The organism is Pseudomonas sp. NS1(2017) (assembly GCF_002269425.1).
In the GTDB taxonomy this organism is placed as follows: Bacteria; Pseudomonadota; Gammaproteobacteria; order Pseudomonadales; family Pseudomonadaceae; genus Aquipseudomonas; species Aquipseudomonas reactans.
Map to the genome: position 1 here is coordinate 5976887 of NZ_CP022960.1, position 56523 is coordinate 6033409.

Genomic DNA, 56523 nt, shown 5'->3' on the forward strand with positions numbered 1-56523 from the left:
CGACGTTCTTGATCGGCAGGGTTTTCTCGGCCGGCGGGGTGAACTCACGGCGCACCGCGGCGGTGTCGGTATCCACCAGTTTTTCGGTCGGCAGCACCAGCATGTCACGCACGGTCTGGGTCGCCAGCGGCTGCTCCAGTGTGGCTTTCCAGGTGTTGTCACGGTGTTCGGAGAAACGTGCCTTGGCCGCGCCGATCAACGACAGCGTGCCATTGAGCCCCAACTGGTTGGCGAAGTTCGAATCGGTGGTGTACACGTCACCCCAACGCAGCGGCGGGCCCTGGCGCAGGGTGCCACGGATGGCGACCACGGCGATCAGCAGGCAGACCACAAACACCGCAATGCGGGTGTACCACGGAGCCACTTGGCGGGTGCCGATACTGCCACCGCTGAACGGGCCGCGTGGGCGCGTTGCGCGGTCGGCGCCTTTGAAGGCCATGCTCAGGATCAGCGTACCTACGGCCCAGGCCAGCAGGTAGCGCACCACCGGGAAACCGTACCAGAGCATGCTCATCACGGTTTTCGGATCTTCCTTCACGTACTGGAAGACCAGGCCGTTGAGGCGCTGGTGGAATTCACGGTAGAAGTCCATTTCCATCAGGCCCAGGAACAGGGCAATGCTGGACGCGACGGTCAGCCACAGACGGAAGAACCCACGCGCGGCCATGGCGCGGACGCTGAACAGCGCCAGCAGCAGCGGGATCAGCGCGTACATCACGAAGCGGATGTCGAAGCGCGTGCCATTGGCGAACGCTTCCAGGAAGGTCGAGGCCGGCGTGTCGAGGATCATTTCGCGGTTGTACACCAGCAGCGCCAGGCGCAGCAGGGAGAACATCACCATCATGACCAGTGCGCAGAGCAGCGTGTACGCCAGATGGGATTTGACGGTCGGTTGCAGCAAGCGATTTGAAGCTCGCTGCTGATTCAGGGCGTCCGGGTTTGCCATGTCGTTTTAGGACCCATTGGAAGTTTAAGTGACAAAGTAGTGCGGTGGCGCGAATGGTGCCCGATCAATGGCAGCAAGGCTATTAATTACTGAACGCACACCGCAGCCCCGCCTTTAGTGGCGCTTGGAGTAGAGCCCTGGCAGGGAAATAAAGCCGGCGAATTGTCTTGGATGGGATGTGAAAATTCTGTGCAGCGAATATTTCGAAACATAAATCTAATAGATGTGCTGAAACCAATGTGGGAGCGGGCTTGCTCGCGAATGCAGTGTGTCAGTCGAAACATCCGTGACCGATAGACTGCATTCGCGAGCAAGCCCGCTCCCACATGGACTGTGCCCAGTCTAGATCGATTGGATAATCAAATCCGCACGTTGCCCCGCGGCCCGGCAATTGCCCAGATGATCAGCCCCAGCACCGGCAGCAGCAGGATCAACAGGATCCACAGCACCTTGGCGCCCGTGCTCGCGCCGCTTTTGAACACGTTGATGATCGCCCAGATATCCAACGCCAGGATGATCAGCCCGATCAAGCCATTAAAAGTGGAACCCATGGTGTCGCTCCTAAAGTGAGGGCATGCACTTGTAGGATAGCCAGCCCTGGTGGGGGTTCCGTTTTATTTCAGACGTGAACGGCGATCTTCAGCGCTTCCAGGGACGGCTCGCCCTTGATGCCCACCTCGGCGCACAGTTCCAGCACGCGCGGCAAGTCGTTGCCATAGACCAGCACGGCCTGGATCTCGTCATCCAGCAGTTGGCTGAAGTTAAGCAGCACATAGCCGCCATCTTCCGGGCTCAGGGCACTCATCTGGATCTGGATGCGGTTTAGCGCCGTGAGGTCCTCAGTCTTCGCAAGCTGCTTGGGCTTGAGGTTGAACGCCACGCCCGGACCGAACGAGGCGACGATCTGCGCGAACAGGTCGCCGTAGGTGTCGGCCTGGAACAACACGGTCTCCGGCAGGCTGCCGACGACGACCCACTCCCCTAACGGAATCGGGAAGCTGTCGTCGTAGTTGATATCGGGGTTGGCCGCCAGAAACGCCACAGGGTCCGCGTAGGCCTGGGCCGCTTCATCGGCAATGCGCGCCACTTCGTCCTCGCTCATGACGCCGGCGCTGATTTTGCTGATGAGTTCGACGAGGGCGGTTTTCATGGGTGTTGTCCTGTGGCGGGCGGTTTTCGAGGGCGCGTAGCCTACACCAGTTTCTGCAACTTCGCCGCCGTATCCACTGCGCCCATGGTGTGTGCTGCCGCCAACGCGGTCGCGCCTTGGGCATCAGTCGCCTTGGGGTTGGCGCCCTGGCCGAGCAGGTAGTCGAGCATTTCTACGCGGTTGAACATCGCTGCCATCATCAATGCCGTACGGCCATCGGTGGACGACGCATCCACTGGCGCACCGCCTTCGATCAGTGCCTTGACCACGGCCAGGTTGCCTTTGAATGCTGCGCCAGCCATCGGCAGCTGGTTCTTGTCATTGGCAATCAGCGGATCAGCCTTGAACTCCAGCAACACTTTTACCGCGTCGGCATGGCCGTGGTAGGCCGCGAGCATCAGCAAGGTGTCGCCATTGTGATTACGGAAGTTTGCCGGCAAGCCCTTGGCCAGTAGCGCGGCAAGCATGGCGGCGTCGCCTTTGCGGGCGACGTCGAACACCTGCTCGGCAAATTCTGCAGCTTCGTCATCGGTCATCTGTTTGGCTTGGTCTGACATGTGGGGCTCCTTGTCTGGTCCTCTATATGGCGCCCAGTGTCGCGAGGGAGTTCCCACCTGTCATGGCTTTTTTGTCAAAAGGCACCATAGGCAGAATCAATAACGCTGCTTTTAGTAACGGAACTGGCCACCTTGGATCTGCGCCAACAATTGTCCCGTCACCGGCACATAGCAGTCCGAACCCGGCAACCAGGCGTAGACCGGGTCATTGCCCGCTTTTTCAGGGTCGAACGCCTCCTCCTTGAGCTTTACCTTCTGGTATTTGAACGTACCGGTGGTTTCCATCTTGACCTTGATACGCAGGAACAACGGCACCGCGTAGTGCGGCAACTGGCCGTGGGCGAATTGCAGCAACTCACGCATATCCAACGAGGCCAGGGATTCGCTCGGGGTGATGGCAACCATGCCGGCGCGGCCGTTGGTGTTTTCGATTTCCACACCGTAGGCCACCACTTCAGCGATCTGCGGGTGCTGCAGCAGCACGTTCTCCACTTCGGTGGTGGAGACGTTCTCACCCTTCCAACGATAGGTGTCGCCCAAGCGGTCGACAAATTGCGCATGACCGAAGCCGATGCTGCGCACCAGATCGCCGGTATTGAAGTAGCGGTCGCCCTTCTCGAATACGTCGGTGAGGATCACCTTGCGGTTCTTTTCCGGGTCGGTGTAGCCGTCATAGGGCGACTTCTCATCGATCCTGGCCAGTAGCAGGCCTTGTCCACCGGTCTTCACTTTATGCATGAAGCCATCGCTGCCACGAATCGGCTCACCGCTGTCGTGAGCGTAGTCCACCAGCGCCCAGTGCTGAAGGCAAAAGCCGACGGTGTTATCGAAATTCAGAATGTTGGTGAACCCGATATTGCCGTCGCTGGCGGCATACAACTCGCAGACATGTTCGACGCCATAGCGCGCCTTGAACTGCGCCCACACGCCGGGACGCAGGCCATTGCCAACCATCTTGGTCACACCGTGATCACGGTCGTTGAGGTTGGCGGGTTGATCGAGCAGGTAACCGCACAATTCACCGACATAACCCAGGGTGGTCGCCTTGAACCGGCGGGCGTCATCCCAGAACTGGCTGGCGCTGAACTTGCGCCGGATGGCAAACCCCGATGCCCCGACAATCGCCGAGCCCCAACACACGCAAAGGCCGGTGGCGTGGTACAGCGGCAAGGTGCAATAAAGGACATCGTCCGGGCCCATGTCCAGGGCGATGCTGCCGAAGCTGACGGCGGTCTTGGTCCAGCGGCCATGCTTCATGATGCCGGCCTTGGGCAGGCCCGTGGTGCCGGAGGTGTAGATATAGAAGCAGGGATCGTTGAAGAAGATCTGCGCGGTGCTGGCCGGGTTATCCACCGGGGCGTCGGCGCTGGCGGCCATCAGATCGGAGTACCCATCCGGCAGCGTGCTGGCCTGTTGGTCAGCGACAAACCAGGTGCGCTCGACGGGAATTTCCACTTGATTGCGTACGGCCTCGTATGAAGCCACCAATTCCGCGCCCACCACGATCGCCGCCGGGCTCACTAGGTTCAGGCTGTGCACCAGCGCCGCTTGGGTCTGCGCCGTATTGAGCATGGCGCAGATGCCGCCCAACTTGGCAACAGCCAGCACATTCAGCAGCAACTCGGGACGGTTTTCGATAAACATCGCCACCACATCGCCCTTGCGAACGCCCTGGGCCTGCAAGTGGTGGGCGATACGGTTGGCGGACTGGTTGGCTTGCGTGTAGGTGAGCACGCGGTCGGCGTACAACAAGGCGGTGCCCTGTGGATTGCGCAGGGTGGCTTGCTCGAAGTGCCAGCCCAGGCCGCAGGGCTGCTGAGGGTCGGTGACGTTGGCGGCACGCATGCCGCGCACCACCCGTGGCAGGGCCCGAACAATGGCGGGCACCTTACGCAGCATCATGCCCCAGGTGATCATGTCGTTTTGCGAATGGCTCATGGGAACGTCCTTTTTCTTATTCTTCGTAAACCTTGCAGGAAAGTACGTCAGCCTCTCTTCGGCTGTACACGCAGGATTTGAAAAGTTTTGTATCCCGATGAACGCCCGCTGAAAAAAGGAATTCAGCGACGCGGATGCAGTCTTTAGGAATAAGGGCGGGCCCGTTCGGCGCCGTCGAGCCACGCAAAATGCAGGATGCATGATGGCCATTCATGCAAATTGCACGAAATCGAAAATCTGTAGATTTTATATCTTGTTGATTTATAACGTTATTTTTAAAAATCGATAGCTGGCACAATCACTGCACCTATCACTCCATGCTTGCCAACTTGAGCCAACGGAGCTGATAGACATGAGCCTGATCCAAGATAAATTCGCTTCAGTATTCTCCAACTACGACGTCACCACCCAGCCACGTCCCGACGGCGGCATCCTGTTGACCCTGCGCAACAGCGAAGGCAAGCAGGTCAAGCGCTCGATCTCCTACCAGCAGCTGCACACGGCCGACCAATTGACTTGGGTGATCAGCGCCATCCGCCGCGACCTGGCCGAACAAGCCAGCGACCTGCCACAGATTTCGATGCTGCAAAGCCAGAACCGCTTTGCCCTGCCGACCTACCACTCGGCCTAAGCAGCAGATAAAGCAAAGGGCCGCGACACCCTAGGGTGTCGCGGCCCTTTTTTCATGTATTCAGCAAAGCCCCTTGCGCGCCGCTTCGTTCATTGCCTGGACACGGTTATTGACCTCCAACTTGCCGTAGATATTGCGCAAATGGAATTTCACCGTGGCTTCAGACGTGGCGCGTATCTGGCTGATCTCCCATACCGTCTTGCCTCCCGAGGCCCAGCGCAGTATTTCCAGTTCCGTGGGCGTCAGGCTCTTGCCCGCCAGATTAATGCGCCGCCTGACAGCGTTGGGCACCGAATAGGGTGCCTGGAACGATTCCCGTGGGCCTCTCATTGGTTACTCTCCTTTTTATTGGCTGACGCCCTATCACCCTTCGGATTCCTCCTATTGACGGATGATATAAACGTTATTGCCGAAGAGAGTTACATAAGACGTGGGATTAAGGCGCGCGCCCCGCAATAAACAGCAAGACCCTACAGGAGCTTAAGTTTCTTCCCACAACAACTTCCAACATGCGGGATTGAAGTTTTTGGTAGCTAGCGATTAATCATCCAAACCGGGAAAACGCCGGGCAATATTGTCACCGGTGAATTCAGGAATCCACCCTTTCGCGGTATTGAATAAACGCAACGCCACGAAGTACGGGTTATCACCCATGTCAACCCAGTGCGCCATACCGGCTGGGACCACCAGCAAGTCGTTTTTCTCGCAGCGTACGGCGTATACGTAATCGCCAATGTGCAGCGCGAACAGGCCCTGGCCGGCGAGGAAAAAACGCGCATCGTCTTCGCTGTAGCGGCGCTCATCAAGAAACTGCCCACGTAACTCGGCGTTCTGCGCGGGGTCTGCGGCATTCCTCAGCACCTCGGCGGCGCTGTAGCCGAGCTTATCGATCTGCGCCTGGCAGGCGGCGATCAGCTCGGCATCGCTGGCGTCCCTCTCGACAGAACCAGGCTGCCAGCGCTCAAAAAGCACGCCCTGCTCGGCCAAGGTGGCGGCGATGTCCTCAAAATGGGTCAGGACCTTGTTCGGCGTATCCGGTGTAGCGACTGAGTAGACAGCGACATAACTCATTGAAGGGTTCCTTGGTTCTGCTCTTGCAATCGAAAACCGATGATAACGGCGGCCGCCAGGGCGGCGATGCTGGCGATGCTGAAGGTCAGGGTCGGCCCCAACAGGTTCCAACTGTAGCCTGAATACAGGGCGCCCAATGCGCCACCGGTGCCGGCCAACGCGGCATACAGCGCCTGGCCCTGGCCTTGTTGCTTGTCGCCGAAACTGCGCTGCACAAAGGCTATCGCCGCCGCATGAAAGCTGCCGAAGGTAGCGGCGTGCATCACCTGCGCCAGCAACAGCACCCAGAAATACTCGGCAAACGAGCCCAGCAGCAGCCAGCGCAGTGCCGCCAGCAGGAAACTCGCCAGCAGCACCCGGCGTACCGAAAAGCGCGAAAGGATGCGGCTCATCGCGAGGAACATCAGCACTTCCGCCACCACGCCCAACGCCCACAACATCCCGATCACACCACGGCTGTAGCCCAAGTGTTCGAGGTGCAAGGTGAGAAAGGTGTAGTACGGGCCATGGCTCATCTGCATCAGCGCCACGCAGGCATAAAACGCCAGGACGCCGGGGCTGCGCAGTTGCTTGAGAAAACCGTCACCCGCCAGGCGATTGCCGTGGCTGACAGGTTGCGCATTCGGCACCCACAGGCTGGCACCGATGATGCCGGCCATGATCACCACGACCACCACCGGGTAGATGTCCAGGCTCAGCCAGTCGAACAGGCGCCCCATGATCACCACGGTGAGAATAAAGCCGATGGAGCCCCACAGGCGGATCTGGCTGTAGCGCGAGGTCTGTTTTTGCAGGTGCGCCAGGGTGATCACTTCAAACTGCGGCAGCACCGCATGCCAGAAGAACGCATGCAGCGCCATGACCAGCGCCAGCCAGGCGTAGGTATGGCTGATGAAGATCAGCGAAAAACTCGCCAGGGTGCACACCGCGCCAAAACGTACGATGGCCAGGCGCCGGCCGGTGTAGTCACCCAGCCAGCCCCACAGGTTGGGCGCCACGCAGCGCATCAGCATAGGGATGGCCACCAGCTCGCCGATGCGCGCGCTGGAGAACCCCAGGTGGTCGAAGTACAACGCCAGGAAGGGCGCCGTCGCCCCCAGGAGGGCGAAGTAGAACAGGTAGAAGCTGGAGAGGCGCCAGTACGGGAGGGCTGTCACAGCCGAACCGTCACAGCTGGCCCAGCACCGGCGTACTCACGCGAACATCGGCATTCTGCCCACGGTTGCGCAGCAGGTGATCCATCAACACGATGGCCATCATTGCTTCGGCGATCGGTGTGGCACGGATGCCGACGCAAGGATCGTGGCGCCCCTTGGTGATCACGTCCACCGGGTTGCCGTGCACATCAATCGAACGGCCCGGCGTGGTGATGCTCGACGTCGCCTTGAGCGCCAGGTGCGCCACAATCGGCTGACCGGAAGAAATGCCACCGAGGATGCCGCCCGCGTTGTTGCTGAGAAAACCTTCCGGGGTCAGCTCGTCGCGGTGCTCGGTGCCGCGCTGGGACACACACGCAAAACCGGCGCCGATTTCCACGCCTTTCACCGCATTGATGCTCATCAGCGCATGGGCCAGTTCAGCGTCGAGACGGTCGAAGATCGGTTCACCCAGGCCAGGTTTCACACCCTCAGCGACCACGGTGATCTTGGCGCCGACGGAGTCCTGGTCGCGGCGCAACTGGTCCATGTAGGCTTCCAGTTCCGGCACCTTGTCCGGGTCGGGGCTGAAGAAGGCGTTGTCTTCCACGCTGTCCCAGGTCTTGAACGGGATTTCAATCGGGCCCAATTGGCTCATGTAGCCACGGATCACAATGCCCTGGGTCGCCAGGTATTTCTTGGCGATGGCACCGGCCGCCACGCGCATCGCGGTTTCGCGCGCCGAGCTGCGGCCACCACCACGGTAGTCGCGTTCGCCGTATTTGTGGTGGTAGGTGTAGTCGGCGTGGGCCGGGCGGAACAGGTCCTTGATCGCCGAGTAGTCCTTGGACTTCTGGTCAGTGTTGCGGATCAACAGGCCGATGGCGCAACCGGTGGTGCGGCCTTCGAATACGCCGGAGAGGATCTCGACTTCGTCGGGCTCCTGGCGCTGGGTGGTGTGGCGGCTGGTGCCGGGCTTGCGGCGGTCGAGGTCGCGCTGCAGGTCTTCCAGGGACAGCTCGAGGCCTGGCGGGCAGCCGTCGACAATGGCGACCAACGCCGGGCCATGGCTTTCGCCCGCGGTGGTGACAGTGAACAGCTTGCCGAAGGTATTGCCGGACATGCAGGGCGCTCCGTGAAATCAGTTGAATCAAGTCAACCGTAATAACTTAAGGCGGCCAGTATACGCAGGCTAACCGAGTAGTTCATCCTCGAAACCTTAGCGGTAGACCTTGGTCCAACCGGCACCTCTCTCATAATGGCGCGATGATGCTGCGAGTTCTGCTTTTGACCCTCACCCTGTTTTCCAGCCTTGGCTTCGCCGCCTCCCCTGTGGTGCTGCAACGGCCTGTCAGCCTGGACACCGGTAGCGGCGAGCTGTTTGGTTCGCTCTTGCTGCCCAAATCCGACAAGCCAGTACCGGTGGTGCTGATCATCGCCGGTTCCGGCCCCACCGACCGCAACGGCAACAGTGCCGACGGCGCGCGCAACGACAGCCTCAAGCGCCTGGCCTGGGTGCTGGCGCGGCATAACATCGCCAGCGTGCGCTACGACAAGCGCGGCGTCGCGGCCAGCCTGGCGGCCACCCCCGACGAACGCAACCTGACCCTGGACGCCTACGTCGCCGACGCCGTGGCCTGGGGCAAATTGCTCAAGGCCGACAAACGCATGGGCCCGCTGATAGTGCTGGGCCACAGCGAAGGTGCGCTGGTGGCGGCCCTCGCCGCGCCGCAATTGGACCCGGCGGGCGTGGTCTCGTTGTCCGGCAGCGCGCGCCCGGTGGATCAAGTCATTCGCCAACAACTGGCCGATCACCTGCCCCCTGCCCTGCTGCTGCGCAGCAACCAAATCCTCGATCACCTCAAGGGCGGCCAAGTGGATGCGGATGTGCCTGGCCCGTTGGAAGGCATTTTCCGACCCAGTGTGCAGCCGTATCTGATCAGCCTGTTCCGTGCCGATCCTTCGGCAGCCTTTGCCAAATTGAACATGCCGGCGCTGATCATCCAGGGCACCAACGATATCCAGGTCGGCGTCGGCGATGCCCAGCAACTGAAAAAGGCCAAGCCCGACGCGCAGCTTGTGCTGATCGAGGGCATGAACCACGTGATGCGCATCGTGCCCAATGATGTGAAGCAGCAATTGGCCTCCTACAACGACCCGCAACTGCCCCTCGCCGCCGAGCTGGGCAACCGCCTGGTGCGCTTTATCGACGGACTTCAACCCCGTTAAGCGACAATTTGCCTCCAGTCCTGGGGAAAGCGGCCGATAAGCCCAGAGTCGACAGTAAAAAGACTGTCGACTCGCTGGGCTTGGACAGGATCGCGCCGCATGACAACCACTGAAGCAACACCGGAATCCACCGCCGACACCCCGGCTGACAAAACCGAGGCCGTCGACGCGGCGCCCCTGCCGTGGGCGGATGTCCAGGCTGAGCATTTCAAGATGCTGCGCCTGGCGCCCCTGGCCACCGACCGCGCCACCGGCGTGCGGCCTTTGCGCTTCGTGCAGTTTGGCTATGCCGAGCGCAACGACAAACACCACAGCCTGCTGCGCATGGTCATCCAGTTGCCGGGCCAGCGCGTGCGCCGTGAACAGAATCACCTGGATATCTGGGTTGATCACGATAAACATCGCGTGCACTTCGGCCCCGGCAACAGCCTGGAAATCGAACCGGCCAATCGTGGCATCGGGCGCTTCCTGGTGGCCCAAGGCGCTGCCTGGGCGAAAAAGAAGTGGTCGCACTACCGCGTCGACGGCGTTGACCTGGCCAACAAAGATGCGCTGAACGAAGCCACCCGCCTGCGCCGCGATCACTTCCTGCGCATCCAGGGATTTGATGTGGCTTATGCCGATGTGCAGCACCTCAAGGGTAACGTGCAACCGGGCAAGGTCAGCGATGTGCTGGACAGTTGGAACACTGAAAAAGTGCAGTTCGTGGAGATTCTGGAAGCGGCGCAAATGCTGCAACAGGCCGAGCAGAACCTGGCCGAGCAGGAAGTGAAGCTGCGCAAGGAAGAGGAAAAAGTCACCAAGTTCAAGCGTGAGGACAGCGGCTTGCGCTTTACCATCACGTGCCTTGTGGCGTTTACGGTGTTTCAGGCGGGGTTATTGATCTGGATTGCTACACACCGCTAATCCAAATGCATGATTGATTCTCCTGTAGGAGCCGGCTTGCCGGCGATGGTGTCTGCAAGATCGCCATCGCCGGCAAGCCGGGCCCCTACAGGGTGTGCGTCACACTCGGGCGGCGAACACCGCCTGATGCTGGCGGCACTGCTCAGCCGTCAACATGAACACCCCGTGACCACCGCGCTGGAAGTCCAGCCACGCGAAGTCCACTTCCGGGTACAACGCCTCCACGTGCACCTGGCTGTTACCCACTTCAACAATCAGCAACCCCTTCTCGGTCAGGTGGTCCGCCGCTTCGGCCAGCATGCGCCGCACCAGGTTCAAGCCGTCGTCACCACACGCCAGGCCCAGTTCCGGCTCGTGCTGGTATTCGTCGGGCATGTCGGCGAAGTCTTCGGCATCCACATACGGCGGGTTGGAGACGATCAGGTCAAAACACTGGCCCGGCAGGCCGTCGAATCCGTCACCCTGCACGGTGTAGACACGCTCATCGACGCCATGGCGCTCGATGTTCTGGTTGGCCACTTCCAAGGCCTCGAAGGACAAGTCCCCCAGCACCACTTCGGCGTCCTGGAACTCATAAGCGCAGGCGATACCAATGCAACCGGAACCGGTGCACAAGTCGAGGATCCGCGCCGGCGGCTGCGCCAACCAGGGTTCGAAGCGGTTTTCGATGAGTTCGCCGATCGGTGAACGCGGAATCAGCACGCGCTCATCGACGATAAACGACATGCCACAGAACCAAGCCTCGCCGATCAGGTAAGGTGTCGGCACCCGTTCGTGGATGCGGCGATGCAACAAACGTTGCAGATGGGCGACTTCCTCTTCTTCCAGGTTGCAGTCGAGGTAGCTGTCGGCAATTTCCCATGGCAAGTGCAAGGCACCGAGCACCAGTTGCCGGGCATCGTCCCAGGCATTGTCGGTGCCATGGCCAAAAAACAGGTCTTCCCCATGGAAACGGCTGACAGCCCAACGGATATTGTCGCGCAAGGTGCGCAGGCGGGAAGTGGTCACGGGGGCAAGCTCCTGGAAAAAACGACTGGCGATTCTAACAGCCTTCACCTGTACCGACGATGTACGAAAACCCGTCGCCACCCGTCGGATTTCATCCAAATTGCCATCATTGTGTTAAACAGGCCCACCTCTTGACATGGCTGCACGTCAACAACGGCGTACCTTACGATGGTAGCGATTCACAGAACCGCTCAGCCAGTGGACAATGTCGCAAAAGCCCCCCTCACAGGAGCCCCAGAATGTCCGTTCCAAAGACGATGTTTCAACTCAGCGGTCGTGGTTACGCAGCAGCGAACCTCAGCCATGCGACCCTCGTGATCATCGACGCCCAGAAGGAATACCTCAACGGCCCGCTCGCCCTCTCGGGCATGGACGCGGCCGTCGGCAACATCAAGCAACTTGTGTCAGCCGCCCGCAACGCCGGGCGCCCGATCGTGCATGTACGTCACCTGGGCACCGTGGGTGGTCTGTTCGATCCACAGGGCGAGCGCGGCGAATTCATTCCGGGCCTTGAGCCTGAAGGCGACGAAACCATCATCGGCAAGCTGCTGCCCAGCGCCTTTCATGGCACCGGCCTGGAAAAACACTTGCAGGACCTCGGCTCCCTGGACCTGATCGTCTGCGGTTTCATGAGCCACTCCAGCGTCAGCACCACCGTGCGCGCTGCCAAGAACCTGGGCTTTCGCTGCACGCTGGTGGAAGACGCCTGCGCCACCCGCGACCTGCCTTACAAAGGCGGCATCCTCAGCGCCGAGCACGTGCAGCAAACCGAAATGGCCATCATGGCCGACAACTTCGCCACCCTGGCGTTGACCAAAGATCTGATCTGATCGACCTTCAGATGAGCGGCGCGGCCTGTTTATGGCCCCGCTCATCCGCAAAGCCCTTTCATTTGGCGCATTTACCCCTCGCCCCGGAACAACCTGTGTATTGTCCGGTCGAAGGGCCGATACCCTGGAGGAAAGGTCGGAATGAAGATATCCGATGGTTTTGACGCTCGTCGCTTGCGCCCCAAGGGCCCGAGCAACTGGCGTCTGCGCCTGGTAGCCGGCATTGCCGCGTTGCTGGCGATAGTTGGTGTGCTGTTGGCCGGCGCTGGTGGCGCCGGTTTGTTGGGTCACTCGCCGGCCCTCGGCGAACTGAATGCCAGCCCTGGCGGCTCGGCGATTCTGTTGGTGATCGGGCTGCTGGTGCTGTGGTTGGGCGTATGGTTATGGCGGCGCAGCCGTCGGAAAATGCGTCAGCCGTTGTCGCTGAACATCGCTTCACACCTGATGAAAAAGCACGACTGATGGCGCTTGGATAGCGTTTACTGCGCCCTGGCCGCCGCGATTTAGGTAAACTGCCCGCCCTTCGCGGAGGCCAACATGCAAGACGACGATTTTTCCCTGTTCAAAAACGAGCTGCGCGGCGTCAAGCCGATCAAGCACGACCGCGCCGACACCGGCAAACCCAAGGCCGACCGCGCGCAGATCGCCAAGCTGCGTCAGGCCGCGACCGTGCGCACCGATGCCACCACCGTGGATGGCCTGTCGGACCAGTTCGTGATCGACGTCGGCCCCGAAGACGAGCTGATGTGGGCCCGCGATGGCGTGCCGGAAAGCCAGATGCGCAAGCTCAAGGCCGGCCAGATCCCGTTCGAAGGCAGCCTCGACCTGCATGGCATGAATGTCGAAAAAGCCCGGGAAACCCTGTGGGCCTTCCTGGCCGAGGCCACCAAGTTCGAAATCCGCTGCGTACGCGTCACCCACGGCAAGGCCGTGCGGCTGGACGGCAAGCGCCCGATGATCAAAAGCCACGTCAACACCTGGCTGCGCCAGCATGCCCAGGTGCTCGGCTTTACCTCATGCCAGGCCCGCCACGGCGGCGCGGGGGCGGTGTATGTGATGCTCAAGCGCACCATGATGGAAGGGCGCGACGAGTAACCATGAAAAAGCCCAGCGCTAAGGCTGGGCTTTTTGTTCGGGAGCTGGATTTCTAGTTACTACTAAACTCTCGAGATTTCTTTTCTTTCGCTAAAGAAATCACGGCTTTTTGCATCGTAATCGCAGCATTTGCTGCGTTTCGATACACCGCCCGCTTTTCCTCTACCGAACAGTTCCGGAAAAAGTCTGACATAGTCGTCGCTGGATAGCTTTCTACCGTTTCCGTGATTTCGCCTTTCATAAGGCTGCTCCGGTCAAAATTCTCTCAAGTTGATCTGGATGGTAGGGCTGCCTGACCCACTCGTCAATTTCCTCGGCTGAAAGGTCAATGCCGATTTCTGCATCGCCACCGTCTGTGAGTCTTTTTCAGCGGGGTGTAACCGTTGTCGTTGAACGTACCCTCGATCTGGTTTATCAACAGCGCCAATCGTTTCTTCTGGATGGGACACTTGCGAGTCTTGATGTGGCTAGAAAGAACATTCAACGCGCGCTCAATAAAAACAATCGAACGGCTCAAATCATTTACGTTTATCAGAAGCCCGAGCTGATCCGAAGAGCTGTGGCACCACTCGCTTCCATCAAGCGAATAAAGGACTTCGAAACCTCTGTCTTACCTGCGCCTGGGGAGCCTGCCATGAATACTGATACCGGAAATTCGTCAGCCGGATACCTTTTCAAGCAGGCCAATTGCCGGGCTATTCGTGTCCGATTTTCCTTGGCAAAGAGCACTGCACGCTCAGAAATGCTTCGTTCCAATGGTGTCATCACGTCCCCCTCAACGGAGGCCGACTCTAACATCGGCATCGCCCAGGAATACAACTGTCGGCGCACCTACGCTACTATATGCGCCAATCACAAGCGCTCAATGTGGTATCTGCGCTGAAAAACGCTTCACATTGGTACAGGCATACACCGTACCGTTCTGAAACCCATACGGAAACAGTCCTGTGACATTGGAACAAAACTACACCGCGATCCTCGGCCAACTCGGCGAGGACGTTTCCCGCGAGGGCCTGCTCGACACGCCAAAGCGTGCCGCCAAGGCGATGCAGTACCTCTGCCGCGGCTATGAGCAGACTCTGGAAGAAGTCACCAACGGTGCCTTGTTCAGCTCCGACAACAGCGAAATGGTGCTGGTCAAGGACATCGAGTTGTACTCGCTGTGCGAACACCACCTGCTGCCGTTCATCGGCAAAGCCCACGTCGCTTATATTCCAAGCGGCAAAGTGCTAGGCCTGTCCAAGGTTGCGCGGATTGTCGACATGTACGCGCGCCGCCTGCAGATCCAGGAAAACCTCAGCCGCCAGATCGCTGATGCCGTGTTGCAAGTGACCGGCGCCTTGGGCGTGGCCGTAGTGATCGAAGCCAAGCACATGTGCATGATGATGCGCGGTGTGGAGAAACAGAATTCGTCGATGATCACTTCGGTGATGCTGGGTGAGTTCCGCGAAAACGCGGCCACCCGCAGCGAATTCCTCAGCCTGATCAAGTAACCGGCTGCGGACGAAAAAACCGGCGTTCATCGCCGGTTTTTTTTCGCCTGCAAAATTGAGGTAAGCTGCGGCCCCTTCTTCATGGGCAAGAGGTTTCAGCCATGTTCGTCAAAGCACTTCGAGTGGGCCTCGGCCACGTCATCATCGCGGGCGACTTTCTTACCCGCCCACGCAAAAAGCAGCGTTCTGCCGAGCAACAGGCGCAGGTGAATGCAGCGGCCAAGGAACTGACGCTGTATCAGTTTCACGCCTGCCCATTCTGTGTGAAGACCCGCCGCACCCTGCACCGCCTGAACGTACCGGTGGCGTTGAAAGATGCGAAGAACAACGAACAGGACCGTCAGACCCTGCTGGAGCAAGGCGGCAAGATCAAGGTGCCGTGCCTGCGTATCGAAGAGAATGGCCAGACCACCTGGATGTATGACTCCAAGGTGATCATTGATTACCTCGATAAGCGTTTCGCAGCAGTCTGACAGTCCCCCCCCCACCTGTAGGAGCCCGGCTTGCCGGCGATGGCGTCCGAAAAGATCGCCGCCTGGCGTTGGGGCCTCATCGCCGGCAAGCCGGGCTCCTACAGGTCGTTGATATCCAGATCCAGCAGCGCTGACCCTAGGCACTTACCATGGGCATCCAGCGCCAGCGAACGGGTGACGCCACCGCGCAGGATGCCCGGCAACACGAAGTTCAGCGCCTGCACATTCTGCAACTCATAGCGCCGTACAGGCGCTGCGCCCGGCTCACGCAAACCCGCGAAAAACTCGGCAACACGTTCGGCCGTCAACTGTTCGCACAGCAGTGGGTAATCCTCGGCACGATAGGCAATGATCGAAATGTTCGACGTATCGCCCTTATCCCCAGTGCGGGAATGGGCCAGCATCTGCAACTTCATGCTTCAATCCTCGGGTTGACCACATCACGCGGCAGTAACAACGACGCTACCGCCACCACCTGACGCACGCTTTTGCTCGCACCGCCGCCACCCGACGGCCCGTTGGTGTAGAGGGTTTCCACCTCATTGCCAACCCGCACTGCCTCACCGCGATCTTCACAGCGTGCGGCCACGCGCAGGCGCACTTCCCAGGGTTCGACACGGCTGCGCGGACCGTGGAGCGAGTCCATGCCAATCAGCTCGGCACGCACCTCCTGCATCCTTACGCCCATCAACTCGAGCCGCTTGAGGACGACATCCCGCGCCAGCTGCGCCCGTGCGACAGCACCGGGACCGCCGTAGGACATCTGCCCCTCTCCAATCCAACCGTCCAGATAGCCGACGCTGACCTTTAGCTGTTCGGGGCGCGCACGACCGTCTGCACCTTGGGCGCGAACGCGATCAACGCCCTCCGCCACAAACCCCACTTGGGAAAAATCCGCCGTTACGTCAGGCGTGAGATAAGCCGCCGGGTCGTGCACTTCATAGATAAGCTGTTCGGTGCAGGTCGCACGGCTGACCCGCCCGCCGGACCCGACTACCTTGGTAATCACCGCCTCACCGTCCGCAGTGATCTCGGCCAAGGGGAAACCCAGACGCGCCAGGTCCTCTACATCCTTGAAGCCAGGATCGGCAAAATAGCCACCGCTGACTTGCCCGGCGCATTCAAGCAAATGCCCTACCAAGGTGCCGCGCCCCAGGCGCTGCCAATCGTCCGCCGCCCAGCCGAATTCAAACATCTGCGGCGCCAGGAACAGTGAGGGATCGGCCACGCGCCCGGTGATCACCACGTCCGCATCAGCGTGCAGCGCCTGCAAAATGCCGTCGACGCCCAAGTAGGCATTCGCAGAAATCAGCCGCTCCCCCAAGGAACCCACCGTCTGGCAGTTATCCAGCAAACACTCGGGCTGCAACACGCTCAGCACATCATCGCCGACGACGGCGACCACCTTGAGATCAAGGCCCAGTTCCTTAGAAATTCGCCGCACAACACCAGCCGCCGCCACCGGATTGGCCGCACCCATATTGGTAATCACCCGCAAGCGACGATGCCCGGCTTTCACGCCAACGAAAGGCAACACGCGGCGCATACGCTCACTCAACAGCGGGTCGTAACCGCCTTCTGGATCGCTGATTCGCGCCTGTTGCGCCAAAGCAATCGTGCGTTCGGCCAGGCATTCGAACACCAGATAATCCAAATCGCCCTGCTCGGCCAGTTCCACGGCAGGTTCGATACGGTCGCCGGAATAGCCGGCGCCGGAACCGATGCGCAAGGTTTTCATCTCAAATAACTCCCAGGAGCAACGCGGTCAGGGTCATCAACACCGACGCGGCAAACAGAAACGGAATGGTGAAGCGCTGGTGATCAGCCAGCTCGATCTTGCACAGGCCCACCAAAAGGAAGGTCGCGGGGGTCAGCGGACTGACCGGGAAGCCAGTGGTGTGCACACCCAGCAACGAGGCCTGGGCTACTTGCAGCGGGTCGACGCCCAGGGCTTTGCCGACTTCGGCGATCACCGGCATCACGCCGAAATAGTAGGAATCCGGGTCAAACAACATGCTCAGCGGCATGGAAATGAAGCCCACCACCGCCGGGATCAACTTGCCGTGGCCGGCCGGAATCTGCGCTACCGCCACTTCGGCAATCGCCTTGAGCATGCTGGTGCCCTGCATGATCCCGGTGAACACCCCGGCGGCGAGCAGAATGCTGGCCATGGTCAGGGCGGTCTTGGCGTGGGCGTCGATGCGGGCGCGCTGGGCATCAACGTTCGGGTAGTTGATGCACAGCGCCACCACGGTGCCGAGCATGAACATCACCACCGGATCGACCCAGCCGGCAATCATCACCACCATCACCAGCAAGGTCAGGATCAGGTTGACCCAGAACAGGCGCGGGCGACGCAGCTTGATGTCATCGTCACTCAGTACCCGTTGAGGCACCGCATCCACAGTAGAGCCGGCGCCGAGACCCAGGCGTTTTTCTTCGCGACGGCCGAGCCACCAGGCGCAGGCGAAAACGAAGATCAGGCCGACGATTTGCACCGGGATCAGTGGTTGGAACAAGTCCGCCACCGGCACATGCAGCGCGGCCGACGAGCGCAGCACCGGGCCGGTCCACGGCAAGAAGTTGACCCCGGCCGCCATCGCGCAAACACAGGCGAGGATACGTTTGTCGATGCCCAGCCGCGTATACAGCGGCAGCATTGCCGGCACCGTCACCAGAAAGGTCACCGCACCAGAGCCATCCAAATGCACCAGCAGCGCCAAGGTCGCGGTGCCTACGACAATGCGTGTAGGACGCGTGCCTACCGTGCGCAGGATGCGATCAATGATAGGGTCGAGCATGCCGGCATCGGTCATGATCCCGAAAAACAGGATCGCGAACACAAACATGCCCACCACAGGGGCGACGTTCTTGATACCGGTGATGATGAAGGCGCTGGTTTGCAGGCCGAACCCGCCGAGCAACGCGGCGATGATCGGCAAGGCGATCAGGGCCACCAGTGGCGAGAGGCGTTTGCTCATGACGGCAGCGAGCAGGCACAGGATGGTGATGACACCCAGGGTAGCGAGCATGGGTTACTCCAGAGCGGCCTTGGTGGCCGGTTATTGTTTTACCCGGAGTATTGGAAGCGGGTTAGTCTTTGTAAATTGGAATATTCACCCGCTAGTGTTCGGAAAAACAAAATGAAGAACAGCATCCAACACATTCAGTCGTTTCTTGCAGTGGCTCGCACCGGCAGCTTCACCAAGGCTGCCAATGAGCTGCATCTGTCACCTTCGGCGCTGACGGTGCAGGTGCAGCAACTGGAAGACTGGCTTGGCGTCGCCCTGCTCGACCGCAGCCCGCGCCACGTCAGCCTCACCGCCGCCGGCCAGGACGCGCGCGGCCCCATGGAAAAACTGCTGCTGGACCTGGACAACATCGTCACCGGCTCCCGCGACCTCGCCGCCCTGCGCCGGGGCGTGGTCACCATCGCCGCCCTGCCCTCGGTGTGCGCCGGCAGTTTGCCGCCGGTTCTACGCTTGTTTCGCGAGCGCTTTGCCGGAATCGAGGTGCGCCTGCATGACCTGGTAGCCCATCGCATCCACGCCCAGGTGCGTTCCAGCGAGGTGGATTTCGGTATCGGCGTGCGCGCACGGCTCAGTCATGGCCTGGAATTTGTGCCGGTGTTGAACGATCGCTTGTGTGCGTTCGTGCCGGTGGAACATCCGCTCACCCGCCACCGCCAACTGACCCTGGAGCAATTGGCCGACCAGCCGATCATCCTCACCGGCCGCGACAGCAGCGTGCGCGAGCAAGTGGAGGCGTTGTTCGATGAGACGCGCCTGACAATGAACGCCGGGATGGAGGCCAACTACATGTCCACGGTGTTGGCCCTGGTGCGCCAGGGGCTGGGGATCAGTGTGCTGCCGGAATCGGCGGCAGACAGCCTGGAAGGATTGAAGCGCATCCACATCGATCATCCCGGCGTGAACCGGGAGATCGGGTTGATCACACGTAGCGGGATGAGCCTGAGCCCGGCGGCGCAGCGGTGTTTCGACCTGCTGAATACAGAGTTGCGATCCCTGTAGGAGCCCGGCTTGCCGGCGATGGCGCCCCTGAAAACGCTATCGCCGGCAAGCCGGGTTCCTACAGATCAGGGTGCTCAGTCCAACATGGCGACATGCTTGGGATGGCTGGCCACTCGCGCCAACCAGGCTTGAACACCCGGATAAGCTTCCAACTCAAAACCACCCTCATTCGCCACATGGGTGTAGGCATACAAGGCCACATCCGCGATGGAGAACTGATCGCCCACCAGGTACGGCGTGAGCTGCAATTGGCGCTCCATGACCTTGAGCGCTTTGTAACCGCCCTTGTGCAGCTTCTTGTATTCCTCCAGGCGATCCTCGGGCAGCCCCAGGTAAAACTGGATAAACCGCGCCACCGCAATGTACGGCTCGTGGCTGTACTGCTCAAAGAACTGCCATTGCAGCACTTGGGTGCGCAGGCGCGGCTCGGACGGCAGGAATTCACTGCCATCGGCCAGGAAGTTGAGAATCGCGTTGGACTCCCACAGGCAGGTGCCGTCTTCCAGTTCCAGCACGGGGATCTTGCCGTTGGGGTTCTTCGCCAGGAATTCGGCGGTCTGGGTGTCCCCCTTGAGGATGTCCACATCGATCCATTGATACGGGATGCCCAGCAGGCTGAGCATCAATTTGATCTTGTAGCAGTTGCCCGACTTGTAATCGCCATAAACCTTGTACATGGGGCTCCCCTTATGCCGCTTGCGCGTGCTGTGCTTGACGGACCACCGCGGCCAGGCGCTTGAGACCTTCGTCCAGGCGGGCCGGGTCGATATGGCTGAAATTGAGGCGCAACGAACCGTGATGCTGGTCCGGCTCGGAAAAGAACGGTTCACCGGGCATGAACGCGACATTCTGTTCCAGCGCTTGCGCCAACAAGGTGCGGGTGTCGAGTGGCTGTTTCAAGGTCAGCCAGAAGAATAATCCACCTTGGGGCACTTGCCAGTCGGCCAGATCGGCGAAGTGACACTCTAGCGCAGCCTGGAATGCATCGCGGCGCTGGCGGTAAAAACTGCGCAGCTCCACCAGGTGCTGCTGGTATTTTTCGCTGCCGATCCACTGCATCGCCTGCCATTGGCCGACACGGTTGGTGTGCAGGTCCGCCGATTGCTTGAGCTTGAGCAGGTGCGGGAACAGGTCCGGGCTGGCGATCAAGTAGCCCACGCGCAGGCCGGGCAACAGGGTCTTGGACACGGTGCCGGTGTAGATCCAACTGGCTTTTTTCAGGCGCCCGACAATGGGTTTCGCGCTGCCGCCGTCGAAGGTCAGTTCGCGGTAGGGCTCGTCTTCGATTAGGGTGACGCCGAATTCATCAAGCAACGCGGCGACGGCTTCGCGCTTGGCTTCGCTGTACCGCACGGCGGAAGGATTCTGGAAGGTCGGGATCAGGTAGATGAACGCCGGGCGATGGCGTTCGAGGTTGGCGCGCAACGCGGCCAGGTTCGGGCCATCGGCTTCCAGTTGCACGGTAAGGCAATCGGCGCCGAACAGTTGGAAGATCTGCAACGCGGCCAGGTAGGTCGGGCCTTCCAGCAGGATCTGCGTGCCTTTGTCGATGTACAGCTTGGCCGCTAGGTCCAGGGTTTGCTGGGAACCGCTGACCACCAGTACCTGGCTGGCCTGGCACGGCACGCCGAGTGCGCGCGCTTCGGCGGCAAGCAATTCGCGCAACTGTGGCTCGCCTTCGCTTATGCCGTATTGGCCGATGTTGAGGGGCATGTCATCCCAGTTCAGCGCAGGCAGCATGGCTTCGGCCGGCAGGCCACCGGCGAACGACATCACTTCCGGGCGCTGGGCTGCCGCGAGGATTTCACGGATCAAGGAGCTTTTGAGGCGCGTAACACGTTCAGAGAAGGCCATAAGGTCACCGGTAGCGAAGCCTGTGGGAAATACGTCAAACTGGTTGACCGAAATTACGACGACTCACACGGATACGTCAATATGCTTGACCTTAAAAACCCCACCGCCCAGCAAGAAGCGATGGAAGCGTTCTTCTTCGGCTACCAGGCGTTTACCGCCAAGGCGGATGAAATGCTTGAGCGCCGCGGCCTGAGCCGGGTGCATCAGCGCATCGTGTTTTTTATCGCGCGCTACCCGACCTTGAGCGTGAAGGAACTGCTGGAATTGCTCGGCGTGAGCAAGCAGGCGCTGAACATTCCGCTGCGGCAATTGCAGGAAATGCACCTGGTGAACAGCGTTGCGTCCGAGACCGACAAGCGCAAACGCCTGCTGGAATTGACCGAGGAAGGCCTGCGCTTCGAACAGTCACTGCGCCGCGAACAGGTGAAACTGCTGCAACGTGCGTTCAGCGAGGCCGGCGAAGAAGCGGTAGCCGGATGGCTGGCTGTCAATCAGGCATTGAGCGCGAACTAGCGCTTCACACCGCTATTCGAAAACATTATTTGCTTTATTTGTATACAAAAGCATAATTCGCCTCGTGCGAGTTCCTGACCTATTGGTCAACAAAACCCGCCAGTACCTCAAAGCGCTGTTGCCCACATCCGTGACCGGCGCTGGAAATAACAATAAAACTCTTGAGGAGTACTCGCTGTGGATAGCCGCAAATCCGAAGCCCCTACGCTGGACATCGCCCCGCCTAATAACAATTGGCTAGAACGCCTGTTCAAGCTCAGCTTGCATGGCACCACAGTGAAGACCGAGCTGATCGCCGGCCTCACCACGTTCATCACCATGGCCTACATCATCTTCGTCAACCCCAACATCATGGCCGACGCCGGCATTGACCACGGCGCGGCGTTCGTCGCCACCTGTATCGCCGCCGCGCTGGGTTGCCTGTTGATGGGCCTGTACGCCAACTGGCCGGTAGGCCTGGCGCCGGGCATGGGGTTGAACGCGTTCTTCACCTACACAGTGGTCGGCACCATGGGTTACACCTGGGAAACCGCGTTGGGTGCGGTGTTTATCTCCGGCGTGCTGTTCATGGGCCTGACGCTCTCGCGGGTGCGTGAATGGTTGCTCAACAGCATTCCCGTGAGCCTGCGTCATGCCATGGGCGCGGGAGTGGGCCTGTTCCTTGGGGTGATCGGCCTGAAAACCGCCGGCATCATCGTCGACAGCCCGGCCACGCTGATCAAACTCGGTTCGCTGCATGAGCCCGCGCCACTGCTGGCGGCCGTATGCTTTCTGCTGATCGCCATCCTCAGCTACCACCGTGTGTTCGGCGCGATCCTGATCAGCATCATCGCCGTCACCCTCGCTGGGTGGGGCCTCGACTTGGTGCACTACAACGGCATGGTTTCCACACCACCAAGCCTCGCGCCAACCTGGATGGCCATGGACGTCAAGGGTGTATTCAATGTCAGCATGATTAGCGTTGTTTTTGCCTTTCTTTTTGTACACATGTTCGATACTGCAGGTACACTGATGGGCGTCGCGCAACGGGCCGGGCTGGTCAATGCCGAGGGCAAGATCGATAACCTCTCCCGTGCATTGAAGGCCGACAGTGCCTCCAGTGTGTTTGGTGCCATGGTCGGTGTGCCGCCGGTCACCAGCTATGTGGAAAGTGCTGCTGGCGTGGCCGCTGGCGGTCGCACCGGGCTTACCGCCGTGACCGTGGGCGTGCTGTTTGTGGCGGCGATGTTTTTTGCACCGCTGGCCGGCATGATCCCGGCCTACGCCACCGCTGGCGCGTTGATCTACGTGGCGATGCTGATGATGGCAAGCATGGCGCACATCAATTGGGATGAAGCCACGGACAGCATTCCGGCGATTGTCACGGCGATCATGATGCCGCTGACGTTCTCGGTTGCGGACGGTATCGCCCTGGGCTTCATCACGTATGTGGCACTCAAGGCCGGCACCGGTAAGTACCGCGAAATCTCGGTGAGCCTGTGGGTGCTGTGCGCGATCTTCATCGCCAAATTCATATTTCTATAAAAAGGAGTAACGGATGAACCTGGAAACCTGGCTACTGTTCAGCGGCGCGGCATTGGTGGTGATCCTGATCCCGGGGCCCCTGTCATTGCTGATGATCAGCAACAGTCTCAACTTCGGCCTGCGCCGTTCGTATCCAGCGTTTCTCGGTGGGGTGTTTGCCTCGATCTGCCTGTTGAGCGCCTCGGCCCTGGGCTTGGGCGCTCTGCTACTGGCTTCCGAGCAACTGTTCAGCGCCTTGAAGATTGTCGGCGCGCTCTACCTGTTTTACCTCGCCTGGCAGAGCTGGCAGCAATCGCGTCAACCGTCCCAGGGCGCAGTAGTGCCCCAGGCCATTGCGACGCCGCGTTTTCGCGCCTTGTTTGGCCGCGCCTTTGTACTGGGCGCCAGTAACCCCAAGGACATTCTGTTCTTTGCTGCCTTCCTGCCGCAGTTTCTCAGCAATGAGCTACCGTTCCTGCCGCAGTTGCTGGTCATGATCGTCACCTGGACCCTGCTCGACTTGGTTTGCAAGCTGGCCTACGGCCTTAGCGCCCACGCCGCTGCACGGTATTTGCGCAGCGGCAACGGTCAGAGCTGGTTCAACCGCGTCAGTGCCGGATTGTTCGGATGTGCCGGCATGGTGTCGCTAATCAGGGCGAGGACCTGATTTGATGAAATAAACGGTTGGAGATTTGTTATACATGCCCGACCATTGAATGCCCGCCATAATCCGAACCAATCGCCCATCGCGCAACGCACTGGTTACCTGCGCCGCTAAAGCGTCGCTGGTTTGAGTAGGTTGGAATGCGCTAAACCATCGGCCTGTGAATGTCTTGTGCATATGGATGGACCCCATCTCAACCCACTGGTTGTACACATAGTAGACCTGGGTTGGAGAGTTCGGATGCGTAGCAATCAAATGCTGGACGGGCCTACGGTAACGTTTTCCTTTGAGCTCTCTGACGGTGAAGCCCTGCCCCTCCAGCACTGTCCTGATGGCCGCACTCTGTGTGACTGCTCTCTGTGCCGCGACCGATTTGCCACCACTCATGAGCCGTGAATCCAAGGGCGCAGGTGGCGTAAAGTCAACGCGCTCGAAACCCGCCGCCTCGCCCTCGTAACCAATAAACCTTGTTTTTTCATTCCCTGAACTCGCGCGTAGCATTTTCAGCAAATCATCCGTCTGACCAGCTCTGGCGGGCGCCGGGGGCAACCAACTATCTAACGTCGTACGGATATTGAGCATGTGGCTGGCCGTAACAGGGCGTTTTGGGCCTGATAACTCAATCATCCTTTGAATTGTAAAATCTCGGCTTTTGCTCGTCATGGTAGGGAATGCCGTGCGTACGTATTCCGGCAACGGCCTGTCGAACAGGGGGTCGTGGACCTGCCAGTAACCCATTGAGTCACGTGACACCGGCAAAGGCTGCTCAATCAACCTCGTGCGGGTCCAATGATCAATAGTAAAAAAGGCCGTTGAAACCAGCGGCTCTTCATTGCGGATAAACACAATGCCACTCAACGGAGCCCGCTCGCCTGGCGGGAGCAGCCTGTAATAACCGCTGTAGAGGTCAAGCGTGCCGGGAGCAGGCGGTGCCATCCGGAGGACATAAAGCTCAAACCCTCGGGCATCGCGCTCAAGATAAAATACCCCAGGAGCTTGATAAGTCATCACCGTATTTTGAAGTGGGGTACGCCAGTCTAACCAATGGTCAGACGTCGCCATTGACTGACGAATGGCGTCTTCCGTAACACTGCGAACGGCCGCTGGCTGCCAATCCGGCGGCGGCGGCACGGGCGACCTCCATGGGTTGAGAACGCCCGAACTCGGCCCCGCCACTGGCTGCGGGGCATCCGCACTGAGTAGCCATTGTTTGGGTTCATGGATGTTCAGAATCAGTTCATCCTGCCCCGCAGCCTGCGTATTCTTGAACCGCAATGACTGTTCGCTGCCGCGCCGGTAGAGCGGATAGTGATGAGTATCATCGGCCATAAACAGCTCGCCATTTTTCACATATATCCCGCTTTCACACGGCCCTCTCAATGCCACTGCGCCTTCGGGCACCCCCTCGACTTTGAACCGCTGCAACGCCGTCAGCTGGGTCGCAGGGAGCGCAGACCCGGTGTGCGCCTTCATCCGTGAGCGGTGAATGCGCCCCAACACAGCTGTCAATGCGGGCCGCCCGACACGAACTGCACCGCGCCACACTTTTTTAGGGCCGGGTACAACGCTCATTAATATGTCGATCACCAGAAAAGTAGTTCTGAAAGCCACTTCGGCGGCATCGTTAGGATCGCCATAGTGGTGGTAGCGTCGCGAAACGAGCAACAACTCATAGAAGTCATTAAACAATGCGTAGAACGGAAAGATTAAACCCACCAATACCCTTGCGCGGGCGTCGCTTTGCTCCCCCAGGCGACTGGTTCGATAATGCTCCAATGCCTTGCCGGAATGGCTCATCGCTTGAGTCCGGCCTTGCAGGCCGAACACGCTGGCGCGAAACAACAATGCCTGGGTATCGCTGTGGGGGATGGGGGTAACAGCCAGCCAGGCCTGCGGATCACTGGCAATCTGTTCGCGGACGACGGCTTCAATTTCATCAAATTGAACCGCTGGCTCAAGGTGCTTGATGGAGAATGAGCGAATAATCTTGAGCCCCGCCACAATTGCATGTGTCACACGACTTCCGGGCGACATCATGTACAGATAGTTTCCTGCTTCGGCCAACAGACCAACTTCCTGTACAGGCAGCGGGAGCGCCTCAAACGCCCAGCCGGGGGCGACCTGCTGCGCCAGTGCCTTGAGGTTTTCCGGCAATGCGCCAAGACGGTTCAACGCCTCACTGGCCTGTTGCAGGCTGTTGTATTCGGTGAGGGCCAAGGTGCCCGGCGCTTCGGGCCAGTAGACCACGCACAGCCCGGAGCGCTTGTCCTGGACAACCACTATCCCGGCGATATAGCGGTCATGCTTCATCGTGTGCCCCACCAGATAAACCACATGCAGTTGCAACTGGTGCTGGTTTTTCAACAAATCCTGTGGCGTGCGTGCAGCCATCGCGGTGTTGAATATGCTCTGTGCATCCGGCGTCAGCCCTTGTTGGATCGCACAGAAAAGATGGTATTTGGAACCGGCCCTCAGCGTACGATTCAATAATCGGGGTATACGCCCTGCGGCGTCTGCACGTGGGTAAAAGACCTCGTTGATCAATGCGTCGTATTGGCCACCGATATCCAAGGAGGAGACCATCGAGATCAGATAATCAGCATTGAGCCTTTTTTTCCAATCGGGCTGCAGGTAGCGAGCACGGTTGAGTCTCCAGCGCGTCCAAGGCGCCAAGGGGTCGAGGTTATTCAGCGTCAATTGCAGCAGACTGAAGATCGTACGTGTAGCGCTAGGCGTATGTTTTATACTCCGATCTCCCACGGGGCAGCTGCTGCTATACCACCCACAGAAGGAGCCGGACACATCATCGGGCATCTCAATAAAAGGTAGATCGATATCCAAGTCCGCAGGAAAGCCGTCCTGCTCCAAACGAGTGGTGAGGCGGCGGCGGGCGAACGTTTCCAAATCCGGCAAGTCGTGTTCAAGGCGAGTGTTAAATGCAAAGGCGCTGATGAGATATACCCGTTGCCAGTGCTTGAAGTGTTTACGCTGGACACGCGTCGCCTGGATCCACCATGGAGGAAACTGCTTTGCTTGGGCGTGTGCGGTGCGCAGCAACTCAACATTGGCCTGAGCCTGGCTGAAGGCGTTATTGGCGGGAACCTTCAATTGATCTTCCAGCTCAAGCATCAACAACGTGCGGCTGACCTCGGCATCCGTCACCTCACTGAAAATCCGCGTGATGTCTTCGCGGCTTTTATGCAGGCGGTCGCAGGAGCCAAGCAGTTTTTTCAGCATCATCAGCGCAGGTTTGCCGTTCATTTCAATGTAGCGCATACCCAGCGTTTCTCGGGCCGCATGGCGACGCAGGTCGGCGCGCTTATCGCGGTCTACACAGCCCCATAGTACGGAGTCGTCAAGGCTGCTCAAGCTCGCCTTCAGGCTGCGCGTCAGCGCATCGAGCCCGGCAAAAGCCAGTACTCCGCCCTCCTTGCCGAACGCATAGAGCACCACCGCATGCTGGCGCGTAGGAGCCCGTACCGCCGCCGCCGTGGTCACCACCCACACGTTCAGCAGCGTATAAAACGCGTCTGGCTCGCTGCCCACGGCAATCGACAGCACTCGGGTTTCGCTGCCCGGGCGTTTGGTAGCCAGAGGCTGGTTCAGCACCTCGTTCATCAACTCCCGATGCGCCGTATGGATCAGCCTGAGCCGATATTGCAGCTCAACCTCATGACGCAGGGCCTCGGTTTGCGCATGCATGAACAACGACGCGCGCCTGGGAGTACCAGCCCCCCCGGGACGCTCAACCCAAAAAGCCAACTCTAACAGCCGCTGGCCGGCGTCTTGCAACAGTGCATTCAAGGCCTGGGTATGTTCTTTGATTTGACGCGCGAGCAACAGGACTACGTTATAGGCCACCGTATCCGCACTGGGGTCATCTGGGGTCAGCAGCGCGACCAGGCCTTTCTCGTAGCGCTTGGCCTGACGCTCTGCGGTACCCAACGCCAGGTCGAACACCGCACTGCCAAAAATGATTTCTTCACGCCGTCTCTGCCGGTCCCATATGAGCAATTGATCACCCACGTCGCCAAGCCTGTGAGCGCCGATCAGCTGCCTCCTGGCCCCCTCCACCTGCGCCAAAAAAGATTCGACGTCAGGCGGTTGCGGCTGCGGCCGCACTGTGGAGAACACGAACGCCTCGTTGATCTTCACGGCGCAGGCCAGCTCGTTGCTCCATTGCCCGGTCAACAGCGCCTGGGCTCCGACCGCCAGCGCATCGTCCAACACCTCCAAGCCGCGAACAATCCCCGCCATCGGCGGCAATTGCGCCGGACGGCACAGCGTATTACGACGGCTCAGCGGCAAGCATTGCCAAAGGTCGTGGAACCGTGAGTTCCCCAACTCCAGCGCGCCGCACTGAAGCGCGGCAAAGGATGGGTACTCATAAAAGTTGCGCGCCACACCTGGCAGGTACATGACATGAGGGCTATCGCTCGGGTCACCCTCACGGAACAGGTGCAATGCCCCGGGGATCACTACCGCAGGCGTCCCCGGCCACATCAGTTGACCCACTCGCACACTGGCCCATTGCCCACCGGCACGCTGGCGCGCGCTTGCCGTGGGGGCATCGATGAGGGCTTTGACCATGGTCATGGCGGCAGTTGACAGCTCGTCCAACTGTCGGGCCAGAAAAGCCCGGTCTGCGAACAGCTCTTTGTGCTGCTCCACCCAGAGCTCCCGGCGCGTGCGCCAGGAACCTTGCGCCAGGGTGTCCCAATACGCAGTCGCCGCGTAGGCCAACCGCTCAGGGAGCCTCATCGCAATCACACGGTGTATTGCATCCAAGGGGGTATAGGGCAACTTGCTGTTCGGTTCGTCTTTAATGCTGAGCGCAGTGAATTGATTGAGGTTAATCACCACCGTGGGCATTACCAGTAACTGCAGCGCCCGATCAGTCAGGCTGTCGACCCGGTTGGGTGGGGACGGCGGCTTGGGTTCGGTAAACAATAGGGTATCCGGGTCCAACGCGAATGCTTCGCGCAGTGCAGTGCGAATGACGGTCAAGACTTTGGGCGAACGTCCGATCAAGTGGGCAAGCACCTTCGCCGTCTCGGCAATCCGCGCATCGGCACGCACGATTTGATTGATCAACCGACTGGGGTAGGCATGCGCGTTAATCCGTCGGGTCAGTTGGTCACGCATAGCCTGTGACGCGGCTTCGGCAGCGACCAACGGGTCATCGGGATCGGACAAGGGGTCCGCTGGTTCTGGAGTGCTCAGTGAGTCGGACGGCGAGGTCATGATGTTTTCTACTTGATGATGAAAACACTCAGCCTAGGCATCGCCGATAGTCAAAAGGCGCTAAATAATTCACTGCACAACATGCATAAAAAAGCCCGCAGTGTGGGCGGGCGAAAAACCAACGAAGAGCTTTGGGGGTGTGAAGCGAGGTGACGCTAGCTACCGCGATAGGTGGAGTAGCTATAGGGCGAAATCAGTAGCGGGACGTGGTAGTGATCCTGTTCGGCGCTGATGCCAAAGCGCAGGACCACCACATCCAGGAAGGCCGGTTCGGGCAGTTGCACACCACGGGCGCGGTAGTAGTCACCGGCGCTGAATTGCAGCTGGTACACACCACTGCGGTAATCATCGCCCTGCAACAGGGGCGCGTCGCAACGACCATCGCTGTTAGTGACGGAGGTGGCGACCAACTCCAGCTGCGCGCCTTCGACGCGGTACAACTCAACCTTGATGCTGCTGCCGGGGCAGCCATGTGCGGCATCCAAAACGTGTGTGGTCAAACGTCCCATGGCGTCTACGCGCCTCCTGTAGTCAGTAGAAGAGTGATCCGCACTTTTTCAGGGCAGCGAAAAAGCCGGCGATGGCTGATTAAGACACTTTTTAAAAAAATTGTACACAATAAAAATCACAAACCTTTGAAGTCTCCCAGCGTCATTGCTTAATGGAGCAATCGGCCAGTCATCCTTGCTTTCAAACGACCTTTTGTCCATTAGCTGACCAACCAGGCAAGTTTCTTGCTACACCATTCATCTAGAGCACTGCCGAAAAAATGCAGAAATGTAGGCTTACAAAGTGCGCGATAAGTTGTATACAATCACTCATCGCTAACACGACGAACAAGAAGGAAGACTGCAGTGAGCGCTGACTACCCACGCGACCTGATCGGTTACGGCAGTAACCCTCCTCACCCCCACTGGCCGGGCAAGGCGCGCATTGCGCTGTCTTTCGTACTCAACTACGAAGAAGGTGGCGAGCGCAACATCCTGCACGGCGACAAAGAGTCCGAAGCGTTTTTGTCGGAAATGGTTTCGGCCCAGCCGCTGCAAGGCGCCCGCAATATGAGCATGGAGTCGCTGTACGAATACGGCAGCCGTGCCGGCGTGTGGCGCATCCTCAAATTATTCAAAGAATTCGATATCCCGCTGACCATCTTCGCCGTGGCTATGGCCGCTCAGCGCCATCCGGATGTGATCCGCGCGATGGTCGAGGCCGGCCATGAGATCTGCAGCCACGGCTACCGCTGGATCGACTACCAGTACATGGACGAGACCCAGGAGCGCGAGCACATGCTCGAAGCCATCCGCATCCTCACCGAGCTGACCGGCGAACGCCCACTGGGCTGGTACACCGGCCGCACCGGCCCCAATACACGCCGGCTGGTAATGGAGGAAGGCGGCTTCCTCTACGACTGCGACACCTACGACGACGACCTGCCCTACTGGGAACCCAACAACCCCACCGGCAAGCCGCACCTGGTGATCCCCTACACCCTGGACACCAACGACATGCGTTTCACCCAGGTGCAGGGTTTCAACAAGGGCGATGACTTCTTCGAATACCTCAAGGACGCATTCGACGTGCTCTACGCCGAAGGCTTGGATGCCCCGAAGATGCTGTCGATCGGCCTGCACTGCCGCCTGATCGGCCGCCCCGCGCGCCTGGCGTCGTTGAAGCGGTTCATTGAATACGTCAAAGGTCACGAACAGGTGTGGTTCACTCGTCGAGTGGACATTGCCCGTCACTGGCATGACACCCACCCTTTCAAGGGAGCCGCCAAATGACTGCGTTCCAGACCCTGAAACCCTCGACCCTGAGCCGCGACGAATTCGTCGCAGCCTTCGCCGATATCTACGAACATTCGCCATGGGTGGCCGAAAAGGCCTTCGACCTGGGCCAGGATGCTTCGATCGACCAGATCGAAACCCTGCACCAGCGCATGAGCGACATCCTGTTGAGCGCCGATCATGCCAGCCAGCTGGCCCTGATCAACGCTCACCCGGACCTGGCCGGCAAAGCTGCCGTCCAGGGCCAACTCACCCAAGCCAGCACTGATGAACAGGCTGGCGCGGGGATTCACCAATGCACGGCCGAAGAGTTTTCTCGCTTCACCGAGCTGAACGATGCCTACAAGGCCAAGTTCAAGTTTCCCTTCATCATGGCGGTAAAAGGCAGCAACCGGCATCAGATCCTGGCCGCGTTCGAAACGCGCATCCACAACTCGGTGGACACCGAGTTCAAGTGCGCACTGGCCGAGATCAACAAGATCGCGTTGTTCCGATTACTGACCCTCTAAACGACCATCCCCAGCCACTCTATCTAAGGCAGACAAGAAGAATGAAAGCTTACGCCGTACCTTTCGAGAAGTTCGTCAACCTGGCCGACGCCCGCCTGGGCACCAAGATCATCTCCGTCACCGATGACTGGTTCGCCGACGCCAACCGCCTGTTCCAGCCGACCCCGGCCGTGTGGAAGGAGGGCGTTTTCGATGACAACGGCAAGTGGATGGACGGCTGGGAGTCGCGCCGCAAGCGCTTCGAAGGCTACGACAGCGCTGTGATCCGCCTGGGCGTACCGGGCAGCATCAAAGGCGTGGACATCGACACTTCATTCTTCACCGGCAACTTCCCGCCGTCGGCCTCCCTGGAAGCCTGCTTCCTGGCGTCGGGCGAGCCGGATGACAAGACCCAGTGGGTGGAAGTGCTGTCGGCCGTCGAGCTGCAAGGCAACAGCCACCACTACCACGAGATCAACAACGACCAGGCATTCAGCCACCTGCGTTTCAACATCTACCCGGATGGCGGCGTGGCCCGTCTGCGTGTGTACGGCGTGCCGTTCCGCGACTGGTCCTCGGTGGGCGACAACGAACAGGTCGACCTGGCTGCCGCATTGAATGGCGGTCGCGCCCTGGCCTGCTCCGATGAACACTTCGGTCGCATGAGCAACATCCTCAACCCAGGCCGTGGCATCAACATGGGCGACGGTTGGGAAACCGCACGTCGTCGCACGCCAGGCAATGACTGGGTGATTGTGGCGCTGGGCCATCCGGGCGAGATCGAAAAAATCATCGTCGACACCCTGCACTTCAAAGGCAACTACCCGGACACCTGCTCGATCCAGGGCGCCTTCGTGAAGGGTGGCACCGACAGCCAGATCGAAACCCAATCGCTGTTCTGGCGCGAACTGCTGCCGGCGCAGAAACTGGAAATGCACGCCGAACACACGTTTGCCGAGCAGATCAAGGCGCTGGGCCCGATTACTCACATCCGCCTGAATGTGTTCCCGGATGGTGGCGTGAGCCGCCTGCGGGTCCTCGGTAAAGTAGCCAAGTAAGCACTGACCCCGAACCTGTAGGAGCCCGGCTTGCCGGCGATGGCGTCCTCAAGATTGCAATCGCCGGCAAGCCGGACTCCTACACAGAAATCACACCATTCAAAAGATTAAGAAGACAGCCATGCGCACACTGATGATCGAACCCCTGACCAAAGAAGCCTTCGCCCCTTTCGGAGACGTTATCGAAACCGATGGCAGCGATCACTTCATGATCAACAACGGGTCGACCATGCGCTTCCACAAACTGGCAACGGTGGAAACCGCTACGCCTGAGGACAACGCCATCATCAGCATCTTCCGCGCCGACGCGCAGGACATGCCGCTGACCGTGTGCATGCTGGAGCGACACCCGCTGGGCAGCCAGGCTTTCATACCGCTGCTCGGCAACCCCTTTCTGATCGTGGTCGCGCCACTTGGCGATGAACCTGTATCGGGCTTGGTCCGCGCCTTCGTTACCAACGGCAGGCAGGGCATTAATTACCATCGCGGCGTCTGGCACCACCCGGTGCTGACGATCGAAAAGCGGGATGACTTCCTGGTGGTTGATCGCAGTGGCACAGGCAATAACTGCGATGAGCATTTTTTCAAAGAGGATGAGCGGTTGATCCTCGCCCCCCACCAATAAGAGAAGGTCTGATCACCCGACAACAAGGGTGACAGGCGAGAGGTAAAGACTGTGGAAGCACATTTGATGGAATGGCTGAACCTGAGCGTGCGCTGGGTTCACATGATCACGGGCGTCGCGTGGATCGGCGCTTCTTTCTACTTCGTCTGGCTGGAAAACAACCTCAATCGCGTCAACCCCAAGAGCGGCCTGGCCGGTGACTTGTGGGCGATCCACGGTGGCGGTATCTACCACCTGGAAAAATACAAACTGGCCCCGCCGACCATGCCGGACAACCTGCATTGGTTTAAATGGGAAGCCTATTTCACCTGGATGTCCGGTATTGCGCTGCTGTGCGTGGTGTTCTACTGGAACCCGACCTTGTACCTGCTGGCCCCGGGCAGCAGCCTCAGTGGTCCGGAAGGCGTATTGCTGGGTATTGGTTCACTGTTCGCCGGCTGGTTCATCTACTCCTTCCTCTGCGACTCGGCCCTGGGCAAGTGCCCTGCCCTGCTCGGTTTCATCCTGTTCGTGCTGTTGATTGCCGCCGCGTACGGCTTCAGCAAAGTGTTCAGTGGCCGTGGCGCCTACCTGCACGTGGGTGCGGTGATCGGCACCATCATGGTCGGTAACGTGTTCCGCATCATCATGCCGGCGCAACGCGCGTTGGTGGCGGCAATCGCCGAGAACCGCACGCCAGACCCGGCACTGCCGGCCAAAGGCTTGTTGCGTTCACGTCACAACAACTACTTCACCTTGCCGGTGCTGTTCATCATGATCAGCAACCACTTCCCGAGCACCTACGGCAGCCAATACAACTGGCTGATCCTGGCGGGTATCGCGGTGGCGGCGGTGTTGGTACGGCACTATTTCAACACCCGTCACAACAGCCAGAAATATGCGTGGACGTTGCCGGTAGGCGCGTTGGCGATGATCAGCCTGGCGTACGTCACCGGACCAAAACCGGTGTCGACCGCCCCGGAAGTGGCCAAGGCGCCCGCTGCCATCGAGTACCAGCCATTGCCGGAAACGGCGTTGGGCGGTGGTTTGAAACCCGCTGCGCCGGCCGCACCCGCCGCTCCGGCGGCTGAACCGGCACCGGCCCAGGCCACCACGGATTTCGGCCAGGTCCACAACGTGATCGAGCAGCGTTGCACCGTGTGCCATTCGGCCAAGCCTACCAGCCCGCTGTTCAGCACCGCACCGGCTGGGGTGATGTTTGATACCCCGGCACAGATCCAGCAGCAGGCCGCGCGTATTCAGGCGCAGGCCGTGGCGAGCCAGATCATGCCGTTGGGCAACATCACCCAGATGACCCAGCAGGAGCGGGATCTGATTGGGACCTGGATCAATCAGGGGGCCCGCACTAACTGAGCATGAGCATCACCCACTGTAGGAGCGAGCTTGCTCGCGAAGAACGTCAACGATAACGCGCGCATGCTGGATGCACGCGGCGCTCTTGGGTTTTTCGCGAGCAAGCTCGCTCCTACAGAAATTGAAAACAGCTCTATTGGCAATTGAATGCCAAACAACACAAAAATAAAAAAGATCCGAGGTGTTGCATGACCGAGTTAGCCGAACCGCAGATTCCTGCCGCGCCCGCCATGGTGCGGCTGCCCCTCTTGCAACTGATTCTGGTAGGCCTGCAACACGTCTTGCTGATGTACGGCGGCGCCGTCGCCGTGCCCCTGATCATTGGCCAGGCCGCCGGTTTGAGCCGTGAAGAAATCGCATTCCTGATCAACGCCGACCTACTGGTGGCCGGTATCGCCACCATGGTGCAGTCGTTCGGCATCGGCCCGGTGGGCATTCGCATGCCGGTGATGATGGGCGCCAGTTTTGCTGCCGTCGGCAGCATGGTCGCGATGGCCGGCATGCCCGGCATCGGCTTGCAGGGAATCTTCGGCGCGACCATCGCCGCCGGGTTCTTCGGCATGCTCATCGCGCCCTTCATGTCCAAGGTCGTGCGCTTTTTCCCGCCGCTGGTGACCGGCACGGTGATCACCGCGATCGGCCTGTCGCTGTTTCCGGTGGCCGTGAACTGGGCCGGCGGCGGCAGTGCTGCCGCCACATTTGGCTCGCCGATCTACCTGGCGATTGCCGCACTGGTACTGGCCACCATCCTGCTGATCAACCGCTTCATGCGCGGTTTCTGGGTGAACATCTCGGTGCTGATCGGCATGGGCCTGGGCTACGCCTTGTGCGGTGCGCTCGGCATGGTCGACCTCAGTGGCCTGGCAATGGCGCCGTGGGTGCAGGTGGTGACGCCGTTGCACTTCGGCATGCCCAAGTTCGAGTTGGCGCCCATCCTGTCGATGTGCCTGGTGGTAGTGATCATCTTTGTCGAGTCCACCGGGATGTTTCTCGCCCTGGGCAAGATTACCGGCCAGGATGTCACGCCAAAGATGCTGCGCCGTGGCCTGCTGTGTGATGCCGGCGCGTCGTTCTTTGCCGGTTTTTTCAACACCTTCACCCACTCCTCGTTCGCCCAGAACATCGGTCTGGTGCAGATGACCGGCGTGCGTTGCCGTTCGGTGACGATCATGGCCGGGGTCTTCCTGATTGTGCTGAGCCTGTTGCCAAAGGCCGCCTACCTCGTGGCATCGATTCCACCGGCGGTGCTGGGCGGCGCGGCCATCGCCATGTTTGGCATGGTGGCGGCGACCGGGATCAAGATCCTGCAGGAAGCGGACATCGCCGACCGTCGCAACCAGTTGCTGGTGGCGGTGAGTATAGGCATGGGCCTGATCCCCGTGGTGCGCCCGGAGTTCTTCGCGCAATTACCGCTGTGGATGAGCCCGATTACCCACAGTGGCATCGCCATGGCCACACTCAGCGCGTTGTCGCTGAATATCCTGTTCAACATTCTCGGTGGCGCTGAACGCCCTGAAGTCGCTCATACGCATTGATTCCTTCGTTCAAACAAAAACAATAACGAAACGGGAATAACCACATGCACACCCTTCACCTGGGGCCGGCCACAAGCCGTGCCCCATTCTCGCCCCACGCGCGCTTTAACAGCGCACTTGAGCCACGGCCTGGGAGCCAGTATTCTCCGCGCCCGCTCGAATCGACTCAAAAAAAACAGCGAATGTAAAAGCTGACTGCAAGGCCAACTTATCCCGGCCTTATGTCTGCGGCCAAAGTGCGCAAACGTCCTCTGAATTCGACTGCATCCGATGCAGCCGACGGGGATTTTTTGGCTTTTTAAACACCTTGGCGCAGCTCTTGCTAAAAGCACTAAAGCTGACCGAACAGACGATTTTTGCAGCAAACCAAAAGGCGCCACACCAGAGCGCCTGCGTAGAAGAAAAACCATAAAACTTTAACTCGGGAGCAACCGAATGAAACCTATGTTCAAAGGCCTGATGCTGGCGGGATCCCTGCTGGCCGGTGGCCAAGCCGTGGCCGGTGACCTGTTGCAGTGGCAGAACAACAGCCTGACTTACCTGTGGGGCAAGAGCTTTACCGTCAACCCGCAGATCCAGCAAACCGTCACGTTCGAACATGCCGATGCGTGGAAGTACGGCGACAACTTTATCTTCGTCGACCGCATCTTTTACAACGGCAAGGAAGACGGCAACGTCGGCCCCAGTACTTATTACGGTGAAATAAGCCCGCGCCTGTCGTTCGGCAAGATTTTTGATAAAGACCTGTCGTTCGGCCCGATCAAAGACGTGCTGTTGGCCTTCACTTACGAGTTTGGCGAAGGCGATAACGAGTCGTACCTGCTCGGCCCAGGCTTTGACCTGAACATCCCCGGCTTCGACTACTTCCAGTTGAACTTCTACCAGCGCCAGACCGAAGGCAATCGTCCGGGTGACGGCGTCTGGCAGATTACTCCGGTATGGTCCTACACCATTCCCGTGGGCAACTCTGACGTGCTGATCGACGGCTTCATGGACTGGGTGACCGACAACGACAAGAACGCCCGTGGCACTTACCACGCCAACCTGCACTTCAACCCGCAGGTCAAATATGACCTGGGTAAAGCGCTGCATTGGGGCGACAAACAGTTGTATGTCGGCTTCGAATACGACTACTGGAAGAACAAGTACGGGATCGAAGATTCAGGCGCGTTCAAGACTAACCAGGACACCGCGAGCTTCCTGGTCAAGTATCACTTCTGATTGACCCCTGTAGGAGCCGGCTTGCCGGCGATGTCGGTTTGTCTGTGCCACCTGTGTTGGCTGACACACCGCTATCGCCGGCAAGCCGGCTCCTACAGATTCGGTGTCAGGCCGAGGAACCGCATTAGCTCCTCGCGCTTGGCCAACGCGTCGCGCCGCCCCAATTCGATCAACTCACTGCAATACCCCGCCTCGAACAGCAAGTAGCTCAATACCCCCGCCCCGCTCGTCTTGGTCGCCCCCGGCCCACGCAAGAACAAGCGCAATGCCGCCGGCAATTCCTGGCGATGCCGTGCCGCGATTTCGTCGATTGGCTGACTCGGTGCAATCACCAGCACTTCCACCGCCGCCACGCCAGGCGCGGCGTGGCTGTACTGATTCAAGCGCTCCAGCAACTCGATATCGCTTTCCAGGCTGTCAATGAACGTGCTGTTGAGCATATGCCCGCCAATCTGCGCCAGAGTCGGCTCCTGGCCGGTGTAGGTACGCTGCGCCGCCGGTTCATTGCCGCGCGGGTTGCCACTGACGCCGACCACCAGCACACGACTGGCGCCCAGGTGCAACGCCGGGCTGATGGGCGCCGATTGCCGCACGGCGCCGTCGCCGAAATACTCCTGATCGAGTTTGACCGGGGCGAACAGCAAGGGAATCGCAGAGCTGGCCAGCAGGTGTTCAACCGTCAGTTGGGTGGGCATGCCGATACGACGGTGGCGCAACCAGGCATCGATGGTGCCGCCCCCCTGGTAGAAGGTCACTGCGTGGCCGGATTCGTAACCGAAGGCCGTGACCGCTACTGCATGCAGATGTTTGTTGCGAATCGCTTCATCAATGCCAGGCAAGTGCAGCTTGTCCTTGAGCAGCGCTTTCAGCGGCGTGCTGTTGAGCAGCGCCACCGGCACCTGCGCACCAAGACCGAGGAGGCTGTGGATAAAGAAACGGCTCGCCTGGCGAATCACTCCCGGCCAATCACTGCGCAGCACCAAGTGGCTACGGAAACCCTGCCAGAAGGCGGTAAGACGTTGGATCGCGGCCCCGAAGTCCGTGGCGCCACTGGCCAGGCTCACCGCATTGATCGCGCCGGCCGAGGTGCCGACAATCACCGGAAACGGATTGGGCGCCCCCGGCGGCAACAGCTCGGCAATCGCCGCCAGTACCCCCACCTGATACGCCGCTCGCGCCCCGCCGCCGGAAAGAATCAAGCCTGTAACCGGTTCAGCTGGGCGCATTGCGTCACTCCATGTGGGGAAATGTCGGTCTTATCGGCGGCGTTTTTCGTACAACTTAGGCTCACCCGGTGGCCGGCTCTTGAAGCGGCGATGGGTCCACAGGTATTGCTCCGGGCATTCACGCACCGAGGCTTCGACCCATTGGTTGATGCGCAAGCAGTCAGCCTCATCGCTCTCGCCAGGAAAATCGGTGAGCGGCGGATGGATCACCAGACGATAACCGCTGCCATCAGCCAGACGCTGTTGGGTGAACGGCACCACCAACGCCTTGCCCAGCTTGGCGAACTTGCTGGTGGCCGGCACGGTGGCGGCCTGGATGCCGAACAGCGGCACGAAGAGGCTCTGCTTGGCGCCGTAGTCCTGGTCCGGTGCGTACCAGATCGCGCGACCGGCGCGCAGCAGCTTGAGCATGCCGCGCACGTCTTCACGCTCCACGGCCAGGGAATCGAGGTTGTGACGCTCGCGGCCTCGGCGCTGGATGTAGTCGAACAACGGGTTGCCGTGCTCGCGGTACATGCCATCAATGGTGTGCTTCTGCCCCAGCAGCGCGGCGCCGATTTCCAGGGTGGTGAAGTGCAGGGCCATGAGGATCACGCCCTTGCCCTCCAGTTGCGCCTGCTTGAGGTGTTCCAGGCCTTCGACATGGGCCAGCCGCGCCAGGCGCTGGCGCGACCACCACCAGCTCATGGCCATTTCAAAGAAGGCGATGCCGGTGGAGGCAAAGTTTTCCTTGAGCAAGTGCTTGCGCTCTTGGGCGGATTTTTCCGGGAAGCACAGTTCCAGGTTGCGTGCGGCGATGCGGCGACGCTCGCCGGCCACGCGGTACATGCCGGCGCCCAGCAGCCGACCAATGGTCAGGAGCGCGCGGTAGGGCAGTTGAGTGACCAGCCACAGCAGGCCGAGCCCCAGCCATAGCAGCCAAAAGCGCGGGTGAAAAAATACAGCTCGAAAACGCGGGCGATCCATTACAGATTCCGGTAAAGACAAGGGCCGCGCATTCTACAACGGTTCGACTCGGCTTGCGGCGGGTGAGTGTTCTCGTTATAAGTCTCGACACTTTTCGTGACAAGCCGCTTTTGCCGACCATGAGCCAAACCGAACCGCTAGACCAAGATCCCGTGTTCCAGCTGAAAGGCAGCATGCTCGCCATCACCGTGCTGGAACTCGCCCGTAACGACCTCGACGCCCTGGACCGCCAGCTCGCTGCCAAGGTCGCCCTGGCACCCAACTTTTTCAACAATGCCCCGCTGGTGCTGGCCCTGGACAAACTGCCGGCCGGCCAGGGCAGCATCGACCTGCCCGGCCTGATGCGTGTATGCCGCTCCCATGGCCTGCGTACCCTGGCGATCCGTGCCAGCCGTATCGAAGACATTGCTGCGGCCATCGCCATTGAACTGCCAGTACTGCCACCGTCCGGCGCGCGCGAGCGTCCGCTTGAACCATTGGTCGGCGAAGAGAAGAAAAAACCGGAAAAACCACCCGAACCTGCGATCAAGCCTACAAAGATCATCACCTCGCCCGTACGCGGCGGGCAGCAAATTTACGCCCAGGGTGGCGACCTGGTGGTGATCTCTTCTGTCAGCCCGGGGGCGGAACTTCTCGCCGATGGCAACATCCATGTATACGGCCCGATGCGCGGACGTGCCCTCGCCGGCATCAAGGGTGATACCAAGGCCCGTATTTTTTGCCAGCAGTTGACCGCTGAGCTAGTGTCCATCGCAGGCCAGTACAAGGTTTCAGAAGATTTGCGCCGTGATCCGCTGTGGGGGGCTTCGGTGCAGGTCAACCTGTCGGGCGATGTGTTGAACATCATCCGTCTTTAACGGATACTGCCGCATTTTCCAAGCATCTCTAGACTCTAATAGCACAGCGAAACCGGCATTACTTATGTAGGAATTTTTTTTCCTACAAGGCTGTCCGCCTGCAGCGAGTTCCAAGAGATGTTTTTCAGGGACCGAAATGTCCTTCTTCCTTAGGGGTGAAACACCTTGGCCAAGATTCTCGTGGTTACATCCGGCAAGGGTGGTGTGGGTAAGACCACCACCAGCGCCGCTATCGGTACCGGCCTCGCTCTGCGCGGCCACAAGACAGTTATCGTCGACTTCGACGTCGGCTTGCGTAACCTCGACCTGATCATGGGCTGCGAACGTCGCGTGGTGTATGACTTCGTCAACGTGGTCAACGGTGAAGCGAACCTGCAACAGGCCCTGATCAAGGACAAGCGCCTTGAGAACCTGTACGTGCTGGCCGCCAGCCAGACCCGTGACAAAGACGCGCTGACCAAAGAAGGCGTGGGCAAAGTCCTGGCTGAGCTGAAGGAAACCTTCGAATACGTGGTCTGCGATTCGCCGGCCGGTATCGAAACCGGTGCTCACCTGGCCATGTACTTCGCGGATGAAGCCATTGTCGTGACCAACCCGGAAGTCTCCTCCGTACGTGACTCGGACCGCATGCTGGGCCTGCTGGCCAGCAAATCCAAGCGCGCCGAAGAAGGCCAGGACCCGATCAAGGAGCACCTGCTGCTCACCCGTTACAACCCTGAGCGCGTCAGCAACGGCGAAATGCTCGGTGTTGAAGACGTGAAGGAAATCCTCGCCGTGACCCTGCTGGGCGTGATCCCAGAATCCCAGGCCGTCCTGAAGGCTTCCAACCAGGGTGTTCCGGTGATTCTTGACGACCAGAGCGACGCCGGCCAGGCGTATAGCGATGCCGTCGATCGCCTGCTGGGCAAGTCCGTGGAACATCGCTTCCTCGATGTCAAGAAGAAGGGATTCTTCGAGCGTATCTTTGGAGGCAACTAAACAATGAAATTTCTCGACTTCTTTCGCGCCAACAAAAAGCCTACGACCGCGTCGGTCGCGAAAGAGCGTCTACAGATCATCGTGGCGCACGAACGCGGCCAACGCAGCACGCCGGATTACCTGCCAGCCTTGCAGAAGGAACTGGTCGAGGTGATCCGCAAGTACGTCAATATCGGCAACGATGACGTGCATGTCGCCCTGGAAAATGACGGCAGCTGCTCGATTCTGGAACTCAATATCACCCTGCCTGATCGTTGATCGAACAGGCGGCCGCCACGGCGGCTCGTTCACCCTGATCCCTTTTGGGGGGCCGGGTGGGCGAGCCGCCGTTGGCGTTTGTTACGAGGCTGTTTAATGCCGCTGTCCAATATCCACATCCTGCATCAGGACGACGCCGTCCTGGTGGTGAACAAGCCCACCCTGCTGCTCTCGGTGCCTGGCCGCGCCGACGACAACAAGGACTGCCTGATCACCCGTCTGCAGGAAAACGGCTACCCCGAAGCCCGCATCGTGCATCGCCTGGACTGGGAAACCTCAGGCATCATCCTGCTGGCCCGTGACGCCGACACCCACCGCGAGCTGTCCCGCCAATTTCACGACCGTGAAACCGAAAAGGCCTACACCGCCCTGGCCTGGGGCCAACCGGAACTGGACAGCGGCAGCATCGACCTGCCCCTGCGCTACGACCCGCCGACCAAGCCACGGCATGTGGTGGACCACGAATTCGGCAAACATGCGCTGACCTTCTGGAAAGTGCTGGAGCGCTGTGGCGATTGGTGCCGCGTGGAGCTGACGCCGATCACCGGGCGTTCGCACCAGTTGCGCGTGCACATGCTTTCCATCGGCCACCCCTTGCTGGGTGATGGCCTGTATGCCCATGAGCAAGCCCTGGCTGCCTGGCCGCGCCTGTGCCTGCACGCGAGCATGCTGAGCTTCACCCATCCGCAGAGTGGCGAGCGCCTGCGCTTCGAGTGCCCTGCCCCTTTCTAAGGCAATGACGCTTACCTGTAGGAGCGAGCTTGCTCGCGAAAAACCAGAGAACGCCACGTTCATCCAGAATGCCCGCGTTATCGTTGACGTTTTTCGCGAGCAAGCTCGCTCCTACAATGAATCGGCGGAGCCAATACGGTAAACTCCGCGCACTGCTGTCTGGAGCTATTTATGCGCGAAGCGTTGAATCAAGGCCTGATCGACTTCCTCAAGGCCTCCCCTACTCCTTTTCATGCCACTGCCGCCCTGGCCCAGCGCCTGGAAGCGGCCGGTTACCAGCGGCTCGACGAGCGCGAGACCTGGACCACCGAGGCCAATGGTCGCTATTACGTGACCCGCAACGACTCCTCGATCATCGCCTTCAAGCTCGGCCGCCATTCGCCGCTGCAGGGCGGTATCCGCCTGGTCGGCGCCCACACCGACAGCCCGTGTCTGCGGGTCAAGCCGCAGCCTGAGCTGCAACGCCAGGGTTTCTGGCAACTGGGCGTGGAAGTCTACGGCGGCGCGCTGCTGGCGCCATGGTTCGACCGCGACCTGTCCCTGGCCGGCCGCGTGACCTTCCGCCGCGACGGCAAGGTCGAAAGCCAGTTGATCGACTTCAAGCTGCCCATCGCTATCATCCCCAACCTGGCCATTCACCTGAACCGTGAAGCCAACCAGGGTTGGGCGATCAATGCCCAGACCGAACTGCCGCCGATCCTCGCGCAGTTTGCCGGTGACGAGCGCGTGGACTTTCGCGCCGTGCTTACCGAGCAGCTTGCACGGGAACATGGCTTGAACGCCGACGTGGTGCTCGACTACGAGCTGAGCTTCTACGACACGCAAAGTGCTGCGGTCATCGGCCTGAACGGCGACTTCATCGCCGGCGCCCGTCTCGACAACCTGCTGTCGTGCTACGCCGGCCTGCAAGCCTTGGTCACCAGCGAAACCGATGAAACCTGCGTACTGGTGTGCAACGACCACGAAGAAGTCGGCTCCTGCTCGGCGTGCGGTGCCGATGGCCCGATGCTGGAACAGACCCTGCGCCGTCTGTTGCCGGAAGGGGATGAATTCGTACGCACCATTCAGAAATCCCTGCTGGTGTCTGCGGACAACGCCCACGGCGTGCACCCAAACTACGCCGAGAAGCACGACGCCAACCACGGCCCCAAGCTCAACGCCGGGCCTGTGATCAAGGTCAACAGCAACCAGCGCTACGCCACCAACAGCGAAACCGCCGGGTTCTTCCGCCACCTGTGCATGGCCCAGGAAGTACCGGTGCAGAGCTTCGTGGTACGCAGCGACATGGGCTGCGGATCCACCATCGGGCCGATCACCGCCAGCCACCTCGGCGTGCGCACCGTGGACATCGGCCTGCCGACGTTTGCCATGCACTCCATTCGTGAACTGTGCGGCAGCCATGACCTGGCGCATCTGGTGAAGGTGCTGGGCGCGTTTTACGCGAGCCACGACTTGCCCTGATGTGGCATGGGGTTGATGTGTTTCTGATACACATCAACTCCAATTTCTGCAATCCGACCTAGACTTGTCAGTATTCCCACTCCGACAAGGCCGTCGCACCATGATCTCCATGTCCTCCTTCCACGCCATGCTTATCCCGATCCTGATCGGCATGATCATGCTCGCCGTGGGCTTCAACTTCCGTGACAAACCCCTCGGCGTGTTTGGTATGTGGATCGGCATGCTGCTGATCCTGGCCACCGTGGTGTACAAGATCCTCGCAAAACTGGCTGAATGACGATTGCGCTCGTACACTCGGTCAACTCGTCGTTTCCAAGGTTGACCGCCTCGTGCTTTCCCGTCTGTTTGCCCTGCCCTGCTACTGCTTGATCGCCCTGCTGACGCTGCTGCCGCTGACGCCTGCCCACGCCGTGGGCTTGCCCGGCCTGCTCGGCAACACCAACAAGACCCAGCCCCAGGCCGAAGTGCCGCTGGGGCAGTCGTTGGATGAGGTGATCAAGACCCTGGAAAACGACCAGCAGCGTACCCAGTTGCTGAGTGACCTGAAAAAGCTCCGTGAAGCCACGAAAAAAGCCCAACCGGCCGCGGAAGAAGGCGTGCTGGGGTTGATCGGCGGCACCCTGGCTAACCTGGAAGCGCAGTTCTCCGGGGCCGACAGCCCGCTGGGGCGCTGGTCCAATGAAGTCGACCAGGCCAAGGAAGAACTCAGTGCGCTGATACTGCCGGCCAACGAATGGTTGCCGATCATTTTCGGTTTTGCCCTGATCCTTGCCGTGTGGAGCCTGCTCGCCGCCGCGCTGATCTGGCTCAGCCACCGCGTGCGCGAACGCTTCGGCCTGCCCGAAGAACTGCCGCAACACCCGCGTACCTGGGACATGGTGCGTTTTGCCCTGCGTAAACTCGGCCCATGGCTGATCGCCCTGGTGATCACCGTGTACCTGAGCTACGCCCTGCCCTCGTCCCTGGGCAAATCCCTGGCGATGGTATTGGCTTACGCGTTGGTGGTGGGCACCTGTTTCTCGGCGATCTGCGTGATTGCGTTTTCGGTACTCGACGGCCCGCATCGCCATCGCGCGCTGTATATCCTGCGTCACCAGGCTTTCCGCCCACTGTGGTGGATCGGCAGTTTTGCCGCCTTCGGTGAAGCCCTGAGCGACCCGCGACTGGTCGCAGCACTGGGGCAACACTTGTCCCATACCGCTGCGACCATCGCCAATGTGATGGCGGCGTTGTCCACCGGCGTGTTCATCCTGCGCTTCCGCCGGCCTATCGCCCACCTGATCCGCAACCAGCCGCTGTCACGCCGCCTCACACGCCGCGCCCTCAGTGACACCATCGAAATCATCGGTTCCTTCTGGTACATCCCCGCACTGCTGTTGGTGGGCATTTCGCTGTTCGCCACATTCGTCTCGGCTGGTGATACCAGCACGGCACTGCGCCAATCGCTACTGTGTACGGTGCTGCTGGTGCTGTGCATGGTGATCAACGGCCTGGTACGGCGTCACGCCCTCAAGCCGCAACGCGGGCACAAGCGCCATGCGTTGTACTCCGAACGTCTGAAAAGCTTCGTATACACCCTGGCCCACCTCATCGTTTGGCTGGTGTTTATCGAGCTGGGCCTGCGGGTGTGGGGCCTGTCGCTGATCCGCTTTACCGAGGGCGATGGGCATGAAGTCAGCGTCAAGCTGTTCGGCCTGGCCGGAACCTTGCTGTTTGCCTGGTTGATCTGGATCCTCAGCGACACCGCGATCCATCACGCCCTCACCCGCTCGCGCAAAGGCCTGGCAAATGCCCGCGCGCAGACCATGATGCCGCTGATCCGCAACGTGCTGTTCGTGACCATCTTCATCATCGCCGCCATCGTCGCCCTGGCGAACATGGGCATGAACGTCACGCCGCTGTTGGCGGGTGCTGGTGTGATCGGCCTGGCCATCGGTTTCGGCGCACAGTCCTTGGTGGCGGACTTGATCACCGGCCTGTTCATCATCATCGAAGACTCCCTGGCCATCGATGACTACGTGGACGTCGGCGGTCACCTCGGCACCGTCGAAGGCCTGACCATCCGCACCGTGCGCCTGCGCGACATCGACGGCATCGTGCACACCATTCCGTTCAGCGAGATCAAGAGCATCAAGAACTACTCGCGGGAGTTCGGCTACGCGATCTTCCGTGTGGCGATCCCCTACAACATGGAGATCGACGACGCCATCAAGCTGATGCGCGATGTCGGCCAGAAAATGCGCAACGACCCGCTGCAGCGCCGCAATATCTGGTCACCGCTGGAAATTCAAGGCGTGGAGAGTTTCGAGTCGGGCAGCGCGATTCTGCGCGCGCGCTTCAAGACCGCGCCGATCAAGCAGTGGGAAGTGTCGCGGGCGTTCAACCTGTCCCTCAAGCGCCATCTGGACGAGGCCGGGCTGGACCTGGCGACGCCGCGCCTGAGCGTGCAGGTGGTGACCGCCGGCACTGTGCAGGAGAAAGATCAACAACAATAAACTCAGGAGAGGTCCTTATGCGTTTAACCGGTCTGACACACCCGTGGGTTTTCGGCGCGCTGTGCGCAGTAGCCAGCAGTGCCGTGATTGCCGCCAGCAGCGGCCAGGACAGCGCCCGGGAGGAAATCGCCGCTCAGGCAAAAGCCCTTGAGCCGGCGCTGCTGGAAACCCGACGCGACATCCACGCCCACCCTGAACTGGGCAACACCGAAACCCGCACCGCCGAATTGGTCGCCAAACAACTGCGCGACCTGGGCCTTGAGGTGAAGACCGGTGTCGCACGCACCGGCGTCGTGGCGGTGCTGAAAGGCGCCCTGCCCGGCCCCACCGTCGCCCTGCGCGCCGACATGGACGCGCTGCCGGTGAAGGAAGTCGCCGACCTGCCCTTCGCCTCCAAAGCCAAAGGCACCTACCTGGGCAAAGAAGTCGACGTGATGCACGCCTGCGGCCACGACGCCCATGTCGCCATCCTGCTGAGCACGGCGAAGATTCTGACCGGCATGCGCGAACGCCTGCCCGGCACCGTGGTGTTCTACTTCCAACCGGCCGAGGAAGGCCCGAGCGACTTCATCCCCGACGGCAAAAACACCTGGGGTGCCAAAATGATGGTGCAGGAAGGCGTGATGAAGGCGCCCAAACCGGACGCGGTGTTCGGCCTGCATGTATGGGCCGGTGTGCCCGCTGGCCAGATTGCCTACCGTCCCGGACCGACCCTGGCCAGCTCGGACGATTTGCGCATCAAGATCCTCGGCAAACAGACCCACGCCGGCCGCCCTTGGGATGGCATCGACCCGATCACCGTGGGCGCGCAGACCATTGTCGGCCTGCAGACCGTGGTCAGCCGCCGCACGGATATCTCGTCATTCCCGTCGGTGGTGAGCATCGGCACCATCAATGGCGGCACGCGTTACAACATCATTCCGGAGTCGGTGGATATGACTGGCACCATTCGCTCTTACGACTACGGCATCCGCCAGAAGCTACACGCGGACGTGCGCCAGACCGTGGAGAAAATCGCCGAAAGCGGCGGCGCCAAGGCCGAAGTCACCATCATCGAGAAGTACGATCCCACCATCAACAACCCGGCGCTGACCGAGAAAATGCTGCCGAGCCTGCGCTGGGCGGCCAAGGATGACGTGGTGCAGGGCCCACTGGTGGGCGGTGCCGAAGACTTCTCGTTTTACGCCAAGGAGGCACCGGGGCTGTTTGTGTTCCTGGGGGTGACGCCGAGGGATCAGGACATGAGCAAGGCGGCGCCGAACCACAATCCGGGGTTCTTTGTGGATGAGTCGGCGTTGGTAGTGGGGGTGAGGACGCTGGCGTCGTTGGCGACGGATTATCTCTACACCCAGCAACCTCAATAACATACCTTCCTGTAGGAGCGAGCTTGCTCGCGAAGAACGTTAACGAAAACGCGGGCAGGCTGAGTGCCCGCGGTTCCCTTGCGGTTTTCGCGAGTAAGCTCGCTCCTACAGTGAGTCTTGGTGGATCAACCGGCCAGCGCAGCCCCGTCCATCTTCTGGCGCAAGCTCAACGGACGCATATCCGTCCAGACTTCTTCAATGTAGGCCAGGCATTCCTTCTTCAGGCCACTCTTGCCCACGGTGCGCCAGCCTTCCGGCACGGCCTTGTAGTCGGGCCAGATGGAATACTGTTCTTCGTGGTTGACCACTACCTGAAACAGGATGTCGTCGCGGTCAAATACTGAGGTCATTGCTGTTCTCCATCGCTAAAAGGCTGGCTGCGCACCGTGCGCAGCACTGATATCTGTAAAAACGTACCAAGCCTGCAAAAAATTAGAGGCTGGCGACCGCTGCCGCCAACGCACGTCCGAAGATGTCCGCCACTTGGTCGATTTCTGCCGCAGTAATCACCAGCGGCGGCAGGAAACGCACCACACTGCCGTGCCGTCCACCGAGTTCCAGGATCAAGCCACGCTTGAGGCATTCACGCTGCACCAGCGGCGCCAGTTGGCGGTGCACGGGTGGGTGGCCCTGAACGTCCAGTGGGCCATTCGGGTCCACCAGCTCCACACCGAGCATCAGCCCACGACCGCGAATATCCCCCAAGTGCGGGAAGTCGCGTTGCAGAATGCGCAGGTGTTCGCCCAGGCGTTCGCCCATGGCAGCCGCGTGACTGGCCAGGTCGTGGTCCTTGAGGTAGCGCATCACCGCGGAGCCCGCCGCCATCGCCATCTGGTTGCCTCGGAAGGTGCCGGCATGGGCGCCCGGCAGCCAGGTGTCGAGCCAGTCGCGATATACCACTACCGCCAGCGGCAGGCTGCCACCGATGGCCTTGGACATCACCACCACATCCGGGACGATACCGGCGTGTTCGAACGCAAACATCTTGCCGGTGCGGCCGAAACCGCTCTGGATTTCATCAACGATCAACGCCACGCCCGCCTGTTCGGTGATACGGCGCAGGCCACGCAGCCAGTCGAGATCCGCCGGAATCACACCGCCCTCGCCCTGCACCACTTCGACGATCACCGCCGCCGGCAATAGCACGCCCGCTTCGGGATCGTTCAGCAGGTTTTCCAAGTAATGCAGGTTGACCCGCACACCTTCCGCGCCCCCCAGGCCGAACGGGCAACGGTAGTCGTAGGGATATGGCAAAAACTGCACGCCATTGCCGAGCAAGGCCCCCAAGGGTTTTTTCGGCCCCAGGCTGCCCATCAGGCTCAAGGCGCCCTGGCTCATGCCGTGGTAACCGCCTTGGAAGGACAGCACGGTGCTACGGCCAGTGGCCGTGCGTACCAGCTTCAATGCAGCTTCCACCGCATCGGTGCCGGTGGGGCCGCAGAACTGGATTTTCGCTTCCCGCGCTAATGCGGGCGGCAACAAGCCGAACAGGTCCTGTACGAACTGATCCTTGACCGGCGTCGTCAGGTCCAGGGTGTGCAGGGGCAATTCATCGGCCAGCACTTGCTGGATGGCCTCGATCACCACCGGGTGGTTATGCCCCAGCGCCAACGTACCCGCACCGGCCAGGCAGTCGATGAAACGGCGGCCTTCCACGTCTTCCACGTAGAGGCCCTTGGCGCGTTTGAGCGCCAGGGGAATGCGCCGCGGGTAGCTGCGGGCGTTGGATTCCTGCTGGCGCTGACGGGCGAGCAGCGGGGTTTCGTCGAACTGGTAAAGCGTTTCATGCACCTGGACGTCTTCGATACGGCTGGTGGCGACTGACATTTCTCGATCCCTCAATACGCTGATGATGGTGACCAAACTGCCGATCCGCGGGCGTCTGGCCCAAGGGGCATGCGCACGGATTTCCTGTTCTGGAAACGCACCAGCGTCAGGAGGATTTACTCCTCCGGTCGCGAAAATCCCTCAGCCGCATAGCCCCTGGTACTTTTCATTCAATGCATAAAGAATCGCGCAGGTTTCAGCATCCAGAAACCCACGATAATCCCGTGGACGAAAATGCATCTGAAACGCTCGCGTGCGCTGTTCAAACCCCTGCCGATTCTTCGCCGGCGCATACCCATAGCGCTGAAATGCACGCTCCAACTCGACTTCCGACGGCAACCCCAGACAGAAGCGGCGTTGATACATCGCCTGGGTCGCCTCATCAAACCAGGCCCCCACTCCGGCGTCATGCAAGCGCCGCCATGGCAGACGCGGCCCTGGATCACTCTTGCGGCTGAACGCCACGTCCGAATGCCCGAGAATGTCGGTAGGTCCAATCTGTGGATAACGCCCAAGGATGTCGCGAACCAAGGCAATCAACACCTCGACTTGTTCTTCAACATAGGCGGGAAAGGTGAACACGCCAGCGTCATCCCGCGCCAGGTTGACGATCTCGATGCCAATCGAGCGGCTGTTGAGGTTGTCGCGCCCCGCCCAGTGGCTCACCCCGGCATGCCAGGCGCGCTTGTCTTCTTCCACCAATCGAAACACCCGCAACTCTTCATAGCCTGCGGCGCAGTAGCTGGGATCGTCAGGGTCGGGTAGCAAATAGTGTGCACTCACGCCATCCTGGGTCAGGGTGCGCAGGGATGAGCCAAAAGGTACTGCGGTGTAATGCAGGATCACCTGCCGCACGGGTTCGCCGTTACGTTCGTTGAAGCCTGTGGCAGGGAAGCTTGTATCGATGACCAACATGAGAACCATCCTTTTCAATACAGGCCGAGTCGTTCAGCCCGTTCAAGCGCAAAAAAATTACCGCCATCCTGAAGGCTTGATCCTTAGGAGGGCGGTAACTATGTGGCACTTGAGAGAAAAGTGATCAGCGCCGCAGTGGCATGCCCAATTCGACGCGCAGGCCATCCGGCTGGCTGTCGAACTTCAGCGAGCAGGAGCAGCGCTGCACGATCGCTTGCACGATCGCCAGGCCCAGCCCGCAGCCTTCGCTGTTGCCATTGCGCCAAAAGCGTTGGGTCAGGTATTGCAGGTCCTCCGGCGAAATCTGCTTGCCGTGGTCACGCACGCAGAACACCACGCTATCCGCCTCGATCAATACGCGCAGTTCCACACGCGTGTCCGCCGGCGTGTGGCGCAGGGCGTTGTCCAGCAGGTTGCGCAGGGCCGCGACCGCCAGGCCCACCGGCATTTCCACCGGGGTAACCGAGAGGTTATCCGGCAGGATCAGGTCGATGCGCGAGTTATCCCCGGCATTGGCATCCTGGATGGCCAGCCGTGCCACGTCCTCGGCACTGGAGTGCATGCCATCGTCAAATGACAGGTTGCCCTCCACCCGCGCCAGCAGCAGCAATTGCTCAAGGGTGCGATGCAGGCGGTCGGCGCCTTCCTCGGCGTGGGCCAGGGATTGGTCGCGGGCTGCGCCGTCGGTCATGCGCGCCACTTGCAGGTGGGTCTTGATCGCTGTCAACGGGCTGCGCAGTTCATGGGCGGCGTCGCCGGTCAGGCGGCGTTCGCGCTCGATGGTCTTGGCGATGCGTTGCAACAGTTGGTTCTGGGTGTCGAGCAGTGGCTTGAGTTCGCTGGGCAACGGGTGGATCTGCAACGGTTCAAGGGAATCGGCACTGCGCCGCATCAGGGCGTCACGCATGCGGTTGAGCGGCAGCAGGCTCTGGCCGATGCCCAGCCACAGCAGGCACAGGCAGCCAAGCATTGCCACGCCGACCGGCACCGAAGCGGCCAGCAGGATCGACAGGTTCAACGCCTCACGCTCCACCTGACGGTCGGCGGTGGTAATCAAAAGATCGCCACGGGACAGGGTGAAGCTGCGCCAATTCACGCCATCGATCACCTGGTCACGAAAACCACTCTGGCGCGATTCCAGGCCTTCATCCGGCGTGGCATGACTGCGCGCCAGCACTTCGCCGCGCAAGGAACTGACCTGGCACGCCATGCCACCCGGCACGTTGAGTTGTGTTCCATGGAAATGCGCTCCGCCGCTCACACTGGCCAGGCCCGGCATCTGCTCGGTCAGCCCCGCCACCATGCGCGCCGACGCCACCAGGCGTTGGTCGAGGGAGAACATCATCTGGTTGCGCAGATCGTTGAGCATCCAGGCGGCCGCCAGCGCCCAGATCAACACAAAAGCGGCGCCCAGCTTGAACGTCAGGCGCAGGCGCAGGCTTTTCACGATACGTCCTCGCCCCCATCCGCCGGGCCCAGACGATAGCCGAGGCCGCGCACGGTCTCGACGATGCCATTGCCCAATTTGCGCCGCAGGTGGTGGATATGCACGTTGAGGGCGTTGCTTTCCAACTCGTCGTTGAAGCCGTAGACGCTGTCCTTCAGTTGTTCACTGGACAGCACCCGGCCTTTGTTGTGCAGCAAGGCTTGCAGCAGCGCCTGTTCGCGGCGCGACAGGTCCACCGGCTCGCCGCCCAGGAAGGTTTCGCGGCTGCTGGGGTCGTAGGCCAGGCGGCCATGTTCGATCAGGTTGACGCTGCGCCCCGCCACCCGACGCAGCAGGGTTTGCAGACGGGCGGCGAGTTCGCGCAGGTCAAAGGGTTTGAGCAGGTAGTCGTCGGCGCCGGCTTGCAGGCCGTCGACACGGTTGGTTACCGAGTCGCGTGCGGTGAGGATCAGCACCGGAATCTCCAGGCCCTGGCTGCGCTGTTGCTGCAACAGCTTGAGGCCGTCTTCGTCCGGCAGGCCGAGGTCGAGCACCATGATGTCGAACGTGGCCGCCCTGAGCATGGCGCGCACGGCGCTGGCCGAGGCCACGCGCTCCACGGTAAAACCTTGTGCGGTCAGGCCGGCCACGATGCCGCTGGCGATCAGTTCGTCGTCTTCACAGACCAGTACGTGCATGGTGAACCCTTCATGAAAGATCGGGTGATTAAAAGTGCCGTGGATTAACTGCAGATTATGCCGCTAAACCACCCACACTCAATCTAGAATAGCCTCGGTTAATCATCGGTTAATCAACGCCACACATTGTGTGCCTCACTTGCATCGAACTAAGGCTTGACCATGCGGCATCTGTTTACCTTTCTGCTGGTGTTGTTCGCGGGGTTCGCCCAGGCCGCGCCGGGCAACCCGTTTGAGACCAAACCCGACTTCCTGCCGGTGGGCAAAGCCTTCACCTTTACCTCCGAACGTCTTGAAAGTGGCGAGACCCAGCTGTATTGGCAGATTGCCGACGGTTATTACCTGTACAAGCAACGCATGAAATTCGATGGCCTGGCCGAGAAGCCCGCGTTGCCGCAAGGCGAGGCCCATAGCGATGAATTCTTCGGCGACCAGGAGGTGTACCGCCAAGGCCTGGAAGTGAAGATCCCGGCCGGCGCCACCGGCCAGGTCAAACTTGGCTGGCAGGGCTGTGCCGATGCGGGCCTGTGCTATCCGCCGCAGTCGATCACCGTGGACCTGGGCGGCAACCCGGCCGTCGCCGCCACCGCCGAAGCTCAGGATCAGAGTCTGGCCAGTGGCCTGCAGCAGCGCAGCCTGGGTTGGAGCCTGCTGATATTCTTTGGCTTGGGACTGCTGTTGGCATTTGCCCCGTGTTCATTGCCGATGCTGCCGATTCTCGCCGGTTTGGTGGTAGGCAGTGGCGCCAGCCCACGTCGCGGGTTTGCCTTGGCCAGCAGCTACGTCGTGTGCATGGCGCTGGTATATGCCGCGCTCGGCGTATTGGCTGCGTTGCTTGGCGCCAACCTCGCCGCGCTCCTGCAAACCCCATGGATCCTCGGCAGTTTCGCTGCGCTGTTCGTGATCCTCGCCTTGCCGATGTTTGGCTTCTTTGAACTGCAACTGCCGGCCTTCCTGCGTGATCGCCTGGACAACGTCAGCCGCCAGCAAAGCGGCGGCAGCCTGGTCGGCGCCGGAGTTCTCGGCGCTCTGTCCGGCCTGCTGGTGGGCCCGTGCATGACCGCGCCCCTGGCCGGCGCCCTGCTGTACATCGCCCAGAGCGGCAATGCGCTGCACGGTGGCCTGATCCTGTTCGCCATGGGCATCGGCATCGGCATTCCGCTGTTGCTGCTGGTGACCGTGGGCAATCGCTTCCTGCCCAAGCCAGGTACCTGGATGAATGTGCTCAAGGGCATCTTCGGCTTCCTGTTCCTCGGCACGGCTGTCCTGATGATTCGCCCGGTGCTCGATGAAAGCCTGTGGATCGGCCTGTGGGGCACGCTCGCGCTGGTGATGGCCTACTGCGGCTGGACCTTGGCCCGCGAGTACGGCCTGGCCGCCAAGGTGTTTGGCGCCGGTTCTCTGGTGCTTGGCCTGTGGGGCGCGGTACTGCTGGTGGGCGCAGCCGGTGGCAGCGATGACCTGTGGCAACCGCTGAAGGTCTACAGCGGCTCGCGGACCGCCGCCGCACCGAGCGCCCACGACGCCTTCATGACCCTCAGCGACCCCACTGTGCTGCAAAGCCAACTCGACAGCGCCAAGGCCCAAGGCCAGTGGGTGCTGGTGGATTATTACGCCGACTGGTGCGTGTCGTGCAAGATCATGGAAAAACAGGTGTTCGGCAAACCCGAGGTGATGGCTGCCCTGAAAGACGTACGCCTGCTGCGCCTGGACGTCACCGCCGACAACGCCGCCAGCCGCGAGCTGCTCGGCCGCTACAAAGTCCCTGGCCCGCCGAGCTTCGTGTGGATCGGCCCGGATGGTGAAGAACGCCGCGCCCAACGCATCACCGGCGAAGTGGATGCCGCCGCCTTCCTGCAACGCTGGACGCAAACCCGGGACGCCCTCTGAATGCTGACCCTGACCATCGGCACCTTCGCCATCGCCCTGAATCACATCCTGCTGATCAGCGCGCTGATTCTCGCCACCCTGGTGGGCTGGCGCGTGGCCAAGCGTGGTGGTGAAAACCCGGAATCGGTGCTGTTCAGCCTGTTCCTGCTGGGCATGCTGGTGGCCCGCGTCAGCTTTGTGCTGATGTACTGGAGTGATTACAGCCACGCTCCGCTGCAGATGGTCGACCTGCGCGACGGCGGTTTCCTCGCCTGGCCCGGTGTGATCGCGCTGATCCTGGGCGCGCTGCTCTACGGCTGGCGCCGCCCGCCCCTGCGTACGCCGCTGGGTGCCGGGGTGATCACCGGCCTGGTGTTCTGGGGCCTGGCCAGTCTGTCCCTGAGCCTGTACGACAAAGGCTCGCAACTGCCGGACATCACCTTGCGCAACGCCAATGGCGACGTGGTGCAACTGGCCGATTACAAAGGCGGCCCGCTGGTGATCAACCTGTGGGCCACCTGGTGCCCGCCGTGCCGTCGCGAGATGCCGGTGTTGGAACGCGCTCAGCATCAACGCCCCGACGTGACCTTCCTGTTCGTCAACCAGGCCGAAAGCATGCAGAGCGTCAGCACCTTCCTCGCCACCCAAGGCCTGACCCTAGACAACGTGCTGTTCGACGCCAGCGGCCGTCTCGGCCAGGCCGTTGGCTCGATGGCCTTGCCTACCACCCTGTTCTACCAAGCCGATGGGCGCCTGATCAACAGCCACCTCGGTGAACTGTCCCAGGCCAGCCTGGCCCGTGCCATGGAACCCTTCGACGCCACAATAAGGAAACCGACATGCCAAGCCTCCGCCACCTGCTGATCTCGCTGCCGCTAACGCTCGCGGCCACCCTGGCCCAGGCCGAAGACTGGCCGGCACCGATCAAACAGATCGAAGCCAAGGGCGCCAAGATCCTCGGCAAGTTCGACGCCCCCAGCGGCCTCACCGGCTACGCCGCCCAGTACCAGAACCGTGGCATGGCCCTGTACCTGACCTCCGACGGCAAAAGCGTGATCGCCGGCAACCTGTACGACGCCCAAGGCAACGACCTGAGCAGCGCGCCGCTGGAGAAACTGGTGTACGCGCCGATGGCCAAGGAAGTCTGGGCCAAGATGGAAAAAAGCAGCTGGATCCAGGACGGCGACGTTAAAGCCCCGCGCATCGTCTACCTGTTCAGCGACCCCAATTGCCCATACTGCAACATGTTCTGGGAACAGGCGCGTCCGTGGGTGAAGGCCGGCAAGGTGCAGTTGCGCCACATCATGGTCGGCATCATCCGCGAAGACAGCCCAGGCAAATCCGCCGCGCTGTTTGCCGCCAAGGACCCGCAAAAGGCCTTGGAAGAACATGAAGCCGCTGGCAAAGGCAGCAAGTTGCAGGCACTCGACAAGATTCCGGCGGATATCGAGGCCAAGCTTGATGGGAATATGAAGTTGATGGATGAGCTGGAGTTGTCGGCGACGCCGGCGATTTTCTATCTGGATGACAAGGGAGGCTTGCAGCAACAGCAAGGGGCACCGTCGCCGGAGAAGCTGGTGAAGATTCTTGGGCCGAAGTAAGCGGCGCCCGGTCTGACGCCATCGCCGGCAAGCCGGCTCCTGTAGGAGCCGGCTTGCCGGCGATGAGGCCCTGACAGACAACGAAGCTTAAAGCCCCTCCAACTCCGCCATCAAATCACTCAACCGATCCACCTTCTCGGCGCTGATCTCATTAGCCGCCAACCCATCGATATACTCAGCCAATTCCCCCACCGTGCTGCACTCGAACATCGCCCTTAGCGGCACATCCCGCTGCAACGTCTTCTGCACCCGCGAGGCAATCTGCGTCGCCAGCAACGAGTGCCCGCCCAGTTCGAAGAAGTTGTCTTGCACCCCCACCCGCTCAACCTTCAGCACTTCGGCCCAGATCGCGGCCAAGGTGCTTTCCAGCTCGTTGCGCGGCGCCAGGTAGTCCTGGCTGTGCAACTGGCCGATCTCCAGGGCCGGGAGTGCCTTGCGGTCGAGTTTGCCGTTGGCGTTGAGCGGCAGGCGGTCGAGCCACAGCCAGTGCAGCGGCACCATGTATTCCGGCAGT

57 protein-coding genes and 1 pseudogene (2 of these 58 only partly in view) are annotated in these 56523 nt (G+C 60.5%); 31 read left to right on the forward strand and 27 right to left on the reverse strand.

Features of this window, described 5'->3' with window-relative positions; genetic code table 11:
* The 5 genes from CI807_RS27745 to CI807_RS27765 all read right to left on the reverse strand — a co-directional run.
* A protein-coding gene (locus CI807_RS27745) for an LTA synthase family protein (RefSeq protein WP_016976384.1) crosses the window boundary here: on the reverse strand, positions 1-946 show its beginning. It extends 1142 nt beyond the left edge of the window; 946 of the gene's 2088 nt are visible here — the first part of the coding sequence; the start codon lies at positions 944-946; its stop codon lies beyond the left edge, outside the window.
* Between the two features lie 359 nt (positions 947-1305).
* A complete protein-coding gene (locus tag CI807_RS27750) occupies positions 1306-1497 on the reverse strand; it encodes a PLDc N-terminal domain-containing protein (protein WP_003172956.1) in 192 nt (63 codons plus the stop codon).
* A gap of 68 nt (positions 1498-1565) precedes the next feature.
* Entirely contained in the window at positions 1566-2096 is a 531-nt protein-coding gene (locus CI807_RS27755) for a hypothetical protein (protein ID WP_095017057.1), read from the reverse strand.
* A gap of 41 nt (positions 2097-2137) precedes the next feature.
* Positions 2138-2653 (reverse strand): ankyrin repeat domain-containing protein, encoded by a 516-nt coding sequence (locus tag CI807_RS27760; RefSeq protein ID WP_095017058.1) that lies wholly within the window; start codon positions 2651-2653, stop codon positions 2138-2140.
* Positions 2654-2764: 111 nt separating this feature from the next.
* Positions 2765-4591, reverse strand: coding sequence for a long-chain-acyl-CoA synthetase (locus CI807_RS27765; RefSeq protein ID WP_095017059.1), 1827 nt, complete (start codon positions 4589-4591; stop codon positions 2765-2767).
* Positions 4592-4943: 352 nt separating this feature from the next.
* Between CI807_RS27765 and CI807_RS27770 the strand changes: the two genes are divergently transcribed.
* A complete protein-coding gene (locus tag CI807_RS27770; RefSeq protein ID WP_010208870.1) occupies positions 4944-5222 on the forward strand; it encodes a DUF3509 domain-containing protein in 279 nt (92 codons plus the stop codon).
* Between the two features lie 60 nt (positions 5223-5282).
* On the opposite strand, the gene CI807_RS27775 is transcribed toward CI807_RS27770, so the two are convergent.
* The 4 genes from CI807_RS27775 to aroC form a co-directional block, all read right to left on the reverse strand.
* Entirely contained in the window at positions 5283-5552 is a 270-nt protein-coding gene (locus CI807_RS27775; protein ID WP_095017060.1) for a response regulator transcription factor, read from the reverse strand.
* A gap of 210 nt (positions 5553-5762) precedes the next feature.
* Positions 5763-6293, reverse strand: coding sequence for an acireductone dioxygenase (locus CI807_RS27780; protein WP_095017061.1), 531 nt, complete (start codon positions 6291-6293; stop codon positions 5763-5765).
* Positions 6290-7450, reverse strand: coding sequence for an MFS transporter (locus CI807_RS27785; RefSeq protein ID WP_095017062.1), 1161 nt, complete (start codon positions 7448-7450; stop codon positions 6290-6292). The genes CI807_RS27780 and CI807_RS27785 overlap by 4 nt, the downstream gene beginning before the upstream one ends.
* Positions 7451-7460: 10 nt before the next feature.
* Positions 7461-8552, reverse strand: coding sequence for a chorismate synthase (gene aroC, locus CI807_RS27790; protein WP_016976377.1), 1092 nt, complete (start codon positions 8550-8552; stop codon positions 7461-7463).
* A gap of 143 nt (positions 8553-8695) precedes the next feature.
* Here aroC and CI807_RS27795 point away from each other — a divergent pair, with 143 nt between their 5' ends.
* Together CI807_RS27795 and CI807_RS27800 are read left to right on the forward strand one after the other, a co-directional pair.
* Positions 8696-9658 (forward strand): alpha/beta hydrolase, encoded by a 963-nt coding sequence (locus tag CI807_RS27795; protein WP_095017063.1) that lies wholly within the window; start codon positions 8696-8698, stop codon positions 9656-9658.
* A 99-nt stretch (positions 9659-9757) separates the two neighbouring features.
* Complete coding sequence (locus CI807_RS27800; protein ID WP_016976375.1) at positions 9758-10564, forward strand: hypothetical protein; 807 nt, start codon at positions 9758-9760, stop codon at positions 10562-10564.
* 99 nt (positions 10565-10663) lie between these two features.
* Here the strand turns inward: CI807_RS27800 and prmB are convergent, their stop codons facing one another.
* Positions 10664-11572: a 50S ribosomal protein L3 N(5)-glutamine methyltransferase gene (gene prmB / locus CI807_RS27805; RefSeq protein WP_095017064.1), complete on the reverse strand. Its 909-nt coding sequence runs from the start codon at positions 11570-11572 to the stop codon at positions 10664-10666.
* Positions 11573-11811: 239 nt separating this feature from the next.
* Between prmB and CI807_RS27810 the strand changes: the two genes are divergently transcribed.
* The 3 genes from CI807_RS27810 to CI807_RS27820 all read left to right on the forward strand — a co-directional run bounded on the left by CI807_RS27810 (position 11812) and on the right by CI807_RS27820 (position 13497).
* A complete protein-coding gene (locus CI807_RS27810; protein WP_016976373.1) occupies positions 11812-12402 on the forward strand; it encodes a cysteine hydrolase family protein in 591 nt (196 codons plus the stop codon).
* 141 nt (positions 12403-12543) lie between these two features.
* Positions 12544-12864 carry a hypothetical protein gene (locus CI807_RS27815; RefSeq protein WP_033900878.1) on the forward strand — a complete coding sequence of 107 codons (321 nt, stop codon included), beginning with the start codon at positions 12544-12546 and terminating at the stop codon, positions 12862-12864.
* Between the two features lie 75 nt (positions 12865-12939).
* Positions 12940-13497, forward strand: coding sequence for a Smr/MutS family protein (locus tag CI807_RS27820; protein ID WP_095017065.1), 558 nt, complete (start codon positions 12940-12942; stop codon positions 13495-13497).
* A 52-nt stretch (positions 13498-13549) separates the two neighbouring features.
* On the opposite strand, the gene CI807_RS31370 is transcribed toward CI807_RS27820, so the two are convergent.
* Positions 13550-13738: a hypothetical protein gene (locus CI807_RS31370; protein ID WP_157742085.1), complete on the reverse strand. Its 189-nt coding sequence runs from the start codon at positions 13736-13738 to the stop codon at positions 13550-13552.
* A gap of 87 nt (positions 13739-13825) precedes the next feature.
* On the opposite strand from CI807_RS31370, the pseudogene CI807_RS27830 reads away from it, so the two are divergent.
* Positions 13826-13987, forward strand: a pseudogene (locus tag CI807_RS27830) (zeta toxin family protein); the annotation flags it as partial.
* Between the two features lie 41 nt (positions 13988-14028).
* On the opposite strand, the gene CI807_RS32200 reads toward CI807_RS27830, so the two are convergent.
* Complete coding sequence (locus tag CI807_RS32200) at positions 14029-14301, reverse strand: zeta toxin family protein (RefSeq protein WP_371858022.1); 273 nt, start codon at positions 14299-14301, stop codon at positions 14029-14031.
* A 143-nt stretch (positions 14302-14444) separates the two neighbouring features.
* Between CI807_RS32200 and folE the strand changes: the two genes are divergently transcribed.
* Entirely contained in the window at positions 14445-14990 is a 546-nt protein-coding gene (folE, locus tag CI807_RS27840) for a GTP cyclohydrolase I FolE (protein ID WP_003175229.1), read from the forward strand.
* A gap of 101 nt (positions 14991-15091) precedes the next feature.
* Positions 15092-15463 (forward strand): glutathione S-transferase N-terminal domain-containing protein, encoded by a 372-nt coding sequence (locus CI807_RS27845; RefSeq protein ID WP_095017066.1) that lies wholly within the window; start codon positions 15092-15094, stop codon positions 15461-15463.
* Between the two features lie 98 nt (positions 15464-15561).
* Here the strand turns inward: CI807_RS27845 and CI807_RS27850 are convergent, their stop codons facing one another.
* The 3 genes from CI807_RS27850 to CI807_RS27860 are packed head-to-tail and all read right to left on the reverse strand — an operon-like array spanning position 15562 to position 18495.
* Positions 15562-15879, reverse strand: a complete 318-nt coding sequence (locus CI807_RS27850; protein ID WP_095017067.1) for a hypothetical protein — start codon at positions 15877-15879, stop codon at positions 15562-15564.
* A complete protein-coding gene (locus CI807_RS27855; RefSeq protein WP_095017068.1) occupies positions 15876-17201 on the reverse strand; it encodes an acyclic terpene utilization AtuA family protein in 1326 nt (441 codons plus the stop codon). Before CI807_RS27855 ends, CI807_RS27850 begins: the two co-directional genes overlap by 4 nt.
* 1 nt (position 17202) lies before the next feature.
* Positions 17203-18495, reverse strand: coding sequence for a CitMHS family transporter (locus CI807_RS27860; RefSeq protein ID WP_095017069.1), 1293 nt, complete (start codon positions 18493-18495; stop codon positions 17203-17205).
* A 111-nt stretch (positions 18496-18606) separates the two neighbouring features.
* On the opposite strand from CI807_RS27860, the gene CI807_RS27865 reads away from it, so the two are divergent.
* On the forward strand, positions 18607-19494 hold the full coding sequence (locus CI807_RS27865; protein WP_095017070.1) for a LysR family transcriptional regulator: 888 nt from the start codon (positions 18607-18609) through the stop codon (positions 19492-19494).
* A 74-nt stretch (positions 19495-19568) separates the two neighbouring features.
* Here CI807_RS27865 and CI807_RS27870 read toward each other — a convergent pair whose 3' ends face one another.
* Complete coding sequence (locus CI807_RS27870) at positions 19569-20171, reverse strand: glutathione S-transferase family protein (protein ID WP_095017071.1); 603 nt, start codon at positions 20169-20171, stop codon at positions 19569-19571.
* 10 nt (positions 20172-20181) lie between these two features.
* Positions 20182-21348 carry a PLP-dependent aminotransferase family protein gene (locus tag CI807_RS27875; protein WP_095017072.1) on the reverse strand — a complete coding sequence of 389 codons (1167 nt, stop codon included), beginning with the start codon at positions 21346-21348 and terminating at the stop codon, positions 20182-20184.
* 81 nt (positions 21349-21429) lie between these two features.
* Here CI807_RS27875 and CI807_RS27880 point away from each other — a divergent pair, with 81 nt between their 5' ends.
* The 3 genes from CI807_RS27880 to CI807_RS27890 all read left to right on the forward strand — a co-directional run bounded on the left by CI807_RS27880 (position 21430) and on the right by CI807_RS27890 (position 24031).
* Positions 21430-21861, forward strand: coding sequence for a MarR family winged helix-turn-helix transcriptional regulator (locus CI807_RS27880; protein ID WP_095017073.1), 432 nt, complete (start codon positions 21430-21432; stop codon positions 21859-21861).
* Between the two features lie 177 nt (positions 21862-22038).
* Positions 22039-23385 (forward strand): NCS2 family permease, encoded by a 1347-nt coding sequence (locus CI807_RS27885; RefSeq protein WP_095017074.1) that lies wholly within the window; start codon positions 22039-22041, stop codon positions 23383-23385.
* Positions 23386-23398: 13 nt separating this feature from the next.
* Positions 23399-24031, forward strand: a complete 633-nt coding sequence (locus CI807_RS27890; RefSeq protein ID WP_095017075.1) for a LysE family translocator — start codon at positions 23399-23401, stop codon at positions 24029-24031.
* Here CI807_RS27890 and CI807_RS27895 read toward each other — a convergent pair.
* Both CI807_RS27895 and uraH read right to left on the reverse strand, forming a co-directional pair.
* Positions 24011-29272 (reverse strand): dermonecrotic toxin domain-containing protein, encoded by a 5262-nt coding sequence (locus tag CI807_RS27895; RefSeq protein ID WP_095017076.1) that lies wholly within the window; start codon positions 29270-29272, stop codon positions 24011-24013. The genes CI807_RS27890 and CI807_RS27895 overlap by 21 nt on opposite strands.
* 155 nt (positions 29273-29427) lie before the next feature.
* Positions 29428-29781 (reverse strand): hydroxyisourate hydrolase, encoded by a 354-nt coding sequence (gene uraH / locus CI807_RS27900; RefSeq protein WP_095017077.1) that lies wholly within the window; start codon positions 29779-29781, stop codon positions 29428-29430.
* A gap of 345 nt (positions 29782-30126) precedes the next feature.
* On the opposite strand from uraH, the gene puuE reads away from it, so the two are divergent.
* The 7 genes from puuE (at position 30127) to CI807_RS27935 (ending at position 37336) form a co-directional block, all read left to right on the forward strand.
* Complete coding sequence (puuE, locus tag CI807_RS27905) at positions 30127-31053, forward strand: allantoinase PuuE (protein ID WP_095017078.1); 927 nt, start codon at positions 30127-30129, stop codon at positions 31051-31053.
* Complete coding sequence (gene uraD / locus CI807_RS27910; RefSeq protein ID WP_033900851.1) at positions 31050-31565, forward strand: 2-oxo-4-hydroxy-4-carboxy-5-ureidoimidazoline decarboxylase; 516 nt, start codon at positions 31050-31052, stop codon at positions 31563-31565. The genes puuE and uraD overlap by 4 nt, the downstream gene beginning before the upstream one ends.
* A gap of 41 nt (positions 31566-31606) precedes the next feature.
* Positions 31607-32602 (forward strand): allantoicase, encoded by a 996-nt coding sequence (gene alc / locus CI807_RS27915; RefSeq protein WP_028617271.1) that lies wholly within the window; start codon positions 31607-31609, stop codon positions 32600-32602.
* Between the two features lie 121 nt (positions 32603-32723).
* On the forward strand, positions 32724-33227 hold the full coding sequence (locus CI807_RS27920; protein ID WP_003209110.1) for an ureidoglycolate lyase: 504 nt from the start codon (positions 32724-32726) through the stop codon (positions 33225-33227).
* Positions 33228-33278: 51 nt separating this feature from the next.
* Complete coding sequence (locus CI807_RS27925; protein ID WP_095017079.1) at positions 33279-34580, forward strand: urate hydroxylase PuuD; 1302 nt, start codon at positions 33279-33281, stop codon at positions 34578-34580.
* A 188-nt stretch (positions 34581-34768) separates the two neighbouring features.
* A complete protein-coding gene (locus CI807_RS27930) occupies positions 34769-36115 on the forward strand; it encodes a nucleobase:cation symporter-2 family protein (RefSeq protein ID WP_016976352.1) in 1347 nt (448 codons plus the stop codon).
* 435 nt (positions 36116-36550) lie between these two features.
* Complete coding sequence (locus CI807_RS27935; protein ID WP_028617274.1) at positions 36551-37336, forward strand: outer membrane protein OmpK; 786 nt, start codon at positions 36551-36553, stop codon at positions 37334-37336.
* Positions 37337-37428: 92 nt separating this feature from the next.
* Here CI807_RS27935 and CI807_RS27940 read toward each other — a convergent pair whose 3' ends face one another.
* On the reverse strand, positions 37429-38562 hold the full coding sequence (locus tag CI807_RS27940) for a patatin-like phospholipase family protein (RefSeq protein ID WP_095017080.1): 1134 nt from the start codon (positions 38560-38562) through the stop codon (positions 37429-37431).
* 30 nt (positions 38563-38592) lie between these two features.
* On the reverse strand, positions 38593-39528 hold the full coding sequence (locus tag CI807_RS27945; RefSeq protein ID WP_095017081.1) for a lipid A biosynthesis lauroyl acyltransferase: 936 nt from the start codon (positions 39526-39528) through the stop codon (positions 38593-38595).
* Between the two features lie 119 nt (positions 39529-39647).
* Between CI807_RS27945 and minC the strand changes: the two genes are divergently transcribed.
* The 8 genes from minC (at position 39648) to CI807_RS27980 (ending at position 47673) form a co-directional block, all read left to right on the forward strand.
* Positions 39648-40385, forward strand: a complete 738-nt coding sequence (gene minC, locus CI807_RS27950) for a septum site-determining protein MinC (protein ID WP_033900844.1) — start codon at positions 39648-39650, stop codon at positions 40383-40385.
* A gap of 165 nt (positions 40386-40550) precedes the next feature.
* Positions 40551-41363 carry a septum site-determining protein MinD gene (gene minD / locus CI807_RS27955; protein WP_034099397.1) on the forward strand — a complete coding sequence of 271 codons (813 nt, stop codon included), beginning with the start codon at positions 40551-40553 and terminating at the stop codon, positions 41361-41363.
* Positions 41364-41366: 3 nt separating this feature from the next.
* Positions 41367-41621, forward strand: a complete 255-nt coding sequence (gene minE, locus CI807_RS27960) for a cell division topological specificity factor MinE (RefSeq protein WP_010208824.1) — start codon at positions 41367-41369, stop codon at positions 41619-41621.
* A gap of 96 nt (positions 41622-41717) precedes the next feature.
* Positions 41718-42353 carry an RluA family pseudouridine synthase gene (locus CI807_RS27965; RefSeq protein WP_005789965.1) on the forward strand — a complete coding sequence of 212 codons (636 nt, stop codon included), beginning with the start codon at positions 41718-41720 and terminating at the stop codon, positions 42351-42353.
* 171 nt (positions 42354-42524) lie between these two features.
* On the forward strand, positions 42525-43814 hold the full coding sequence (locus CI807_RS27970) for a M18 family aminopeptidase (protein ID WP_095017082.1): 1290 nt from the start codon (positions 42525-42527) through the stop codon (positions 43812-43814).
* Positions 43815-43914: 100 nt separating this feature from the next.
* On the forward strand, positions 43915-44091 hold the full coding sequence (locus tag CI807_RS31530; RefSeq protein WP_016976345.1) for a hypothetical protein: 177 nt from the start codon (positions 43915-43917) through the stop codon (positions 44089-44091).
* Between the two features lie 52 nt (positions 44092-44143).
* Positions 44144-46309, forward strand: coding sequence for a mechanosensitive ion channel family protein (locus CI807_RS27975; RefSeq protein ID WP_095017083.1), 2166 nt, complete (start codon positions 44144-44146; stop codon positions 46307-46309).
* A gap of 17 nt (positions 46310-46326) precedes the next feature.
* Positions 46327-47673 carry an amidohydrolase gene (locus CI807_RS27980; protein WP_095017084.1) on the forward strand — a complete coding sequence of 449 codons (1347 nt, stop codon included), beginning with the start codon at positions 46327-46329 and terminating at the stop codon, positions 47671-47673.
* 125 nt (positions 47674-47798) lie between these two features.
* Here CI807_RS27980 and CI807_RS27990 read toward each other — a convergent pair whose 3' ends face one another.
* From CI807_RS27990 to CI807_RS28010, 5 genes are all read right to left on the reverse strand, one after another.
* A complete protein-coding gene (locus tag CI807_RS27990; protein ID WP_038841721.1) occupies positions 47799-48023 on the reverse strand; it encodes an MbtH family protein in 225 nt (74 codons plus the stop codon).
* 82 nt (positions 48024-48105) lie between these two features.
* The gene (locus tag CI807_RS27995) at positions 48106-49500 is read right to left on the reverse strand and encodes an aspartate aminotransferase family protein (RefSeq protein WP_095017085.1); all 1395 of its coding nucleotides are present in this window, start codon (positions 49498-49500) and stop codon (positions 48106-48108) included.
* 141 nt (positions 49501-49641) lie between these two features.
* Entirely contained in the window at positions 49642-50415 is a 774-nt protein-coding gene (locus CI807_RS28000) for an N-acetylmuramoyl-L-alanine amidase (protein ID WP_095017086.1), read from the reverse strand.
* A gap of 124 nt (positions 50416-50539) precedes the next feature.
* Positions 50540-51862 carry an ATP-binding protein gene (locus tag CI807_RS28005; RefSeq protein WP_095017087.1) on the reverse strand — a complete coding sequence of 441 codons (1323 nt, stop codon included), beginning with the start codon at positions 51860-51862 and terminating at the stop codon, positions 50540-50542.
* A complete protein-coding gene (locus tag CI807_RS28010) occupies positions 51859-52539 on the reverse strand; it encodes a response regulator (RefSeq protein ID WP_095017088.1) in 681 nt (226 codons plus the stop codon). Before CI807_RS28010 ends, CI807_RS28005 begins: the two co-directional genes overlap by 4 nt.
* A 162-nt stretch (positions 52540-52701) precedes the next feature.
* On the opposite strand from CI807_RS28010, the gene dsbD reads away from it, so the two are divergent.
* The 3 genes from dsbD to dsbG are packed head-to-tail and all read left to right on the forward strand — an operon-like array spanning position 52702 to position 56009.
* Positions 52702-54429 (forward strand): protein-disulfide reductase DsbD, encoded by a 1728-nt coding sequence (gene dsbD, locus CI807_RS28015; RefSeq protein ID WP_095017089.1) that lies wholly within the window; start codon positions 52702-52704, stop codon positions 54427-54429.
* Positions 54430-55272: a TlpA disulfide reductase family protein gene (locus tag CI807_RS28020; protein WP_095017090.1), complete on the forward strand. Its 843-nt coding sequence runs from the start codon at positions 54430-54432 to the stop codon at positions 55270-55272.
* Positions 55248-56009 (forward strand): thiol:disulfide interchange protein DsbG, encoded by a 762-nt coding sequence (dsbG, locus tag CI807_RS28025; RefSeq protein ID WP_095017091.1) that lies wholly within the window; start codon positions 55248-55250, stop codon positions 56007-56009. Before CI807_RS28020 ends, dsbG begins: the two co-directional genes overlap by 25 nt.
* Before the next feature lie 87 nt (positions 56010-56096).
* Here dsbG and CI807_RS28030 read toward each other — a convergent pair whose 3' ends face one another.
* Positions 56097-56523: the 3' end of a non-ribosomal peptide synthetase gene (locus tag CI807_RS28030; RefSeq protein ID WP_095017092.1), read on the reverse strand. It continues 12455 nt past the right edge of the window; only the last 427 of its 12882 coding nucleotides appear in the window; its start codon lies beyond the right edge, outside the window; its stop codon occupies positions 56097-56099.

Coding starts and splice junctions, on each gene's coding strand:
- CI807_RS32200 (WP_371858022.1), bottom strand. CDS start 14,301: ATGCCGATGTTAGAGTCGGCCTCCGTTGAGGGGGACGTGATGACACCA.
- CI807_RS28020 (WP_095017090.1), top strand. CDS start 54,430: ATGCTGACCCTGACCATCGGCACCTTCGCCATCGCCCTGAATCACATC.
- CI807_RS27860 (WP_095017069.1), bottom strand. CDS start 18,495: ATGCTCGCTACCCTGGGTGTCATCACCATCCTGTGCCTGCTCGCTGCC.
- uraH (WP_095017077.1), bottom strand. CDS start 29,781: ATGGGACGTTTGACCACACACGTTTTGGATGCCGCACATGGCTGCCCC.
- dsbD (WP_095017089.1), top strand. CDS start 52,702: ATGCGGCATCTGTTTACCTTTCTGCTGGTGTTGTTCGCGGGGTTCGCC.
- CI807_RS27965 (WP_005789965.1), top strand. CDS start 41,718: ATGCCGCTGTCCAATATCCACATCCTGCATCAGGACGACGCCGTCCTG.
- CI807_RS27815 (WP_033900878.1), top strand. CDS start 12,544: ATGAAGATATCCGATGGTTTTGACGCTCGTCGCTTGCGCCCCAAGGGC.
- uraD (WP_033900851.1), top strand. CDS start 31,050: ATGACTGCGTTCCAGACCCTGAAACCCTCGACCCTGAGCCGCGACGAA.
- CI807_RS27820 (WP_095017065.1), top strand. CDS start 12,940: ATGCAAGACGACGATTTTTCCCTGTTCAAAAACGAGCTGCGCGGCGTC.
- CI807_RS27930 (WP_016976352.1), top strand. CDS start 34,769: ATGACCGAGTTAGCCGAACCGCAGATTCCTGCCGCGCCCGCCATGGTG.
- CI807_RS27875 (WP_095017072.1), bottom strand. CDS start 21,348: ATGGCCTTCTCTGAACGTGTTACGCGCCTCAAAAGCTCCTTGATCCGT.
- CI807_RS31530 (WP_016976345.1), top strand. CDS start 43,915: ATGATCTCCATGTCCTCCTTCCACGCCATGCTTATCCCGATCCTGATC.
- CI807_RS27780 (WP_095017061.1), bottom strand. CDS start 6,293: ATGAGTTATGTCGCTGTCTACTCAGTCGCTACACCGGATACGCCGAAC.
- minE (WP_010208824.1), top strand. CDS start 41,367: ATGAAATTTCTCGACTTCTTTCGCGCCAACAAAAAGCCTACGACCGCG.
- CI807_RS31370 (WP_157742085.1), bottom strand. CDS start 13,738: ATGAAAGGCGAAATCACGGAAACGGTAGAAAGCTATCCAGCGACGACT.
- CI807_RS27855 (WP_095017068.1), bottom strand. CDS start 17,201: ATGAAAACCTTGCGCATCGGTTCCGGCGCCGGCTATTCCGGCGACCGT.
- CI807_RS27980 (WP_095017084.1), top strand. CDS start 46,327: ATGCGTTTAACCGGTCTGACACACCCGTGGGTTTTCGGCGCGCTGTGC.
- CI807_RS27755 (WP_095017057.1), bottom strand. CDS start 2,096: ATGAAAACCGCCCTCGTCGAACTCATCAGCAAAATCAGCGCCGGCGTC.
- CI807_RS27940 (WP_095017080.1), bottom strand. CDS start 38,562: ATGCGCCCAGCTGAACCGGTTACAGGCTTGATTCTTTCCGGCGGCGGG.
- CI807_RS27795 (WP_095017063.1), top strand. CDS start 8,696: ATGATGCTGCGAGTTCTGCTTTTGACCCTCACCCTGTTTTCCAGCCTT.
- CI807_RS27865 (WP_095017070.1), top strand. CDS start 18,607: ATGAAGAACAGCATCCAACACATTCAGTCGTTTCTTGCAGTGGCTCGC.
- CI807_RS27765 (WP_095017059.1), bottom strand. CDS start 4,591: ATGAGCCATTCGCAAAACGACATGATCACCTGGGGCATGATGCTGCGT.
- CI807_RS27770 (WP_010208870.1), top strand. CDS start 4,944: ATGAGCCTGATCCAAGATAAATTCGCTTCAGTATTCTCCAACTACGAC.
- CI807_RS27750 (WP_003172956.1), bottom strand. CDS start 1,497: ATGGGTTCCACTTTTAATGGCTTGATCGGGCTGATCATCCTGGCGTTG.
- CI807_RS27760 (WP_095017058.1), bottom strand. CDS start 2,653: ATGTCAGACCAAGCCAAACAGATGACCGATGACGAAGCTGCAGAATTT.
- CI807_RS27895 (WP_095017076.1), bottom strand. CDS start 29,272: ATGACCTCGCCGTCCGACTCACTGAGCACTCCAGAACCAGCGGACCCC.
- CI807_RS27845 (WP_095017066.1), top strand. CDS start 15,092: ATGTTCGTCAAAGCACTTCGAGTGGGCCTCGGCCACGTCATCATCGCG.
- CI807_RS27935 (WP_028617274.1), top strand. CDS start 36,551: ATGAAACCTATGTTCAAAGGCCTGATGCTGGCGGGATCCCTGCTGGCC.
- CI807_RS27990 (WP_038841721.1), bottom strand. CDS start 48,023: ATGACCTCAGTATTTGACCGCGACGACATCCTGTTTCAGGTAGTGGTC.
- CI807_RS27810 (WP_016976373.1), top strand. CDS start 11,812: ATGTCCGTTCCAAAGACGATGTTTCAACTCAGCGGTCGTGGTTACGCA.
- CI807_RS27920 (WP_003209110.1), top strand. CDS start 32,724: ATGCGCACACTGATGATCGAACCCCTGACCAAAGAAGCCTTCGCCCCT.
- aroC (WP_016976377.1), bottom strand. CDS start 8,552: ATGTCCGGCAATACCTTCGGCAAGCTGTTCACTGTCACCACCGCGGGC.
- CI807_RS27800 (WP_016976375.1), top strand. CDS start 9,758: ATGACAACCACTGAAGCAACACCGGAATCCACCGCCGACACCCCGGCT.
- CI807_RS27995 (WP_095017085.1), bottom strand. CDS start 49,500: ATGTCAGTCGCCACCAGCCGTATCGAAGACGTCCAGGTGCATGAAACG.
- CI807_RS28010 (WP_095017088.1), bottom strand. CDS start 52,539: ATGCACGTACTGGTCTGTGAAGACGACGAACTGATCGCCAGCGGCATC.
- CI807_RS27945 (WP_095017081.1), bottom strand. CDS start 39,528: ATGGATCGCCCGCGTTTTCGAGCTGTATTTTTTCACCCGCGCTTTTGG.
- CI807_RS27870 (WP_095017071.1), bottom strand. CDS start 20,171: ATGTACAAGGTTTATGGCGATTACAAGTCGGGCAACTGCTACAAGATC.
- alc (WP_028617271.1), top strand. CDS start 31,607: ATGAAAGCTTACGCCGTACCTTTCGAGAAGTTCGTCAACCTGGCCGAC.
- CI807_RS28000 (WP_095017086.1), bottom strand. CDS start 50,415: ATGTTGGTCATCGATACAAGCTTCCCTGCCACAGGCTTCAACGAACGT.
- CI807_RS27970 (WP_095017082.1), top strand. CDS start 42,525: ATGCGCGAAGCGTTGAATCAAGGCCTGATCGACTTCCTCAAGGCCTCC.
- CI807_RS27880 (WP_095017073.1), top strand. CDS start 21,430: ATGCTTGACCTTAAAAACCCCACCGCCCAGCAAGAAGCGATGGAAGCG.
- minC (WP_033900844.1), top strand. CDS start 39,648: ATGAGCCAAACCGAACCGCTAGACCAAGATCCCGTGTTCCAGCTGAAA.
- CI807_RS27850 (WP_095017067.1), bottom strand. CDS start 15,879: ATGAAGTTGCAGATGCTGGCCCATTCCCGCACTGGGGATAAGGGCGAT.
- dsbG (WP_095017091.1), top strand. CDS start 55,248: ATGCCAAGCCTCCGCCACCTGCTGATCTCGCTGCCGCTAACGCTCGCG.
- CI807_RS27775 (WP_095017060.1), bottom strand. CDS start 5,552: ATGAGAGGCCCACGGGAATCGTTCCAGGCACCCTATTCGGTGCCCAAC.
- CI807_RS27890 (WP_095017075.1), top strand. CDS start 23,399: ATGAACCTGGAAACCTGGCTACTGTTCAGCGGCGCGGCATTGGTGGTG.